This window comes from Pseudomonas mandelii, assembly GCF_024138395.1.
GTDB lineage: Bacteria > Pseudomonadota > Gammaproteobacteria > Pseudomonadales > Pseudomonadaceae > Aquipseudomonas > Aquipseudomonas mandelii_E.
In genome coordinates this window covers 57253-114923 of sequence record NZ_JAMYDU010000010.1, presented here as the reverse complement: position 1 = coordinate 114923, position 57671 = coordinate 57253, and the positions used below count along the sequence as shown (strand labels likewise).

Here is a 57671-nt window from a genome sequence, read left to right as displayed (position 1 = left end):
CCGCAGCGAGTTATTCGAGTGGTTCAGGAATCGGCAACGGTGTAATGATTGGTCTTTCAGCTAATGTCTGACCTTTCGGTCAGGCATGTTCTGCAAGAGTCCGATCTGTTAAACGCAGTGTTGTACCCAATAAAAAAGGCCCATCCGAAGATGGGCCTTTTTGATTACCGCGAACTGACTTTCGGTAATTACAGAACCGAAATCGGGTAGTCGACGATCAGGCGGAACTCTTTGACATCGCCTTCGCCTTCGTCGGCGTTAGCGAAGTGCCATGCTTGACGAATGCGGAAGGAAAGATCTTTTGCCGGGCCAGACTGAACAACGTACTTGGCTTCGAAGTTGGTTTCGTTGTGCTTGCCATCTTCGCCGTACAGGCCGTCGTAAGCGCTGCCTGTTGGCGTGTTGGTACCGTCGATGTCCCAACCTTTTACGTAACGGGTCATGAAGCTCAGACCTGGAACGCCGTACTCGGCCATTTTCAGGTCGTAACGAACCTGGGCAGACTTCTCGTTAGGAGCGTTGAAGTCAGAGTACTGGATGGAGTTGGCGAGGAAGATCGAGTCGCCGCCACGGTTGTTCTTGCCCACACCGATGTAGTCGAACGGAGTGTCGCCGTTGACCTTCTGGAAGGCGACGGTGATGGTGTGCGCTTTCAGGAACGAGAAAGCGGCTGCCAGGGAGAACGTGGTGTTGCTGATCTCGCCAGCTTCGGCGTCACCGGTATCTTTGGTGTTGTAGATGTTACCGTCCAGGTTCAGCGACTGATCGCCACCCATTGGGATGGTGTAGTTCAAGTTGGCGTAGTACTGGTTCCAGATGTCTTCCAGCTTGGCACCGTACAGCGACGCGCTCAGGTTGTCGGTGATGCCATACTTGCCACCGAAGTAGTCGATGGAGTTGGCTTCTACGCCAGCGTAGTTGGCGAACAGGCCGCCTTTGCTGGAGTTATTATCCTGGCTGGTGGCCGAATAGAAGTGACCGGCTTCCAGATCAAGATCTTTGACTTCGCTGCTCTGCAGCTGGAAGCCCGTGGCAGTTTGAGGAAGGATCCGGGAGCCGCCAATAGCGAACACTGGTGAGGTGCTTGGCTGCATTTCGCCGAATTTCAACTCGGTTTTGGAGATACGGGCCTTTATGGATCCGCCTGCCTTACCTTGGCTGTCGTTGGCGTGGCGAATACGTCTGTCATCGGATAAATCGACGGCGCCGCGGCTCATGTTGCCTGAGCCGCTTGTGCCATCGCCACCGTCCAGTTTGACGGCCAGGTAGCCGAATGCATCAACGCCGACGCCTACGGTACCCTGAGTGTAACCGGAGCTGAAGTTGCCCCAGATGCCCTGGGTCCAGTCTTTCACGTCCCGGGCGCGATCTTTGTTATCACGGTTGAAGTAATAGTTGCGAAGCAGCAAGTCGAACTTGGCGTCTTCAACAAAACCTTTGGCTTCAGCCTGGTCACTTACAAACGGTGCGGCCGTAGCCATTTGAGTACTGGCTGCTGCGGCAACTGCCAGTGCGATCATGCTCCACTTCATCACGCGCATCGTGATTTGCTCCTTTGGTTTTTAGAAGAGTACTGCCGTCCCGCCTGTTTTATTATCCGGGCGGCTCTTTCTTTTTGTGTCGGCGCAAACTTATATCACGCCGACCATGTTGGCGATACTTGCACATCTAACCTTTCAGCTTCTTTACGACCCTGTCGCAAATGGCTGGGTGAATGTCGCAAATTCACAATCCCGACGCAATCGGACTGACAACTTCAACGTTGTTTTCCATGACTTGAGCATCGGTAAAAAAGAGTCCCTGGGTCCTGCACTTGAATCTCCATCGGGCAACCCTGCCACTGTTTTTATTGGCCTTAAGCTTCCACTTCCAGCGGAGCGCTTATAGACGATACGGATGTGAATGCAACAAGCGTGCACAAATCGGAATTCTGTTGCTGTTTTTTTTCGAAGGCCTGCCTGCTGCTGTAAAAACCTCATAAAACCGGGGGGTTCACGCTCGTTTTACTTGAGCTTGACGCCATCCTTCGCATCGTGGTTGCCACTTCGAACTGATGGGGGCGACAACCAAAAACGTTACCGGTTCACCCCGTCAGTGAGTAGTTAGCGGATGCTGACGCACTGAGCGTAGACGCGTTGTGCGGTTTTGGTGCAAAAAATTTCAATTGCTGTACCGAATTCACACAGTGTCGTTTTGTGACCGAATCGAACAGCCCGCCGTTTCTCGGTCATTTCGGCATTTTTCGTGGGATTGCCTGGTTCTTTAATGGTGCGCCCCGGCTCAAAATGGCTCATGTCGGGGCGCCCGGAGGACGCTGCAGGCGGCAGTTCGTCGTGAAGCGCATGGCGTTCGCGGGTATGCTGCCGTCCTGTCGCTTGGCGCGCCGTCTTTTGGTATGGGCGCTAAGCTGAAAAAAGATCACTAGAGGGGAGTGCGCGCTGTGTTCGCTTTAGATCCACGACTTCAACAAGACACATTGCCTATCGGCGATTTCCCGCTCTGTCGGTTGCTGTTGTCCAATGATTCGAATTACCCGTGGTTCATCCTCGTGCCCCGCCGCGAGGATATCAGTGAGATATTTCAGTTAGATGTCGCAGATCAACAGCAGCTGTGGCAGGAAACGACCGCGCTGGCGGAAATGCTCAAGGACTCATTCGATGCGGACAAGTTGAACGTCGCGGCCCTGGGTAATGTCGTCAGTCAGTTGCACATGCATGTGATTGTGCGCAAGCGTGAGGACGCCGCCTGGCCAGCCCCGGTCTGGGGTAATCAGCAGGCCAAACCCTACAATCCAGAGCAGATCGCGACGATTCGCGAACGGTTGCGTCTGGTGTTGACCGATGACTTCACGTTTCTGGAGGGTTAAGTCATGAGTCTGGAAGAGCGCGTTACTGATCTGGAAAGCCAGTTGGCGTTTCAGGATGACACCATCCAGACATTGAATGATGTGCTGGCGGCGCAGCAGCATGCGGTTGAGCGCTTGCAACTGCAAATGATGGCGCTACTCAAGCGTCAGGAGGAAATGGTCGGCCAGTTCGAGTCCTTCGAAGAAGAAGCGCCACCGCCGCATTACTGAAATGCAGGCAAAAAAAAACCGCGAACGATTGTTCGCGGTTTTTTTTAGCCTTGGAATCAGCGGCGCGGCAGGGCGGCGATCACATCTTCGGCTTGCAGGCCTTTGTCACGGTTCATGACAGAAAACTCCACGCGCTGGCCTTCGACCAGAACACGGTGGCCTTCGCCGCGAATTGCCCGGAAGTGCACGAAAATATCATCGCCGGAATCACGGGAAATAAAGCCGAAGCCTTTGGAGGTGTTGAACCATTTAACGGTGCCGGTATCGCGGTTGCTCATGTCATAGCTTGGCGAGGCGGCGGCTGGTGAGGATTTATAGAAGCTGACGGCCAGGTGCAAAAGAATGGCGATCAGGGCAACGACCAGACTGAACAGAACGGCAGGTTGACCGGCGATGACAGGCATCGGGGCGAACAATGTCAGTGTTTGCAATACCACAGCCAGAACCAGCAAGGCGCTGACCAGATTTTGCAGTTGATGACGCGGGCCTTTGTTCCAGTAAGGGATAACAGGTGCAAGGGTGAGGTTCAGCAGGCCGAAAAAGGCCAGGTACAGCGCATCGGGTTGTTGCAGGTAAGGTACCGCTTCGGATCGCAGGCTAGGGATGAAGGACAGCAGCAAGGCTGCTGCGCCCATTAGCAGGTGGACGATTTTCAACATTTTGATTAACTCACGTTAAGACGGATCACAAGGAAGAGCTGATGGAGCACGGTTCGCTTCAGAACAATAAGAGGCGTTGGACACGTACCCGCTATCAGCCTATGCGCAGCCCCCGGAAAAATAGGGGGTAGCGACACACTGCCTATTTAACAGCAAAGCCGGCAGCTACTCAAATCAGGCAGTCCGGCGGTGCTTGCTTCTGGCCGCTGAGCGGATAACGCTTGCCGAGTATTGTTTGCGCGCTGTGTTCCTCGGATCTTTTGCCTTTCCTTGAGTGATGTTGCGTCCGTATTCGTAGGAAATCGTCCGGCCTAGGACGTGCTCCATGATCTCCCCTCTGTTGTTGGCTTATCCTACGTCGATGGTCATAAAGTCATCTGGATATCCCTGTACGCCTGCGCTTTTATAAGGAAACGGAATATGAATCCTATAAGCAGCAAGGATGGCAAAGGAGTGTCAATGGTATGGTTTATCAAGAGAAACGAAGCGAGGGGAGGGTCGGTCCACTCAAGGAAGTGAGGATTGATTCATTTGTCAGCGAATTCGATATGGGCCTGGCCCAGCCATTATCCCGGTCAGTGCGTTTGAATGGCTTTGCGACCTGTTTGCGACTGGAGCAGGTTTATTGGGATATTTTGAGTGATATGGCCAAGGTCAATCGCTGCTCGATCAGTGCGCTGTTGTCCCATGTGGATCGCGAAGTGCATTTGCGCCATGGCGGGGTGAAAAATTTCACCGGGCTGGTGCGGGTTGTCTGCGTCGTGCACAGCCTGAAGGAGGGAAGTTGCCTCGTCATGGCCTAGCGGTGGCGGTTGATCGTGTCGAGTGTCGGTCTGTGCAGTCTTACGGCTGCACAGGCTGCATTTAATGGATATAATCCCGCCCTTTGCCGCAAAGCCCAGCATGCGCGGTAGCAATCTGATCGCCGAGACAACCCCCATGCCGATGTACGACTATCAATGTGCTTCCTGTGGTCATCAGTTGGAAGCCATTCAAAAGATCAGCGCAGCACCGCTGGTCGACTGCCCTGCCTGCCAAGCGCCAGAGCTTAAAAAGATGCTGTCCATGCCGGGTTTCCGCCTCAGCGGCACCGGCTGGTACGAAACCGATTTCAAGACCGGTTCCAAGAAGAATCTGGCCGGTGGCGACAAAGCTGACTAGGGTCTAGCGCCCGGGCTGAATGACACGCGCGAGCTCTTGCATCATCCGGCACCTTATTCAAGTGCGAGGGTGCGGCAAGACCTCCAACCGAATTTCGAATTACGAGAAGCGAAACCACTACCATGATGCGCAGCCATTATTGCGGCCAACTGAACGAAAGCCTGGAAGGCCAGGAAATTACCCTTTGCGGATGGGTCCACCGTCGTCGTGACCACGGTGGGGTGATTTTCCTCGATATCCGTGATCGTGACGGTCTGGCCCAGGTGGTGTTCGACCCGGACCGCGCTGAAACCTTCGCCGCCGCCGATCGCGTGCGCAGCGAATACGTGGTCAAGGTCACCGGTAAGGTGCGCCTGCGTCCGGCCGGTGCCGGCAACGCCAACATGGCCTCGGGCATGATCGAAGTGCTGGGCTATGAACTGGAAGTGTTGAACGAAGCGGAAACCCCGCCGTTCCCGCTGAACGAGTTCTCCGACGTCGGCGAAGAAACCCGCCTGCGTTATCGCTTCATCGACCTGCGTCGCCCGGAAATGCTCGAAAAGCTGCGTCTGCGTTCGCGCATGACCACCAGCATTCGTCGCTACCTGGACGAGAACGGCTTCCTCGACGTCGAGACGCCGATCCTGACCCGTGCGACTCCGGAAGGCGCGCGCGACTATCTGGTGCCGAGCCGTACCCACGCCGGTTCCTTCTTCGCCTTGCCGCAATCGCCGCAGCTGTTCAAGCAACTGCTGATGGTCGCCGGCTTCGATCGTTACTACCAGATCGCCAAGTGCTTCCGCGACGAAGACCTGCGTGCCGACCGTCAACCTGAATTCACCCAGATCGACATCGAAACCAGCTTCCTCGATGAAAAAGACATCATGGGCCTCACCGAAGGCATGATCCGCAACCTGTTCAAGGAAGTGCTGGGTCTGGAGTTCGGTGATTTCCCGCACATGACCTGGGACGAGGCCATGCGTCGTTACGGTTCCGACAAGCCGGACCTGCGTAACCCGCTGGAACTGGTAGACGTTGCCGACCAGCTCAAGGAAGTCGACTTCAAGGTGTTCAGCGGCCCGGCCAATGACCCGAAATGCCGTATCGCCGCCTTGCGCGTTCCGGGCGGGGCGAGCATGCCGCGCAAGCAGATCGACGACTACACCAAGTTCGTCGGCATCTATGGTGCCAAGGGCTTGGCGTACATCAAAGTTAACGAGCGCGCTGCCGGTGTTGAAGGTCTGCAGTCGCCGATCGTGAAAAACATCCCTGAGGCCAACCTCAACGTGATCCTCGATCGCGTCGGTGCAGTCGATGGCGACATCGTGTTCTTCGGCGCCGACAAAGCCAAGATCGTCAGCGAAGCCTTGGGCGCGCTGCGGATTAAGGTCGGTCATGATCTGAACTTGCTGACCTGCGAATGGGCCCCGCTGTGGGTCGTCGACTTCCCGATGTTCGAAGAGAACGACGACGGCAGCCTAACCGCATTGCACCACCCGTTCACCGCACCGAAGTGCACGCCGGAAGAACTGGAAGCCAACCCGGCAACCGCGCTGTCCCGTGCCTACGACATGGTCCTGAACGGTACCGAGCTGGGTGGCGGTTCGATCCGTATCCACCGCAAGGAAATGCAACAGTCGGTGTTCCGTCTGCTGGGTATCAGCGAAGCGGAACAGGAAGAGAAGTTCGGCTTCCTGCTCGACGCCCTGAAATACGGCGCGCCGCCGCACGGTGGTCTGGCTTTCGGTCTGGACCGTCTGGTGATGCTGATGACCGGCGCCCAGTCGATCCGTGAAGTGATCGCCTTCCCGAAAACCCAGAGCGCTGCCTGCGTCATGACTCAGGCACCGGGGCTGGTGGATGCCAAGGCATTGCGCGAACTGCACATTCGTCTGCGCGAAACGCCAAAGACTGAGTAAGGCTGACCTGAGGGGGGGGCGCATCTACGGATGCGCCCTTTCTTTTATAGATAGGGTCGAGATTTTTTTTTGCTGGCTGGCGCATCATGACGTGGCGGGCAATGTTTCAAAGATAATTCGGAGCGAGTTATGGCGGGTCATTCCAAGTGGGCGAACATCAAGCACCGCAAAGAACGTCAGGATGCCAAGAAGGGCAAGATTTTCACCAAGTGGATTCGTGAACTGACGGTCGCTGCTCGTCAGGGCGGCGCTGATCCAGGCTCCAACCCGCGTTTGCGTCTGGCGCTGGATAAAGCGCTGGGTGCGAACATGAGTCGCGACATCATCGACCGCGCGGTTGCTCGCGGCGCCGGCGCCGCTGATACCGATGACATGGTCGAACTGACCTACGAAGGTTACGGCCCGGGCGGTGTGGCGGTGATGGTCGAATGCATGACCGACAACCGCAACCGCACCGCAGCGGCTGTTCGCCACGCGTTCAGCAAGTGCGGCGGCAACCTTGGCACCGACGGTTCGGTGGCTTATCTGTTCGAGCGCAAAGGCCAGATTTCCTTCGCCCCAGGTGTTGATGAAGATGCATTGATGGAAGCGGCCATGGAGGCCGACGCCGATGACGTGGTGACCCACGAAGACGGTTCGATCGACGTGTTCACCTCGTTCGCCGGCTTCTATTCCGTGCGTAACGCTTTGGAAGCCGCCGGCTTCAAGGGCGATGACGCGGAGATCGTCATGTTGCCGACCACCAGTGCCGAACTGGACCTGGAAGGCGCCGAGAAGGTTCTGAAGCTGATCGACATGCTCGAAGACCTGGATGACGTGCAGAACGTGTATTCCAACGCCGACATTCCGGAGTCGGTGGCCGCTCAGCTCGGATAAGGGCGACTAAGATCCAATGTGGGAGCTGGCTTGCCTGCGATGGCGGCGTGTCAGGCTACATCGTTGTTTGATGTGCCTACGCCATCGCAGGCAAGCCAGCTCCCACATTTGTTATTCGCTGTATTGAATATCGTGCTCTTACCTAACCCGCAGGCGTTATGACTTTAATTCTTGGTATCGACCCCGGTTCGCGTATCACCGGTTATGGCGTGGTGCGCGATACCGGGCGTGGCTGCGTGTACGTGGCGTCGGGCTGCATTCGCACGGGTTCCGGCGAGCTGCATGAACGTCTGCAAATCGTCTATCGGGGCGTGCGTGAAGTGATCCAGACCTACGGCCCGGTGACCATGGGCATCGAAAAAGTCTTCATGGCCCGCAATGCCGACTCTGCCCTCAAGCTCGGTCAGGCCCGAGGCGCAGCCATCGTGGCCGGTGCCGAGGAAAGCCTGGAAATCGCTGAATACACCGCGACCCAGGTCAAGCAGGCGGTGACCGGCACTGGCGGGGCGAACAAGGAACAGGTGCAAATGATGGTCATGCACATGCTGAAATTGACCAGCAAGCCGCAAATCGATGCTTCGGATGCCCTGGCCATCGCGATTTGCCACGCTCACACCCGTTCCAGCCTCTTGCCTCATGGTCTGGGTACAGCACGCAGTCGTGGCGGGCGCCTGCGTCTCTGATAGCATCAGCAATCATTTTTTATGGAATGAGGGTTTTGCGCCTGTGTTGTCGGCGCAAAACCCTTGTTCTGTCAGTCGCCAGCCCTGATCTGGCCAAGGCTCAAGGATCTGAAACGTGATTGGACGCTTGCGCGGCACTTTGGCTGAGAAACAGCCGCCGCATCTGATTCTGGATGTAAATGGTCTGGGGTATGAGCTGGAAGTGCCCATGACCACGCTTTATCGCTTGCCGTCGGTCGGTGAACCGCTGACCCTGCACACCCATTTGGTCGTGCGCGAAGACGCGCAGTTACTCTATGGCTTCTTCGGCAAGCGCGAGCGAGACTTTTTTCGCGAACTGATCCGTCTCAATGGTGTGGGGCCGAAACTGGCGCTGGCCTTGATGTCGAGCCTGGAGGTCGACGAACTGGTGCGTTGCGTGCAATCCCAGGACACGTCGGCGCTGACCAAGGTGCCGGGCGTGGGCAAGAAGACGGCCGAGCGTTTGCTGGTGGAACTCAAGGATCGCTTCAAGGCGTGGGAAACCGTGCCGGCAATGTTCGCATTGGTGCCAAACCAGCCGGGTGGGCCAGATGCGCCTCCGGTCGCCACCGCCGAAAATGACGCGGTCAGCGCGCTGATTTCCCTGGGCTACAAGCCGCAGGAAGCCAGCAAGGCGATTTCCGCGATCAAGGAGAAAGGTTTGAGCAGTGAAGACATGATTCGTCGTGCCCTGAAGGGAATGATCTAAGTGATTGAAGCTGATCGTCTGATCGCTGCCACGGGTGGTCCCCGTGACCGCGAGGAAGTCCAGGACCGGGCGATTCGTCCCGTCAGCCTGGCCGAATACATTGGCCAGCCGACCGTTCGCGAGCAAATGGAGTTGTTCATCCAGGCCGCGCGCGGGCGCAATGAATCGTTGGATCACACGCTGATTTTCGGCCCGCCGGGCCTCGGTAAAACCACCCTGGCCAACATCATTGCCCAGGAAATGGGCGTGTCGATCAAAAGCACGTCGGGGCCGGTCCTTGAGCGTCCGGGTGATCTGGCGGCGTTGCTGACCAACCTTGAACCCCATGACGTGTTGTTCATCGACGAGATCCATCGCTTGTCGCCGATCGTCGAAGAAGTCCTGTACCCGGCCATGGAAGATTTCCAGCTCGACATCATGATCGGCGAAGGACCGGCCGCGCGCTCGATCAAACTCGATCTGCCGCCGTTCACCCTGGTCGGCGCAACTACTCGCGCCGGCATGCTGACCAACCCGTTGCGCGACCGTTTCGGGATCGTCCAGCGCCTGGAGTTCTACAGCACAGCCGACCTCTCAACGATTGTCAGCCGTTCGGCGAACATTCTCGGTTTGCCACTGGACCCGGAAGGTGCCTTCGAAATCGCCCGCCGTGCCCGTGGCACGCCGCGGATCGCCAACCGCTTGCTGCGCCGGGTCCGGGATTTTGCCGAGGTCCGCGCCAAAGGCCATATCACCAAGCCGATCGCTGACCTGGCGCTGAACCTGCTGGATGTCGACGAGCGTGGCTTCGATCATCAGGACCGACGCCTGCTGCTGACCATGATCGAGAAGTTCGACGGTGGGCCGGTGGGGGTGGACAGTCTGGCGGCGGCAATCAGCGAAGAGCGTCACACCATTGAAGACGTGCTGGAGCCGTATTTGATCCAGCAGGGCTATATCATGCGCACTCCGCGGGGGCGGGTGGTCACTCGGCATGCGTACCTGCACTTCGGTTTAAACATCCCGTCACGATTAGGCGAGATGCCCGTGGTAGACGAGTTCCTCGATGCCGTGGACGATTAATCACCTTTGCGTGCTGATTTATTCGGGGTTTGTGCTGTCCCAGGACGGTACTTTCGCCAGAAAGCCGCGAATCAATGAAAAACAGTTGCCTGGCCGGATTGGCAACCTGAGGAGTAAGCACTAGAGTATGCGCGCGCAAAACGGGCTTGAGCCGTTCGCACATCGTTGTCGCGTTTATTACGAGGACACCGATGCGGGCGGCATCGTGTATTACGTCAATTACCTCAAGTTTATGGAACGGGCTCGAACCGAGCGGCTCCGGGAGCTGGGCTTTGCCCAATCGGCGCTGGCAGGGGAGGACCTGTTGTTTGTCGTGCATTCCAGCGAAGCGCGTTACCACGCGCCGGCGCGACTGGACGACGAGCTGCTGGTAAGCGCTGAAGTCATTGAATTGAACCGGGTCAGCCTGCGCTTCAAACAGCAGGTCAGGCGGGCTACGGATAATGTGCTGCTCTGCGAAGGGCAGTTTCTGGTGGCCTGTGTGCGCACCAACAGTTTGAAACCCCGGGCCATTTCCGAAGCTCTACGTGCGGCCTTTGCCGACGTGAGCGGCGCGGGTACACACTCAAAGCAGGAGATAAAGCGTGGAAGCTAACGTCGTCGACCATTCCTCCATGTGGAGCCTGATCAGCAATGCCAGTATCGTGGTGCAACTGGTAATGCTGATCCTGGTAGCCGCATCGGTGACCTCATGGATCATGATCTTTCAGCGCAGCAACTTGCTGCGCGCCGGTCGACGTGCCCTGGAGAGCTTTGAAGAGCGCTTCTGGTCGGGTATCGACCTGTCCAAACTCTACCGTCAGGCCGGCAGCAACCCTGATCCGGATTCGGGCGTCGAGCAGATCTTCCGTGCCGGCTTCAAGGAATTCTCCCGTCTGCGTCAGCAGTCAGGCGTTGACCCGGAAGCGGTCATGGAAGGCGTGGCCCGTGCCATGCGCGTGGCCATCTCTCGCGAAGAAGAAAAGCTCGAGCAGAGCCTGCCGTTCCTAGCCACCGTCGGTTCCGTCAGCCCGTACATCGGTCTGTTCGGTACGGTCTGGGGCATCATGAACTCCTTCCGTGGTCTGGCAACTGCCCAGCAAGCGACCCTGGCCACCGTGGCCCCGGGCATTGCTGAAGCACTGATCGCTACCGCGATCGGTCTGTTCGCCGCCATCCCGGCCGTTATCGCGTACAACCGTTTTGCTGCTCGCAGCGAAACCCTGCTGGGCCGTTACTACACCTTCGCCGATGAATTCCAGGCGATCCTGCACCGCAAAGTGCACACCAGCGAAGAATAAGCAGGTAATTTCCAATGGCTTTAATCGCTCGAGCTCGCAAAAAGCGCAAGCCGGTTGCCGAGATGAACGTGGTGCCTTACATCGACGTGATGCTGGTACTGCTGGTCATCTTCATGGTGACCGCACCAATGCTCAACCAGGGCGTGAAAGTTGATCTGCCCAAGGTTTCCAGCGAAGCCTTGCCGCAGGACAACAACACTCAGGTCCTGACCATTTCGATCAAGTCTGACAAGACCTACTACTGGAACCTTGGCAGCGAAGTCGACACCGATAAGCAGCAGGACAAGGCCATGACCTTGCCGCAAATGACCGACGCCGTGACCAAGATCGTTCGCGCCGGTACTGAAGGCGGCAAGCGTACCCAGGTATTCATCCGCGGCGACAAGACTGTCGATTACGGCTCCGTCATGGGCGCGATGGGCGGGTTGCAGAAAGCCGGGGTCGGTAATGTTGGCTTGATTACCGAGGCACCCTGATGCAGCAAATGCGAGAGCCGTCCGCCTCGGAAAGCTATTTCTGGCCTAGTGTCTGGGCGCTTGTCTTGCACGTGCTGGTTTTTGGCATGCTGTTCGTCAGTTTTGCCTTCACACCGGAACTGCCGCCGGCCAAGCCGATTGTCCAGGCGACCTTGTACCAGCTGAAATCGAAAAGTCAGGCGACCACCCAGACCAATCAGAAGATTGCGGGTGAGGCGAAGAAATCCGCCGCGCGCCAGACCGAAGTCGAACAGATGGAACAGAAAAAGATCGAGCAGGAAGCGATCAAGGCCGCGGAACAAAAGAAGGAAGATGCGGCTCAAAAGGCCGAAGAATCCAAGAAGGCCGACGAGACGAAGAAAGCGGAAGAGGCAAAAAAGGCTGATGAAGCCAAGAAAGCCGATGAAGCGAAGAAGACCGCCGAAGCCAAAAAGGCCGAAGAGAAACAATTGGCTGATATAGCCAAGAAGAAATCTGAAGAAGAAGCCAAGAAAGCTGCTGAAGAAGAGGCCAAGAAAGCGGCCGCTGAAGAAGCGAAGAAAAAGATCGTCGAAGACGCGAAGAAGAAAGCCGCCGAAGACGCCAAGAAGAAATCTGAAGCTGAAGAGGCGAAGAAGAAAGTCGCCGAAGACGCGAAGAAGAAAGCTGCCGCCGATGCCGCGAAGAAAAAATCGCAGGAAGCGGCACGTAAATCCGCCGAAGACAAAAAGGCCCAGGCCTTGGCAGATTTGCTTTCCGATACGCCAGAGCGTCAGCAGGCCTTGGCCGATGAGCAGGGTGACGAAGTCGCCGGCAGTTTCGATGATCTGATTCGTGCTCGTGCAGCGGAAGGCTGGGCTCGTCCACCTTCGGCACGCAAAGGCATGACGGTCGTGTTGCAAATCGGCATGTTGCCCGATGGTACGTTGACTTCGGTTGGCGTTGCCAGGTCCAGCGGCGATGGTCCGTTTGACGCTTCCGCTGTAGCGGCGGTCAAGAACATTGGACGTTTGACAGAAATGCAGGGAATGAAGCCGAGCGATTTCGCTCCCTATCGTTCATTCAAGATGACATTCACACCTGAGGATCTAGCCTTGTGAGAAACCTTCTTCGAGGAATGCTTGTCGTTATCTGCTGCCTGGCAGGGATAGCGGCAGCTGATGAAAAAAACATTCTGGTCACCAGCGGCAGTGATCGGGCCACCCCGATTGCCGTCGTTCCGTTCGGCAACCAGGGCGGCAGCGTGCTGCCGGACGACATGGCCGAAATCATCGGTAACGACCTGCGCAACTCGGGTTACTACTCGCCGATTCCAAAGCAGAACATGATCAGCCAGCCAAGCCAGGCCAGCGAAATCATCTTCCGTGACTTCAAGGCGCTGGGTGCCCAGTACGTCATGGTCGGCAGCATTGTTCCAGCGGGCGGTCGCCTGCAGGTTCAATACGCACTGTTCAACGTCGCCACCGAGCAGCAAGTGCTGACCGGCAGCGTGTCGGGCAGCGTCGATCAATTGCGCGACATGTCGCACTACATCGCCGACCAGTCGTTCGAAAAACTCACCGGTATCAAAGGTGCGTTCTCGACTCGTCTGCTGTACGTGACGGCCGAGCGGTTCTCCGAGAAGAACACTCGCTACACGCTGCAACGTTCGGACTATGACGGTGCCCGCGCCGTGACCTTGCTGCAATCGCGCGAGCCAATCCTGTCGCCGCGTTTTGCACCGGATGGCAAGCGCATCGCCTATGTTTCGTTCGAGCAGAGACGCCCGCGTATTTTCATGCAGAACATCGACACCGGTCGCCGTGAGCAGATCACCAACTTCGAAGGCCTGAATGGCGCGCCAGCATGGTCGCCGGATGGTCAGCGTCTGGCATTTGTACTGTCGAAAGACGGCAACCCTGACATCTATGTGATGAACCTGGGTTCGCGTCAGATCAGTCGGGTCACCAACGGCCAAGGCATCAACACCGAACCGTTCTGGGGTAAAGATGGTTCGACCATCTACTTCACCTCCGACCGTGGCGGCAAGCCACAGATCTACAAAACCAGCGCAAGCGGTGGTGGCGCGGAGCGTGTGACCTTTATTGGCAACTACAACGCCAACCCTAAACTGTCGGCCGATGAAAAGACTCTGGTGATGATCCATCGTCAGGAAGGCTTCACCAATTTCAAGGTGGCAGCGCAGGATTTGCAGCGCGGTAGTGTAAAGATCCTCACTGATAGCACTCTGGACGAGTCGCCTACTGTTGCGCCCAACGGCACCATGGTAATCTACGCCACCCGCCAGCAGGGCCGGGGAGTCTTGATGCTCGTGTCCATTAATGGACGCGTAAGGCTCCCGCTTCCTACCGCACAAGGCGAAGTCAGAGAACCTTCCTGGTCCCCTTACCTGAACTGACGCGGCGCTACACGTTGTACTTAACACACTGGGGTTCATTAGGAGTTTCACGATGGAAATGCTGAAGTTTGGTAAATTTGCTGCGCTGGCTCTGGCCATGGCTGTAGCTGTAGGTTGCTCGTCCAAAGGCGGCGACAACGCCGGTGAAGGCGCTGTTGATCCAAACGCTGGTTACGGCGCTAACACTGGTGCTGTTGACGGCTCCCTGAGCGAAGAAGCTGCTCTGCGCGCAATCACCACCTTCTACTTCGAATACGACAGCTCGGACCTGAAGCCAGAAGCCATGCGCGCTCTGGACGTTCACGCCAAAGACCTGAAAGCAAACGGCGCTCGCGTTGTTCTGGAAGGCAACACCGACGAACGTGGTACTCGTGAGTACAACATGGCACTGGGCGAGCGTCGTGCGAAAGCCGTTCAGCGCTACCTGGTACTGCAAGGTGTTTCCCCAGCTCAAGCAGAACTGGTTTCCTACGGCGAAGAGCGTCCAGTTGCTACCGGCAACGACGAGCAGTCCTGGGCTCAAAACCGTCGCGTCGAACTGCGTAAGTAATTCGTCATGCGAACGTGCCGTCGTGCTGTAACTGTTTTGGCTCTCAGCCTCGCACCGCTTGCGGTGTGGGCTGCGGTTCCTGTGGTCGAGGACAACTCCGGCTATAACAATAGCGGGAGTAGTTATCCGCCTGCGGGTTACGGTACGAACGGCGCCTATGCCGGGGGAGGGGTTTCGACCCCTGTCTCGGCACAGGGCCAGCTGTTCAACCAACTGCAACAAATGCAGGATCAAATCTCGCGCCAACAGGGTGTGATCGAAGAACTGCAAAATGATGTAGCGCGCATGAAGCAAGAGAACCTGGAGCGATATCAGGATCTTGATCGGCGCATAGGAACCGGCGTTGCACCAGCCGCGACTCCTGATAATTCTTCCACCGGTGGCAATTTGAATGCCCCCGGTGCAGCAGCCGGCGCAGGTGCGGGGGCGGCAGCCGCAGCCGCTCAAGCGCCTGCCGCGGGTGGCGAACCGGCTGATCCGGCGAAGGAAAAACTGTATTACGATGCAGCCTTCGACTTGATCAAAGCCAAGGATTTCGACAAGGCCAGCCAGGCTTTCGCCGCATTCCTGCGCAAATACCCGAACAGCCAATACGCGGGCAACGCCCAGTACTGGTTGGGTGAAGTGAACCTGGCCAAAGGCGATCTGCAAGGTGCAGGTCAGGCTTTTGCCAAGGTTTCACAGTTGTACCCCAAGCACCCTAAAGTGCCTGATTCGCTATACAAGCTCGCTGATGTAGAGCGCCGCCTCGGTCATACCGACAGGGTCAAAGGCATTCTGCAACAGGTTGTGTCCCAATATCCGGGCACTTCCGCCGCTCAGCTGGCGCAGCGTGACTTGCAGCGCATGTAAGCCTGTAAGCTTGTAGAAATAGCTTCGTTTTGAAGAAACCCGCGCCTATCGCGGGTTTTTTCGTTAGAATTCATGCCCTTTTTATGAAACACGCTTTTTGGGATCTGCGCGTTGGCGAGGTTCCTTGAAGTGCCTGACGGAGGCGGACAGCCTGTTTAGCTGTTACGCCCGTGGCGACTATGCAAGACACATTGAGAATTACCGAAGTTTTCTACTCGTTGCAGGGTGAAACGCGGACTGCCGGGCTGCCCACTGTATTTGTGCGCTTGACCGGTTGCCCATTGCGTTGCCAATACTGCGACAGCGCCTACGCGTTCACTGGCGGCACCCTTCGCACGCTCGACGACATCCTCGAGCAAGTGGCCGGTTTTCGCCCGCGTTATGTTTGTGTCACGGGCGGCGAACCCCTGGCGCAACCGAATGCCATTCCCTTGCTCAAGCAGTTGTGTGACGCCGGCTATGAAGTGTCGCTGGAAACCAGTGGCGCGCTGGATATCTCGGCGGTCGATCCGCGGGTCAGTCGCGTCGTCGACCTGAAAACCCCGGGTTCGAAAGAAGCACACCGCAACCGCTACGAGAACATCGAGCTGCTTACGCCTAACGATCAGGTGAAGTTTGTCATCTGCTCGCGGGAAGATTACGACTGGGCCGTGTCCAAGCTGATTCAATACGGTCTGGATCAGCGTGCCGGCGAAGTCCTGTTCTCGCCGAGCCACCATGACCTGAACGCGCGTGATCTGGCGGATTGGGTGGTGGCGGACAATCTGCCTGTGCGTCTGCAATTGCAGTTGCATAAATATCTTTGGAATGACGAGCCGGGGCGCTGAAATGACTGAACAAACGAACACTGTCGAAAAACGTGCGGTCATCCTGCTGTCTGGCGGCCTCGACTCCGCGACAGTCGTGGCCATGGCCCGTGCTGAAGGCTACAGCTGCTACACCATGAGCTTCGATTACGGTCAGCGCTCCCACGCCGAATTGCACGCCGCTGCACGTGTCGCCCAAGACTTGGGTGTGGTCGAGCACAAGGTAATCGGCCTGAACCTGAACGGTATCGGCGGCTCGGCACTGACCGACACTAGCATCGATGTGCCGGAAACGCCGGGTGAAGGTATCCCGGTGACTTATGTGCCGGCACGCAACACTGTGTTTCTGTCCCTGGCGCTGGGCTGGGCCGAAGTGCTGGGCGCGCGTGACATCTTTATCGGCGTTAACGCGGTGGATTACTCCGGTTACCCGGATTGCCGTCCCGAGTTCATCGAAGCCTTCGAGCGCATGGCCAACCTGGCGACCAAGGCCGGGGTAGAAGGGCAGGGCTTCCGTATTCAGGCGCCACTGCAGAACCTGAGCAAGGCGCAGATCGTTCAGGCTGGCGTGAAGCTTGGCGTCGATTACGGGCTGACTGTTTCCTGCTATCAGGCAGACGATAATGGCCGCGCTTGCGGTAAATGCGACAGCTGCCGCCTGCGTGCAGAAGGCTTCGCGGCGGCCGGTGTGACCGACCCAACACCTTATTTTTGATTTATTTCAAATTAGGTGTTGAATAGTCCTTAAAAATCAGTATTATACGCGCCACCACACAGCGGGTCGTTAGCTCAGTTGGTAGAGCAGTTGGCTTTTAACCAATTGGTCGTAGGTTCGAATCCCACACGACCCACCATTTTAAAAAATCTGGAAGGCCCACGTAAGTGAGGATTTCCGGGTTTTTTTTTGCCCGCGATTTGAGCTCGGCTCAGTCCGGGTGACGCAGGTCAGAATCATCTTTTGCATCCAAGGGATATTCTGTAGCCTTGCGCAGCTTCAACGCTGTCCACGCCTGATGAATACTCACTCTCCCGGCGGTACCCTGAAGGGTCCGGAGCCGGGTGTATACTCGACTTTCGCGCGAAAGCGCCTGCAGGTCTTGCGAACATGACGCAGATTTCCGAACGCCTTCTGGTTCAAGCCCATCTCGACGCCAAGCAGCCCAAGCCGCTGACCGCCGATGAAGAGGCTTATTACCGCGCTGCCATCGCTGCCGAGCTCAAGGCTCAGGACGCGGTGCTGGTTGCCCACTTCTATTGCGATCCAGTCATTCAGGCCCTGGCTGAAGAAACCGGTGGCTGCGTCTCCGATTCTCTGGAGATGGCCCGCTTCGGCAATGCCCACCCGGCCAAGACCGTGGTGGTCGCCGGCGTGAAGTTCATGGGCGAAACCGCGAAAATCCTCAACCCTGAAAAACGCGTGCTGATGCCGACCCTGGAAGCGACCTGCTCGCTGGACCTGGGTTGCCCGGTGGACGAGTTCTCGGCGTTTTGCGATCAGCACCCAGAGCGCACAGTGGTGGTGTATGCCAATACCTCGGCGGCGGTCAAAGCCCGGGCAGACTGGGTAGTGACTTCCAGCTGTGCGCTGGAAATCGTCGAAAGCCTGATGGATAACGGCGAAACCATCATCTGGGCTCCGGACAAGCACCTGGGCACTTACATCCAGCGCAAAACCGGCGCCGACATGCTGCTGTGGGACGGTGCCTGCATCGTTCACGAAGAGTTCAAGGCCAAGCAGCTCGAAGACATGAAAGCGCTGTACCCGGATGCGGCCATTCTGGTGCACCCGGAGTCGCCGACCGCAGTGATCGACTTGGCCGACGCGGTGGGTTCCACCAGTCAGCTGATCGCTGCTGCGCAAAGTCTGCCAAATCAGACTCTGATCGTCGCCACCGACCGCGGCATCTTCTACAAGATGCAGCAGCTGTGCCCGGACAAGGTCTTTATCGAAGCGCCAACAGCCGGTAACGGCGCAGCGTGCCGCAGTTGCGCACATTGTCCGTGGATGGCGATGAATACCCTTGAGCGTACGCTGAAGAGCTTGCGCGAGGGCACCAACGAGATCTTCGTTGATCCGGCGTTGATTCCGCAGGCGGTGCGGCCGTTGAAGCGGATGCTTGATTTCACGCAGGCGGCGCGGATGAAGTTGGCCGGCAACGCTTGAGATCTTTCAGCTAGTCGCAAAAAAATGTGGGAGCGAGCTTGCTCGCGATAGCGGTCTGTCAGTCATATCCACCTTGACTGATACGCCGCTATCGCGAGCAAGCTCGCTCCCACAGTGGTTTTCGTATGGCTGAATTACTTGGTCTTCTTTGGGATGCGAACAAGCTGGGTATTGGAGTAGATGTCATGCCAGCTGCGCTTCTGCTTGTCGAACAGCGACCACAGGAACCCCAGCCCGAGGCATAGCCAGGACGCGATCGACACCACAAAGCGCAACAGCGCCTGCCACAGGCTGATGGATGAGCCGTCGGCGTTTTGCACGCGGATGCCCCAGACCTGCATGCCCAGCGTCTGCCCCGACCAGGTCCAGAACTTGGCGAAGAAGCCGAACAGCACGAATAACAACACCGTCGATAGCAGCGGATCACCGTCCAGCGCGCCAGCTTCGGTCATGGCACGCATTTGGCCTTCGCCGATGATCGCCATCTGAATCATCTTGTAAGTGCCGCTGGTGACGATCAGCAGGGCGGTGCATAACAGAAAGTCGTAGAACATCGCTGCCAGACGACGCCCCAGGCCGACGGCGGGGAAGTCGCCCTGTGGGTAGAGCAGGTGTTTCGACATGGCAGCCTCTGAGCGGAAAAAAGAAGCCATTTTACGGATTTGCGCGCACAAAAAAGCCCCTGATATCAGTATCAGGGGCTTTTTCGTTACAGAAGATCAGGCTTCTGCTTGTACTTCGTCAGCCTGCATGCCTTTCTGGCCTTGCACAGCAACGAAAGTCACTTTCTGGCCTTCTTTCAGGCTCTTGAAGCCGTTGCCCTGAATAGCGCGGAAATGTACGAACAGATCCGGACCGCTTTCTGGAGTGATAAAACCAAAACCTTTCTCGTCGTTAAACCACTTGACGGTACCGCTCTGACGTTGGGACATTTCTTATTTCCTTTGACGCAAAAATGAATGACAGTCTCCTTCTGGTGAAAGAGTACTGGGGCTGGTTGCAGGAGAGTAAGAAGACGTCGAACGGGATGTAGCTAACTTGTAGGCTACTGCCCAGGTCACGATTCCAAGCGACCCATGCAAACACAGTGAACAAACTCTACGCCAACTACGGGAGAAAAAACAAGCCCTGCGCAAGCCCGTATTTCCTCGGGTTGGTGGCAATCAGGGAGGCACTAGCGCAGGCTTATTCGATAGAGTTGTTCAGTTGTTTTCGATCGTTATAAGTAACGTTCATAAACGAAACGCTCGCACTGTTTTATGGCGGCTGCGTTACAGATTAGTGCACTGTTAACGCAGCCGCGTTACTTATAGAAACAGTCAATCAACCACGATAGTAGCGTTGTGGAACAAATGGCATTTTGCTTACAAGCAAAGGCACCTTTTTCCCACGAACAATTGCCCAAACCGGCGTATCCAGACCGATATAAGCGCTGTCGAGGTAACCCATGGCCAGAGGACCGCCAAGGGTCGGACCAAAGCCGCCGCTGCACACGCTGCCGATGATGTCGCCCGCTTCGTTGACGATCTCTGCACCTTCGCGCACGGGCGTACGTTCCTGCGGCAGCAGCCCAACGCGTTTGCGGCTGACCCCGGCTTGTTGCTGGGCGAACACGGTTTCAGCGCCAGGGAAGCCACCGGCCCGCGCGCCATCGGCACGACGAGGCTTGGAGATGGCCCACAACAGGCTGGCTTCGATTGGGGTGGTTTCGGTGTTCATGTCATGGCCGTAGAGGCACAGACCGGCTTCCAGGCGCAGGGAGTCGCGAGCACCGAGGCCGATCGCCGCTACTTCCGGTTCGGCCAGCAGGGCGCGAGCCAGGGCTTCGGCGTTGGCGGCCGGTACGGAAATTTCGAAACCGTCTTCACCGGTGTAGCCCGAACGGCTGACAAAGCAGTCCACGCCCAACAGCTTCACGCGGGCGAATTGCATGAAGGTCATCTTCGCTACTTCAGGCGCCAGGCGCGCGAGCACGGTGACGGCGGCCGGGCCTTGCAACGCCAGCAACGCGCGCTCTTCGAACAGCGGTTCGATGGTGCACTGGTCGCCGATGTGCTTGCGCAGGTGCGCCAGGTCCTGATCCTTGCAGGCCGCGTTGACCACCAGGAACAGTTCGTCGTTACCGAGGTTGGCGACCATCAGATCGTCGAGGATGCCACCGGTCTCGTTGGTGAACATCGCATAGCGCTGCATGCCCACCGGCAGGTCAATGATGTCCACCGGCACCAGGGTTTCCAGGGCTTTTGCCGCGTTGGCGCCGGTCAGGCGGATCTGGCCCATGTGCGAGACATCGAACAGCCCGGCCTGCTCACGGGTGTGCTGGTGTTCTTTCATCACGCCCAACGGGTACTGCACCGGCATGTCGTAGCCGGCAAACGGCACCATGCGGGCGCCGAGTTCGAGGTGCAATGCGTGCAACGGGGTTTTCAACAGTTGTTCGGTGGACATATCCAGCTCCTGAAAATAGTACGGATGCGCGCATCAGCACTCGATAATGTTGACCGCCAAACCGCCACGGGCGGTTTCCTTGTATTTGCTTTTCATGTCGGCGCCGGTCTGGCGCATGGTGCGAATGACTTTGTCGAGGGAGACGAAGTGCTGACCGTCGCCGCGCAGGGCCATGCGCACCGCGTTGATGGCCTTGACCGAACCCATGGCGTTGCGCTCGATGCAAGGCACTTGCACCAGCCCGCCAATCGGGTCGCAGGTCAGGCCGAGATTGTGTTCCATGCCGATTTCGGCGGCGTTTTCCACCTGCTGCACGGTGCCGCCCAGCACTTCACACAACGCGCCGGCGGCCATGGAACAGGCGACGCCAACCTCGCCCTGACAGCCGACTTCGGCGCCAGAGATCGAGGCGTTTTCCTTGTACAGAATGCCGATCGCGGCGGCCGTCAGCAGAAAGCGCACGACGCCGTCTTCGTTGGCACCGGGGATGAAGCGCATGTAGTAATGCAGCACCGCCGGGATGATTCCGGCTGCACCATTGGTGGGCGCCGTGACCACGCGTCCGCCGTTGGCGTTTTCTTCGTTGACCGCCAGAGCGTACAGGTTGACCCAGTCCAGCACCGACAGCGGATCGCGCAGCGACGATTCCGGGTTGTTGCACAATTGCCGATGCAGCGCCGCGGCCCGGCGTTTGACCTTCAGCCCACCGGGCAGGATGCCTTCGTTGCGGCAACCGGCGGTGACGCAGTCTTGCATCACTTGCCAGATTTTCAGCAAACCGGCACGTGTTTCCGCTTCCGGGCGCCAGGCGCTTTCGTTGGTCAGCATCACCTGGCTGATGGACAAACCGTAGGTGGCGCAATGACCGAGCAGGTCCTTGGCGCTTTTGAACGGGAAGGTCAGCGGCGTGGCGTCTTCGACAATGCGGTCGGCACCAGCGGCGTCTTCATCGACGACGAAGCCACCACCAACCGAGTAGTACTCGCGGCTGCGGATTTGCAGGCCAGCGGCATCGAATGCGCGAAAGATCATGCCATTGGGGTGATAGGCCAACGGTTTGCGAATCATCGCCAGGTGTTCTTTCTCGTTGAACGCAATGCTGTGTTCGCCGAGCAGGTTCAAGCGACCGCTGCCGCGAATTTCTTGCAGGCGAGCGGCGACGGTTTCGGTGTCCACGGTGTCCGGGTGTTCGCCTTCCAAGCCGAGCAACACAGCCTTGTCGCTGCCGTGGCCTTTGCCGGTGGCGCCGAGCGATCCATAGAGTTCGACTTTGACGCAGGTGGTTGCGGCCAGCAGCCCTTCACGGCGCAGACCTTCGGCGAAGCGCGCAGCGGCACGCATCGGGCCGACGGTGTGGGAGCTGGAGGGGCCGATGCCAATCTTGAACAGGTCGAACACGCTTAATGACATGGTTGTTCTCCGGTTTCTTGTTATAGGCGTAAATATCACCAGGCATGCACCCCGTAGGAGCTGCCGCAGGCTGCGATCTTTTGATCTTGCTCTTGATACTCAAGCGCGCTCGAGAAAGATCAAAAGATCGCAGCCTGCGGCAGCTCCTACAGGGGGTTATGGTGTTCTTGACAATGGGGGCGAGCGAACCCGCCCCCTATAGATCAAGCGTAGCTTTCGATCGACGGGCAGGCGCAGACCAGGTTGCGATCGCCGAACACGTTGTCGACGCGACCGACCGGTGGCCAGTACTTGCCTTCGATCAGCGACGCAACCGGGTACACCGCTTGCTCGCGGCTGTACGGGTGAGTCCACTCGCCGACGATTTCCGCGGCGGTGTGTGGCGCGTTTTTCAGCGGGTTGTCGTCCTTGTCCAGCGTGCCGTTTTCCACCGCGCGGATTTCTTCGCGGATGCGGATCATGGCTTCGCAGAAGCGGTCCAGTTCTTCTTTGGATTCGCTTTCGGTCGGCTCGATCATCAACGTGCCCGCTACCGGGAACGACATGGTCGGGGCGTGGAAGCCGAAGTCGATCAGGCGCTTGGCGACGTCATCGACGCTGATGCCGCTGCTGTCTTTCAACGGACGCAGATCGAGGATGCATTCGTGCGCCACCAGGCCATTGCTGCCGGTGTACAACACTGGGTAATGCTCTTCCAGGCGACGGGAAATGTAGTTGGCATTCAGGATCGCCAGTTGCGAAGCACGCTTGAGACCCGCGCCACCCATCATTCGAATGTACATCCAAGTGATCGGCAGAATGCTCGCGCTGCCGAACGGTGCCGCGCAGACCGCGCCTTCCTTGCGCTCCATCTGGGCGTGGCCCGGCAGGAACGGCGTCAGGTGCGACTTGACGCCAATCGGGCCGACGCCCGGGCCGCCACCGCCGTGTGGAATGCAGAAGGTTTTGTGCAGGTTCAGGTGGGACACGTCGCCGCCGAACTTGCCCGGTGCACAGAGGCCGACCATGGCGTTCATGTTGGCGCCGTCGATGTACACCTGGCCGCCGTTGTCGTGAATGATCCCGCAGATTTCGCGGATACCTTCTTCGAACACGCCGTGGGTCGACGGGTAGGTAATCATCAGCGCTGCGAGGTGTTCGCGGTGCTCGATGGCCTTGGCGCGCAGGTCTTCGATATCGACGTTGCCGCGAGCATCGCAGGCGGTCACGACCACGCGCATGCCCGCCATGTTGGCGGTGGCCGGGTTGGTGCCGTGGGCCGACGACGGGATCAGGCAGATGTCGCGGCGGTCTTCGCCACGGCTCTGGTGATAGGCACGGATCGCCAGCAGGCCAGCGTATTCACCTTGGGAACCGGCGTTCGGTTGCAGCGAGATCGCGTCGTAACCGGTGGCGGCGCAGAGCATCGCTTCCAGTTCATCGGTCAGCTGCTGATAACCGGCGCTTTGCTCGGCCGGGGCGAACGGGTGCAAGGCACCGAATTCAGCCCAGGTCACCGGGATCATTTCGCTGGCGGCGTTGAGTTTCATGGTGCAGGAACCCAGCGGGATCATGGTGCGATCCAGGGCCAGGTCCTTGTCGGCGAGCTTGCGCAGGTAGCGCATCAGCTCGGTTTCCGAATGATAACGGTTGAACACCGGGTGGCTGAGGATCGGCGATTGGCGAACCAGTGCGGCCGGGATCGTGCTTGCAACGCTTGCGGCCAATGCGGCGAAGTCTGGCAGGGTTTTGCCATCGGCCAGCAGGGCCCACAGGGTTTCCACATCAGCTTGCGAAGTGGTTTCGTCCAGAGACAGACCCAGACGCTCGCCATCGACCACGCGCAGGTTGATCTGCTGAGCACGCGCCTTGTCGTGCAACGAAGCCGTTTGCGTGCCGGTTTTAACCGTCAGCGTGTCGAAGAAGTTGGTTTGCTCGACGTTCAGACCGAGTGCGCTCAAGCCTTTGGCGAGGATCGCGGTCAGGTGATGAATGCGCTGGGCGATCTGCGTCAGGCCTTTCGGGCCGTGGTACACGGCGTACATGCTGGCGATGTTGGCCAGCAGCACCTGGGCGGTGCAGATGTTGCTGGTGGCTTTCTCGCGGCGGATATGTTGCTCGCGGGTCTGCATGGCCAGGCGCAGGGCCGGCTTGCCGAAACGGTCCACGGAAACGCCGACCAGACGGCCCGGCATGTCACGCTTGAACGCGTCCTTGGTGGAGAAGTAGGCCGCGTGCGGACCACCGAAGCCCAGCGGCACGCCGAAGCGTTGCGCGCTGCCGATGGCCACGTCGGCGCCGAATTCGCCTGGCGGGGTCAGTACGGTCAGGGCCAGCAGGTCAGCCGCGACGGCGACCAGTGCATTGGCGGCATGGAAGCGTTCGGTCAGTTCGCGGTAGTCGAACACGTCACCGTTGCTGGCCGGGTATTGCAGCAGGGCGCCGAAGAATACGCTGACGTCGCTCAGTTCGCGCTCGTCGCCGACCACCACGTCGATGCCCAACGGCTCGGCACGGGTGCGCAGTACATCGAGAGTTTGCGGGTGGCAATGCACCGAGGCGAAGAACGCGTGGCTGCCTTTATTCTTGCTCAGGCGTTTGCAGAAGGTCATGGCTTCGGCAGCGGCGGTGGCTTCGTCCAGCAGCGAGGCGTTGGCGATCGGCAGGCCGGTGAGGTCGCTGATCAGGGTCTGGAAGTTCAGCAGCGCTTCGAGACGACCCTGGGAAATTTCTGGTTGGTACGGGGTGTAAGCGGTGTACCAGGCCGGGTTTTCCAGCAGATTGCGCAGGATCGGCGACGGCGTGTGAGTGCCGTAGTAGCCCTGGCCGATGTAGGTCTTGAACAGCTGATTTTTGCCGGCGATGGATTTGATCAGCGCCAGGGCATCGGCTTCACTCAGGCCGTCTTCCAGGCCGAGGACGCTGGTGCCCTTGATGCTGACGGGAATGACGCTGGCGCTCAGGGCTTCCAGCGAGCCAAAACCCAAGCTATTGAGCATGGCTTGCTCGTCGCCGGCACGCGGGCCGATGTGGCGGGCGATGAATTCGTTGGCAGTGTCGAGATTGATTCGAGTCATGTCAGCGCTCCTCAGGCTTGGGCGATCAGACGGTCGTAAGCGTCTTGATCCAGCAGTTGGCCGACAGCCGAGGCGTCGGTTGGCTGGAAGCGGAAGAACCAGCCTTCGCCCAGCGGATCTTCGTTGACCAGTTCAGGGCTGCTGTCCAGCGCCGGGTTCACTTCCAGCACTTCGCCGTCGAGTGGCATGTACACGCCGCTGGCGGCTTTTACCGATTCCACGGTGGCGGCTTCAGCGCCTTTGTCGTAGGACTGCAGCTCAGGCAGTTGTACGAAAACCACGTCGCCCAGGGCGTTCTGCGCGAAAGCAGTGATGCCGACTGTGACGGTGCCGTCAGCTTCAGTGCGCAGCCATTCGTGATCTTCAGTAAAACGCAACTCGCTCATGGAAACTCCTAAGGGGGCCAGACTCGTCTGGTGGACGCGATTGAATGCTTGGGCAATGCCCTGATTTATGAGAGGTTACTTAGCAAATTCGCGGCCAATGTTATTTATTCTTTATAAATCAATGAGTTATTGGTTATTGCGGATGACTGAGAAAGACTGACTGTAGCGAAATCGCTACAGTGCAGACGGAAGAAAAAAGCTGAAGTGGATCAAAGCCTTGCACAGCGGTGATCGGGAGAGAGTGTAGCGATATCATTCCACTGTAGCGCTTTCAGTACAGATGGAGGTCGCTTTTGAAAACACCACAACCCCCTGTGGGAGCGGGCTTGCCCGCGATGAGGCCATTACATTCAACCTCTATGTCGAATGTAAGATAGCCATCGCGGGCAAGCCCGCTCCCACAGGGTTTTGTGGTGTTGAGGGGGATTGTGTTTCAGCCACAGCATTACGGTTTGTTGGGAATCCCGTACTTACGCAACCGATGGGCAATCGCGGTGTGGGAGGTTTGCAGGCGGCTGGCCAGTTGGCGGGTCGAGGGGTAGCTGACGTAGAGCTTTTCCAGCAGGGTTTTTTCGAACTCTTCCATGGCCTGCTCGAGGCTGTCGACCTCGCTGTCGCTCTGGCGCGCCACGGAGGTGCCGGCGATGTCGAGGTCGCCGATGTCCACCAGGCTGCTTTCGCAAATCGCCGCGGCGCGGAAGATCACGTTCTGCAATTGCCGCACATTACCCGGCCAGCGATTGCCCAGCAGCGCCGGGTAAGTGCCGGGGGCCAGGCGACAGACCGGGCGCTGGATCTGCGCGCAGGCCTGCTGCATGAAGTAGCGCGCCAGCAGCAGAATGTCTTGGCCACGCTCGCGCAACGGTGGGACTTCGACATTCAGCACGTTGAGGCGATAGAACAGGTCTTCGCGGAAGGCGCCTTCGCTGACCATTTTTTCCAGATCGCGATGGGTTGCGCTGAGGATCCGCACATTGACCTTCACCTCGCGATCGCCACCGACCCGACGGAAGCTGCCATCGTTGAGAAAACGCAGCAGTTTCGCCTGCAAGTACGGCGACATTTCACCGATCTCGTCGAGAAATACCGTGCCCTGGTTGGCCAGTTCCATCAGCCCCGGTTTGCCACCCCGTTGCGCGCCGGTGAAGGCGCCGGGGGCGTAGCCGAACAGCTCGCTTTCGGCGAGGTTTTCCGGCAGTGCCGCGCAGTTCAAGGCCAGGAACGGCGAACTGTGGCGAGCGCTGATGGCGTGGCAGGCGCGGGCCACCAGTTCTTTGCCGGTGCCGGTTTCACCCTGGATCAGCAATGGAGCATCGAGGGCCGCAACCCGTTGAGCGCGAGCCTTGAGTGTACGAATCGCCGGGGATTCGCCGAGCAGGGCATCGAAGCCTTCGGCGTGATCGTGGTGCAGCGCCGAGAGGCGTTCACCGATTCGGTTCGGCTGATACAGGGTCAGCAGCGCGCCGGCGTCGGTGATTGGCGTGGCGTCCAGCAGCAGGGTCTGGCCGTTGACGGTGATTTCGCGCAGCGGCAGGCGGAAGCCGTTTTCCAGCAACGCGTCGAGCAGCGCCGGGTCGGCAAACAGCTCGCTGATGCTTTCACCTGCCGGTTCGCGTCCGTACAGGGCAATCAGTGCCGGGTTGGCCAGCAGCACCTTACCAGCGCTGTCCAAGGCCAACACCGGGTCGGTCATCGCCGCGAGCAGCGCATCAAGCTGCAAGTGACGGCGCTGGCCGGGAAGAATGTCGACCACCGTCACCGCTTGCACGCCGCGCACACTGAACAGCGCGTCGCGCAGCTCTTCAAGCACTGCCGGGCTCAAGGTCGGAGCGTCGATGTAGACGTTGGGCGGGACCATTTCCACCGCATCCAGATTGAGATTGCGTCCACCGAGCAGGGCCAGGACTTCCTGGGTGATTCCGACGCGGTCGATGAAGCTGACGTGGATACGCATGGGGCGGTTGGGTTCTGGAGTGCGGAGGGTGGCAAGTATGCCTTGGGGCGGGTCTTAGGTGAAATGCGCGTGCTAATTGTAGGAGCGAGGCTTGCCCGCGAAGAGGCCATCAAGGCCGCTAAAAGCTTCGCGGGCAAGCCTCGCTCCTACAGTCGTGTGTCCCGGCCTTTCAGTTGGCATCCATAGCGAATGAAAAGTCCGTCGCGAGCAAGGTGCGTGGGTTATTCCAGGTGTTCGGGTTTTACCGGGTCCCCCGACTTCATATTCAGCTGCACCCGAACATCTTCGAACATCGCATCGTAATACTTGTGGATCGAGCCAATACTGCTCAGATGCTTGGGAATACCGTACTTTTCTGCGATTTTCGTCACGTTGCTGGCGAAGTTGTAGGCCTGATCCTTGGGCAGGAAGAACAACTCGGTAAATTCCTTGCCTTGGATGGTGCCGTGCATCGTGAACTGCATCCCTTTTTCCCCTTTGGGATCTTTGCTGACCTCATAGTCGAGATGCACGTTGTAGTTGACATCATCGGGGGTCAGCGCGTGGCGCTCGATGTGCAGATGACCGGGCTCAAACGTTGCCATTGACGTCTCTCCTTATAAATAAGTTATGCCAGGTGTCGCCGTGCTGATACGTGTGCCGGCCTTGCCCTGGACGATTGCTTCAATGTCCGAGAGTGAGCCGATCACCGCGACTTTTCCAGTATGGCGGGCGAATTCGCACGCCGCCTGGACCTTTGGTCCCATGGAGCCGGCCGCGAAGCCGAGTTTTTCCATGTCGTCCGGGTGGGCCTGGGCGATGGCTTTCTGGGTGGGTTTGCCGAAGTCGATGAACGCCGCGTTGACGTCGGTGGCGATCACCAACAGATCGCTTTCAAGCTGCTCGGCCAGCAGCGCCGAGCACAGGTCCTTGTCGATCACCGCTTCCACGCCTTGCAGTTTGCCGCTGGCGCCGTACATCGTCGGAATGCCGCCACCGCCCGCGCAAATCACGATGCTGCCTTTTTCCAGCAGCCACTTGATCGGGCGGATTTCGAAGATGCGTTTCGGCCTCGGGCTGGCCACCACGCGACGGAATTTGTCGCCGTCCGGAGCAATCGCCCAGCCTTTCTCGGCAGCAAGTTTTTCCGCTTCTGCCTTGGTGTAGACCGGGCCGATGGGTTTGCTGGGGGCCTGGAACGCCGGGTCGTTGGCGTCGACTTCGACCTGGGTCAGCAGGGTGGCGAACGGCACTTCGAAGTCCAGCAGGTTGCCCAGTTCCTGTTCAATGATATAGCCGATCATGCCTTCGGTTTCGGCACCGAGCACGTCCAGCGGGTAAGGGGAAACCTGGGTGTAGGCCGCCGCTTGCAGCGACAGCAGGCCAACCTGGGGACCATTACCATGAGCGATCACCAGTTGATTGCCGGAATAAACCTTGGCGATCTGTTCGGTGGCGACGCGGATGTTGGCGCGCTGGTTGTCCGCGGTCATGGGTTCACCCCGGCGGAGCAGGGCGTTACCGCCCAGAGCAACGACGATACGCATAATGCAGTCCTTTTAACGTAGGAGCGAGGCTTGCCCGCGAAGCTTTTAGCGGTCTTGAAGGCCCCTTCGCGGGCAAGCCTCGCTCCTACAGGTTCAGGGTCAGGTATGAATAAACACAGGTTCAGTGGCTGGTCATGAACACGTGTTCAGCCTCAGATATCCGCCAGCGCCGACACCAGAATCGCCTTGATGGTGTGCATGCGGTTTTCCGCTTGCTCGAAGGCGATGTTGGCCGGTGATTCAAAGACTTCTTCAGTCACCTCGACGCCGTTGGCCAGGTGCGGGTAGCGCGCGGCGATGTCTTTGCCGACCTTGGTTTCGCTGTTATGGAACGCCGGCAAACAGTGCATGAATTTCACGCGCGGGTTGCCCGAGGCCTTCATCATGTCGGCGTTGACCTGGTAGGGCAGCAGTTGCTCGATGCGCTCGTCCCACGCCTCCACAGGTTCGCCCATCGACACCCAGATGTCGGTGTGGATGAAGTCCACGCCCTTGACCGCTTCTTTCGGGTCTTCGGTGATGGTGAGACGCGCGCCGCTTTCGGCGGCGAAGGCCTGGCACTGATCGATGAAGTCCTGATGCGGCCACAGCGCTTTCGGTGCGGCGATGCGCACGTCCATGCCGAGTTTGGCGCCGATCATCAACAGCGAATTGCCCATGTTGTAGCGGGCATCGCCGAGGTAGGCGTAGCTGATGTCGTGCAGCGGTTTGTCGCTGTGTTCACGCATGGTCAGGGTGTCGGCGATCATCTGCGTCGGATGGAATTCAGCAGTCAGACCGTTGAACACCGGCACGCCGGCGAACTTGGCCAGCTCTTCGACGATTTCCTGTTCGAAGCCACGGTACTCGATGGCGTCGAACATCCGCCCGAGCACGCGGGCGGTGTCTTTCATGCTTTCCTTGTGGCCGATTTGCGACGACACCGGGTCGATGTAGGTGACGTGGGCGCCCTGATCGTGGGCCGCGACTTCGAAGGCGCAGCGGGTGCGGGTCGAGGTTTTTTCGAAGATCAGCGCGATGTTTTTGCCTTGCAGGTGTGGACGCTCGGTGCCGGTGTACTTGGCGCGTTTGAGGTCACGGGACAGGTCCAGCAGGTAATTCAGCTCACGAGTGGTGTGGTGCATCAAACTCAGCAGGCTGCGATTGCGCATATTAAAAGCCATGATGGGATCTCCTTGGGTATCGGTTATCCCCCGGACCGCGCTGGATAAGCGGCGGCCAGGGTTTGAAAGTTAATAGTCGATAGGGTCGCGAATGATCGGGCAGGTCATGCAATGGCCGCCGCCACGCCCGCGACCGAGTTCACCGGCGCTGATGGTGATGACCTCCACACCGGCCTTGCGCAGCAGGGTGTTGGTGTAGGTGTTACGGTCATAACCGATGACCACGCCAGGCTCCACCGCCACCACGTTGTTGCCGTCGTCCCATTGCTCGCGTTCGGCGGCGAAGCTGTTGCCGCCGGTTTCGACGACGCGCAACGCTTTCAGGTTGAGGGCCTTGGCCACGGTGTCGAGGAAGCTGGTTTCTTCGCGGCGAATGTCGACGCCACCCGGTTTGCTTTCATCAGGGCGCACGCTGAAGGCGACGATCTGGTTCACTACTTCCGGGAAAATGGTCACGAGGTCGCGGTCGCAGAAGCTGAACACGGTGTCCAGGTGCATCGCTGCGCGGGACTTCGGCAGGCCGGCGACGATCACCCGCTCGACCGCTTTGTTCTTGAACAGGTTGACCGCCAATTGGCCGATCGCCTGACGGGACGAACGCTCGCCCATGCCGATCAACACCACGCCGTTGCCGATCGGCATCACGTCGCCGCCCTCCAGGGTGGCGCTGCCATGGTCCTGATCCGGATCGCCGTACCAGATCTGGAAGTCGGCGTTGGTGAACTGCGGGTGGAACTTGTAGATAGCGGTGGTCAGCAGGGTTTCCTGACGACGTGCCGGCCAGTACATCGGGTTGAGCGTCACGCCACCATAGATCCAGCAGGTGGTGTCGCGGGTGAACTGGGTGTTGGGCAGCGGCGGCAGAATGAAGCTGGAGTGACCGAGAAACTCGCGGAACATCTGAATGGTCTTGCCGCCAAAGCTGTCCGGCAAGTCATCGGCGGAGACGCCGCCAATCAGGAACTCAGCGATCTTGCGCGGCTCCAGGCTACGCAGCCAGGAAGCGGTTTCATTGACCAGACCCAAACCCACCGAATTGGCGGTGATCTTGCGCTCCAGGATCCAGTCCAGCGCTTCAGGAATCGCAACGATGTCGGTCAACAGGTTGTGCATTTCCAGCACGTCGACGTTGCGCTCGCGCATCTTGGTGACGAAGTCGAAATGGTCACGCTTGGCCTGTGCAACCCACAGCACATCGTCGAAAAGCAGTTCATCGCAGTTGTTCGGAGTCAGCCGCTGGTGGGCCAGCCCGGGGGAGCAAACCATGACTTTGCGCAGTTTGCCGGCTTCGGAATGGACGCCGTACTTAACTTTTTCGGTGGTCATTACAGTGATCCTCCAGATGACAAATGGGTCGGGTGTTATAGGGTCAGGAAGCCGTCATACAGTCCGTAGGCTGCCACCAGGGCGCCCACGACGACCGCTGCGAAAATCAGCTTCTCGACGTTGGTGAAAACCGGTTTGTTGACTTCAAGTTTGGCCTTGGCGAACAGGATTGCGCCGGGCGCATAGAGCAGGGCGGAGAGCAGCAAGTATTTGACGCCACCGGCATAGATCAGCCAGACCGCGTAGATCAACGCGACGGCGCCGATGAACAGGTCTTTCCTGCGCTCGGCCAAAGCGTTTTCATAACTCTCGCCGCGCACCGCCAGCAGCAGCGCGTAAGCCGCCGACCACAGGTACGGCACCAGAATCATTGAGGTGGCGAGGTAGATCAGCGACAGATAAGTGCTGGCCGAGAACAGCGTGATGATCAGGAACAGCTGGACCATGGCGTTGGTCAGCCACAGCGCATTGACCGGCACATGGTTGGCGTTTTCACGGCGCAAAAAGGCCGGCATGGTGTGGTCTTTGGCGGCGGCGAACATGATCTCTGCACACAGCAACACCCACGACAGCAGCGCACCGAGCAACGAGATGATCAGGCCAACGCTGATCAGTACCGCGCCCCAATGACCGACCACGTGTTCCAGCACGGCGGCCATGGACGGGTTCTGCAGTTTTGCCAGTTCCGGTTGGGTCATGATGCCCAGCGACAGCACGTTCACCAGCACCAGGAACAGCAGCACGGTGATGAAACCGATGACGGTGGCTTTACCCACGTCGCTGCGTTTTTCCGCACGGGCCGAGAAGATGCTCGCGCCTTCGATACCGATGAACACCCAGACGGTGACCAGCATCATGTTGCGCACCTGGTTCATCACGCTGCCCAAGTCAGGGTTTTTCACGCCCCAGATGTCGGCGGTGAAGATGTCCAGTTTGAACGCGAAAATCGCGATCAGGACAAACAGTAGCAGCGGTACGATTTTGGCGACAGTGGTCACCAGGTTGATGAACGCTGCTTCCTTGATTCCGCGCAGTACCAGGAAATGCACACCCCAGAGTAGCAGCGACGCACCGATCACGGCCGCTACAGTGTTCCCCTCCCCAAAGATGGGGAAGAAGTAGCCGAGGGTGCTGAACAAGAGGACGAAGTAACCAACGTTACCCAGCCAGGCGCTGATCCAGTAACCCCAGGCAGACGAGAAACCCATGTAATCGCCGAAACCGGCCTTGGCGTAGGCGTAGACACCGCCGTCCAGATCAGGTTTTCGATTAGCGAGGGTCTGGAAAACGAAGGCTAGGGTCAACATGCCCACCGCGGTAATTGCCCAACCGATAAGAACGGCGCCCACATCAGCGCTGGCGGCCATGTTCTGGGGTAAAGAGAAGATCCCGCCACCAATCATTGAGCCGACAACCAGTGCAACCAAGGCGCCGAGTTTCAGTTTCCCGGGGGATTCAGACATTGCATGACTCCAGTGCAGGAGAAGAGAGAAAACAGGGTAGTTTCGTTCGCTGTTCAATCATCTGACTTAGATCAATGCATGATCACATTCCATTGTTAATTAAAGACTTATGGGTCTTTGGCAGGCATAAAGCTAATGCCCGAAAACCCTATGCAGAGCCCTCGGATAAAAGTGAAAGAAATAAAGCGTATCAGTTGAGGTTTAGACGCTAGTTTGTTTTTTCGTTTTGGCAAGTATTGGTCATTTGATTTTGCAGTGATATTGATTTATCAAGACCTACCGACAAAACCGCTATTTCCGGACGGCTGCGCTAGCGTGATAAGTTATAAATAAACAATATTGGCGTTAATTGATAAGCGTTATTACGCTTTATCTATTTAGTTAGAAACCGACTATGTAACGGTCTCGCGGCGATAACGCGGCGGGCAAATGGAGACGCCCGAATGTCGCAACCGACGCAAAAGCTTCGCCTGAGTGCGCTGATCGCTTTGGTGGTGGGATCGATGGTTGGCGGCGGGATTTTTTCCTTACCGCAAAACATGGCGGCGCGTGCCGATGCCGGGGCGATATTGATTGGTTGGGCGATCACTGCGGTGGGCATGCTGACCCTGGCCTTCGTCTTTCAGACCCTGGCCAATCGCAAGCCGGAACTGGACTCTGGGGTGTACGCCTACGCCAAAGCCGGTTTCGGCGATTACATGGGTTTCTCGTCTGCCTGGGGATACTGGATCAGCGCCTGGCTGGGCAACGTCGGTTATTTCGTATTGCTGTTCAGCACCCTCGGTTATTTCTTTCCGGTGTTTGGCCAAGGCAACACACCGATCGCCATCGGCTGCGCGTCGGTGCTGCTGTGGGCCGTGCATTTTCTGGTGCTGCGCGGGATCAAGGAAGCGGCGTTCATCAATCAACTGACCACCGTGGCCAAGATTGTGCCGCTGATCATGTTCATCGTCATCGCTGCCGTGGCCTTCGAGGCGGACATCTTCACCCGCGACATCTGGGGCCGCAGTAACCCGAATTTCGGTGGCGTGATGGACCAGGTGCGCAACATGATGCTGGTCACCGTGTTCGTGTTCATCGGCATCGAAGGCGCAAGTGTGTATTCGGCGAGGGCGGAGAAACGTTCGGACGTGGGCCGGGCGACGGTCATCGGTTTTATCGGTGTGTTGGCGCTGCTGGTGCTGGTGAATGTGTTATCCCTCGGGATCATGAGCCAACCGGAATTGGCCACGCTGCAGAACCCGTCGCTGGCGGCGGTGCTGGAACATATCGTCGGCCCTTGGGGCGCGCTGCTGATCAGCATCGGCCTGGCTATTTCGCTGTTGGGAGCATTGCTGTCCTGGGCGCTGCTGTGCGCCGAAATCCTCTTCGCCACCGCGAAAGACAAGACCATGCCAGCCTTCCTGCAAAAGGAAAATGCCAACCATGTGCCGGTCAACGCGCTGTGGCTGACCAACGTGATGATCCAGATTTTTCTGCTGATCACGCTGTTTTCCGCCGGTACTTACACCAGCCTGATCTACCTCGCCTCATCGATGATTCTGGTGCCGTATCTGTGGTCGGCGGCGTATGCGGTGTTGTTGAGCGGGCGAGGGGAAACCTATGAGCATGCTTCGGCCGAGCGCACGAAAGACTTGCTGATCGGTGGCATTGCCCTGTCTTACGCGGTTTGGTTGTTGTATGCCGGCGGCGTGAAATACCTGCTGCTCTCGGCGTTGTTGTATGCACCGGGGGTGATTCTGTTTGCCCAGGCCAAGCGGGAACAGGGCAGGCCGTTGTTTACGTTGGTGGAGAAGGGGATTTTCAGCTGTGTGGTTGCCGGGGCGGGGTTGGCGGCCTATGGGTTGTATAGCGGGCTACTGTCTTTGTGATCCAATATTTGCGGTGACTGTTCGGGCCTCATCGCGGGCAAGCCACGCTCCCACAGGTGATATGTGTTCTCCTGTGGGAGCGTGGCTTGCTCGCGATACCTATCGGATGGTCACCACCACTGCGCGCGGTGGGAACCCAATTCTCCGGCCGGCAGCGCCCACTGCAAGGGTGTTCCGGTGATTTTCAGCGGTACTTGGAGCCGGTGGGCCGGACCCCAAGGTGTCTGCTCAACCAGCATCCCTTGATCATTGTCATCCTCCGCCCGCAACGCCTCGTCGGTCCCTGCGCCATGTTCAATCAGCAATTTGGCGGTCCGCGCCAACGACAATCTGGCCGACCCGCCATGTCCCAATAACTTGATCGCCGCAGCTGCCATCAAATACCCGGTGGCATGATCAAGCGCCTGCACCGGCAGTGGTGTCGGCTTGTTCGCTTTGTTCCACTGCATTCCCGCTTCGGCAATCCCGCTGCTCATCTGAACCAGACTGTCGAACCCTCGACGGTTCTGCCAGGGGCCGCTCCAACCGTAGGCATTGAGGCACACATCAATCAGGCCCGGTGCCAGTTTTTGACGCTGGGTGACGCCGTACCCCAACCTTTCCAGTGCATCAGCTCGGTAGCCGTGGAGCAAGATATCAGCGTCCTTGAGCAGGCTTTCGAACACCGCGCGATCAGTCTTGTCGTGCAGATCCAGACGCGCACAGCGTTTGCCCAAAGTGACTTCCGGCACTACGCCGGGTTCGTTCCAGGTGGGTGGGTCGATGCGCAAAACATCGGCGCCGAGGCCGGCGAGAAAACGGCTGGCGATGGGGCCTGCGAGCACGCGCGTGAGGTCCAGCACCTTGACCCCGGCCAGCGGTTGCGCCACTGAACCCTTCCACGGTTTGGGGTTTTGGCTGTCGCCAGCGCTGAACTGAATCAACGGCTCGGCGTTCACCGTCAAACCTTGGGGATGCGCTTGCCATTGCGCCCAGCTGCGCATTTCGGCCGCGCAACCACCGGCATCAACAACGGCCTGCTCCAGATCACTTTTCACCCATTGCGCAACCTTGCTCGCCATTGCGGCGCGGTCGGCACAGGCGCCGAGCACGCTTTCAGCGGCGGCACGATGATGAGGCGCGTTGGTGTGCAGGCGGATCCAGCCGTCCTTGGTTGCGTAGTCGCCGGTAACCGGGTCCCACAACGGTGGAACGCTCCAGCCCACGGGGCGGATCGACGTTGCGAACCAGAACGACGCCAGGCGGCGGTCGACTTCAAGGGTAGGCAAACGGCCTGTGTGTTGTTGCAGCAGTTCACTGACGGCCTGACCGGCAGCGGCAACGCTGGCGCAGGCAAGGTCGGTGACGGCAAATGCCGAGGGCAGGGCGCCGCTCGAGGTGAACGGGATTGGGGTGTGCGGCAAGCCGAGCGCGGCTTGAATGGACGTGAGCAAATCAGTCATCGAAGGCCCTCCGGAACGAGAGCCCGAGCATAGATCAAAAATCTTCCAAGCCGGATGAAATCCCCTGTAGGAGCGAGGCTTGCCCGCGAAGAACGATAACGCGGTCTGTCTAAAAAACCGCAGCGCTTTCTTCGCGGGCAAGCCTCGCTCCTACAGGGGCGGTGGTGTTGGCTACACCCGGAACTGGTCCATCAATTTCATCTGGTGGGTTGTCAGGGAGTTGAGCTGGCTGCTGATCTGTGCCGATTCGGTGGCTTGGCCGGTGAGGGTTTCGGTGACGGTGCGGATGGCCGAGACATTGCGGTTGACCTCTTCGGCCACGGCGCTTTGCTGTTCGGCGGCGCTGGCGATTTGCAGGTTCATGTCGCTGATCACCGTGACCGCGTCACTGATTTTGCTCAACGCCTGGACCGCTTGCTGGATCTGCCCGGCGTTGCTGTGGGCCTGGGTCTGACTCGAATGCATGGTGGCGACCACGCCGCGGGTGCCGGTCTGGATGCGCTCGATGACGATGCGGATTTCTTCCACCGAATCCTGGGTCCGTTTGGCCAGGTTGCGCACTTCATCGGCCACCACCGCAAAACCGCGACCGCTCTCACCGGCACGCGCCGCTTCAATGGCCGCGTTGAGCGCCAGCAGGTTGGTCTGCTCGGCGATGCTGCGGATCACTTCCAGTACCGAACCGATCTGCTCGCTGTTGACCGCCAGCGCTTCGACTTCGGTCACGGCCTTGCTGACCTCTTCGGCCAACTGATTGATGTCACGGGTGCTGCGCTCGATGATCGACATGCCATCGCGAGCCGACTGGTCGGCACCTTTGGCGGCATTGGCCGCGTTCGACGCACTGTTGGCGACGTCGTGAGCAGTGGCGCTCATTTCGTTGGAAGCGGTGGCGACCTGGTCGATTTCGCGGAACTGCACCTGCATGCCTTCGCTGGTCTGACGGGCGATTTCCGAAGACTGGTCGGCGGTGCCACGGGCGTCGGTGATGCTTTGTTTGATCTGTGCGATGGTCGGTTGCAGCTTGTCGAGGAAGCGATTGAACCAGCTGACCAATTCGCCCAGTTCATCTGTCTTGCTGTAGTGCAGGCGTTGGGTAAGATCACCGTCGCCGCTGGCAATTGCCTTGAGCATTTCGGCCACGCTGTTGATCGGCCGGGTCACGCCGGACGCGGTGAGCCAGATCAGCAATAGACCGACCAGGCCGGCCGCGACAGCCACCAGCATCGCTTTGATCGTGCCACTTTGCTGCGCGTCATCGAGCACCGTTTGCAGCTTCACCGAGTCGGCCAGCAGCACGTGTTTCGGCAGGTCGATCACCACGCCCCAGGCTTTGGAATCGCTGATCGGGCTGACCGGATAAACCGCGCGGATCATGTCGCCCTGTTCGAGGATTTTTGGCGTGCCGGCGCTGAGCAGTTGCAGGATGTCCTTGCCGTCTGCGCCGAGGGTCTCGCCGATGCTTTTGCCGACCTTGCCCGCGTCGACACTGTAGCCGGCCAGTACACCGCTGCCGGAGACGATCAGCATGTGCCCGGCGCTATTGAACAGGTCACGTTGGGAATCGACAGCGGCGGCTTGCAGGGCATCGAGGGCGATGTCCACACCGACCACGCCGATGGATTTGCCATCCACCAGCAGCGGTACGGAAATAGTCGTCATCAGCATTTCTTTGCCGCCGACGGTATCGGCATACGGATCCAGCAGGCAGGTGCGTTTACTGTCGCGAGGGCAGGTGTACCAACTGTTGTAAGGCGTACCGCTGAGGCTCAGGGTGGTTTTGGTCATGTCTTCTTCGACCATGATCGTGTTCATCCCGGCACCGCCGGCACGGCTCCAGTAACTGGCGAAACGCCCGGCTTCGTTGGACTGACGAGCCGCATCGTTGGCGAACTCACTGTCCTTGCCGTCAAGCCCGTTGGGCTCGAACGCCAGCCAGATCCCCAGCACCTTGCTGTTGCGCTCGAAGGCGGTTTTCAGGCTCTGGTTCAACTCCTCACGCAGGGCACCGGCCTCAAGGGAGCGTTTGCTGGCCATGGCCCGCATGTCCTTGATCTGATCGGCCAGGGCCGTCACCACCAGCAGGCTTTCGCCAAATGTCTTCTGCACCCGCACCGCTTGTTCGGCGGCCTTGGCCTGGAGCAGGTTCTGCACGCTGGCCGTGAGCATCTTGCTGCTGGAGGCGCTGACCAGTTCATCGTTCCGGTTGGTCTGGTAGATGTTCATGCCGACGATCAAAGCGACCACGCCAAGCAGGCACAGACCGGACAGCAAAACGATTTTCAGGCGGATGGAGAGAGAGTCGAACATAGAGCGATCTCGTGAATGGATGAGATGTTGGCTGTGAGCCGAAGTCGACCCGAGTCGCCAAATCCATTCAGCGCCATTTAATGCGCATCGGCGTGGGCGAAGGTTGCATGAACGCAAGCCGACGAACGGCAGCAGGTAAACGTTTGCGCAGGAAAATGCCCTGAAAAGGACAAGAATTCAGGAGATTTTCGGCAACGATTCCGGGCGCGACCACATCCACAGATTGCCCAGACTCATGCCCGCAATCGCCAGATAGATCGGCCAGCCATGATCAAGCATCACCAGCATCAACCCCGCGCACAGCAGCATGCTGACGGTGGCGCTGACCTTGGCGCGACGGGCGATGATTTTGCCGTTGCGCCAGTTATGCAGGATCGGTCCGAACAGCCGATGGTTTTCCAGCCAGGCACTCAAACGTGGCGAACTTTTGGTCGCGGCCCACGCGGCCAGCAGGATGAACTCGGTGGTTGGCAGGCCGGGGATGACGATGGCGATCAGACCTATGCCGAGGCTGACGTAGGCCAGCAGGGCGAAGAGGATTCGGGCTAGGGATGTGCGAGTCATAGGGCGTTCTAACCTGTAGGAGCGAGGCTTGCCCGCGAAGAACGATAACGCGGTCTGTCTGAAAGTCCGCATTATCGTTCTTCGCGGGCAAGCCTCGCTCCTACAAGATCGGGGTGCTCAGGCGAGTTCGGGAGTGGTGGTGTAGGCCTGTTCCAGCAGCACGGTAAAGCGGTTGAACGCATCGATTGCGCCTTTATCCAGCTCGGCTTCTTCCTGCTCGCTGAACGTCAACCCATCGAGCGTCTTGACGAAGCTTTTCCAGCCTTCGGCGCGGCCACCGGCCGGTTCGGCGAGGTGACGAGCACCAAAGGTTTCGCTCAAGCCAAGACCGACGGCACGCTTGATCAGAAACGCGGCACCGAGCTTCGAGCCTTCCGAAACAAACAACCAGCCCAACGCCTCGGCTTTGGCTGGATTGTTGACTGCACCCGCAACCGGGGCCGGAACTTCAGTGTCCAGATCCGCCAGATCAGCCTTGGCCGCTTCAGCACGGCAGCGGGCCGGCAAGTCCGCAACGATGGCAGTCAGTTGCGCATCGTTGTACAACGACATCAGTTCCGACTGGAACAAATACTGGGCCACCACGAAACGCGCGAAGTTGGCCTGGGTTTCGAACGGTACGTGGGCTTTGACTAACGCGTCGAGTTTGCTGTGAGGTTCGTGAGTGATCTGGTTCAAACGTTGCGAACGCAGAGCAGGGCGTTGAGCAGTCTGCTGGGAAGTCATGAGAAGTCCTTGAGAAAAAGAGGCGCTTGGTAACGAGACGAACGGGGCCGCGCCAGACAGTAAAAAAATCCCCGCGCTCCTGTGAAAAGAACGCAGGGAGGACACTGGGTCAGATATCCCAGACCAGATTGACCGAGAAGTTGCGACCCGGTTGAGTCAGGCGATCAAGGTTGGCCGGTTGCGTCACCGAGGCTTCGCCGACGCTGTCGTAACCGCGTACGTCATCCCACTGCCAGTACTTCTTGTCGGTCAGGTTGTACAGGCCAGCGTTGAGGGTCAGATCGTCGGTCACCTTGTAGAAGCCCGCCAAGTCGAGCACGCCATAGCCCGGGGTCTTGAACTGGGTGCTGGTGCCGTCCGGGGTGTTGAAGCTGGTGCTGTCGACCCGGGTTTTGCGTTTGACCAAAGTCCAGCTCAGCAGGCCACCGTAAGTGTCCTGGTCATAACCCAGGCCGAACACGCCGGTCAGCGGGTTGATGCTGTTAAGCGGCTCGCCGCTGTCATCGTTGCGACCGTGCAGGTAGGACACCGAGCCTTGGGTATAGAGACCGTTCGGCGCACCGAAGTTGTCCAGGTTCAGACGACCCTTGAGCTCCAGGCCCTTGATGGTGGCGTGCTTGATGTTGTTGCTCTGGAACGTGGTCTCGGTGTAACCGGGGGTGATGGCGTTCTCGTCGATGAAGTCGCGGTACTTGTTGTAGAACACCGCCACATCGAAAGTGCCCGCTTCGAACTGGCCGCGCAGGCCGGTTTCATAGCTCTTGCTCTTTTCCGGTTTCAGGTCGGGATTGGGCTCGACCTGATAGCCGCCGGACAGGTTTTCGAAGCGGCCATACAAGGCTTTGGCGGTCGGCGTACGGAAGCCTTCGGCGTACTGGCCATACCAGGTGTATTTGTCGTTGAAGCTGTAGGTGGTACCGAATTTGGGTGACAGCCGATGCCAGGTCTTGGTGTCGCCGCTGACCACGCCGTTGCCGCTCTGGTCGGCGGTGACCAGGAACTCGTCGGTGATGTGCGGCTTGAGCTGGGTGTAGTCATAGCGTGCGCCGGGCAGGAAGGTCCAGTTGTTCCAGCTGATTTCATCCTGGGCGAACAGGCTATAGGTATTGATGGTCGGATCCGGGAAATCGCTGGCTGGGGTCAGGGTGTCGGTCGCGCTGGCAGCGCCGATGGTGCGACAGCTGCCGGCCACGGTCAGGCAGGTGCCGCTACCGGTACGCAGGCCGGTGACTTTGTTTTGTTTGAGGGTGGTGCCATAGGTGACGCGGTGGTCGGTGTCGGCGATGGCGAACGACTTGTCGGCCTGGGCATCGAACACCCATTGGCGATCCTTGTAGGTGGTTTCGCGGGTACGCAGCACCGTGCGCGACGGCGCGTAGATTTCTTCGGTGCTCTGGTCGGTCTTGGCGATCTGGTAATTCAGCGTCCACTTGATGTGATCGGCCAAGGCGCTGTCCATGCCGAAGCTGTGCTCCAGGCCGAAGCGCTCACGGGTGATGGTGTCGTTGCCGGTACGCGATTTGTAGAAACCGAAACCGCGTCCCGCGTTGAATGGGCCGCCCACCGCGCTCAGCTGGTTGGTGTCACGGTCATCCTTGTAATGCTCGTAAGTCAGCCCGAAGCGCGAGTCGTCGGCGTAGTTCCAGCCCAGTTTGGCCAGCACGTTGGTGGTGCGCACGTCCTCGGGGTTGGCCTCGGAGCGGTTCAGACCGGTACCGCCGGTTTCGCCATAGGACTCTGTTTCATGGCCATTGCGCTGGCTCAGGTGCAGCAGGCCGTCGAACTCCCCGGTGCGACCGGCCACGGTGCCGGAGGTCAGCCAGCTGTCATCGGCCGAGCTGTAGCCAGTCTTCAGGCGTGCGCCGACGTCCTTGCCGGGTTTGATGATGTCGTCCGGGTCCAGGGTGTAGTAGCTGACCGCGCCGCCGATGGCGCTGCTGCCATACAGCACCGAAGCCGGGCCGCGGAGGATTTCCACGCGCTTGACGATTTCCGGGTCGACATAGTTGCGGTTGGTCTGGGCATAGGGGCCGTTGAAGAAACCGTCGGGCACTTGCACCCCATCGACCTGAGTCAGCACGCGGTCACCGTCGATGCCACGGATGTTGTAGCCGGTGAGGCCGCTGCGCTGACCGGCACCGCCCACCGAAACGCCAGGCTCGTAACGCACCAGATCCTTGATGCTATTGACGTTGTTGCGGTCCAGTTCTTCGCGGGTGTGGACGGTGACGGTGCTCGGCACGCTGGCCACATCTTGTTCCTGACGGGTGGCGCTGATCGTCACCTGTTGCAGATTGAGGGCACCGCTGGTGCTGCGCTTTTCCAGCACGATGTTGTTATTGCCCAGTTTGCGATAGCTCAGGTTGGTCCCCACCAACAGGCGATCCAGGGCTTTTTCCGGCGGCAACGAACCCCGCACTCCCGGCGACGCCACGCCTTCAGCCAGTTCGGCCGGCAAGCCGACTTGCCAACCGGTGACGGCGGTAAACGCATTGAGCGCCGACACCAGCGGCTGCTGCGCAATGGCGAATGAATAATCGCCCATGTTGCGGCTCGGTTGTTCGGCGGCAGTGGCGGCCATGAGCGGTGCGCTGCCGGCCATCAGGATGGCGGCGGTCAACAGGGACAATACGCGTGAAGGTGAAGAGGACTGGCGGGTAAGGCGAGAGGACATCGATAGCGCTCCGTGTCGCACGAATCTTTATAGGTGCTGATGGGCATCGCGAGATGCGAATCAATTGCATTGGCTATAACGAGACGAACGAGCTTTAGCTATCGAGTAAAAATAATTCTCATTTAGTTCAAGATCACCAGCGCGGGGAATTCCTGAAGCCTGGCAGAGGTGATGTGGGCGAGGGAGCGGACCACGTCCAGTGGCTGGTCGAGGCGGTAATTACCGGTGACGGCAACGTCGGCCAACTGCTCGTTGGTGTTGATGATCCAGCCCGGATAGTAGCGGCGCAGTTCCGCCAGTACCTGGCTCAGCGGGCAGTTCTCGAACACCAGTCGACCCTGGACCCAGGCCAGATCGGTGGCGGCATCGAGCCTGGCTGGATGGTCGAAACCGTTGGGACCGATGCGGATGCTTTCACCGGCGGAGAGCCGCACGCGCGCGTCGTTACGCGTGGCGCGCAGATCGACATCGCCACGCTGCACCCGAACCTGGGCCACGCCGTCCAGATAGCGCACGGCAAACGCGGTATCGCGCACGCTGGCCTTGACCGGCCCGGCGTCGATCTCCAGCGGCGCACCGCGATTGGCTGGCACTTCGAAAAACGCCTCACCCTGATACAAACGGGCCACGCGCTGCTGATCGTTAATGGTGCTGGAGAACGCCGAATTGGTGTTCAGCAGGACTTTCGAGCCGTCCTCCAGTTGCAGACGCTGACGTTCACCGATCACGGTCAGATGATCCGCCTGAAGGCGCATCGGCAGATTGCTGAAGCTGAACAACCCGAGGATCAGCACTGCCGCCGTGGCCAGCGGTCTCCAGTGCGGACGAAGACGCGACAGGACGCTCACTTTCGGCGGCTGGGCGGCCAGGTTTTGCGCGCATTGCGCAACCTGCGGGCCGCCCCAGATTGCTTGGGCCTTGACAAACGCCTCGGCATGCAACGGGTCGGCGTCCAGCCAGTCATGGAACTGCCGGGTCTGTTCTTCGCTCGGACTGCCCAACACGATGAGCCAGTCCAGCGCCTGGTCCATTGCGCTGGCGGGGTCCCGCGCCGGGGAGGGCGGAGGGGAGCGATGGGTGTCCGTCACGGTGTTTCCTCGGCAGTGTCTGTGCACGGCTGTTTTTTTAGTGAAGCTCGAAGTGGAGCAAGAGTAGCAAAGCCTGCGCATGTAAATCTGCGGTCTCAGTCGCCGTTTAACCGCTGCGCGATGCCGATGCAAATCGCCATAATCAGCTTCAGCTCTTTTTGCACGGTACTCAACGAGACGCCAAGCTTCTCGGCAATCTCCAGATAGCTGTGCCCATGCAGGCGACTGAGGATGAAAATCTGCTGCTGACGAGGGCTGAGTTCACTGAGGCTCACGTTCAAGCGTTCGAGCAACTGTTCGGCATGGGCGGCATCTTCGGCGCTGCTGACGGGTGAGGCGACGCTTTGCACCACGTCCAGTGGCACGTCGTCGAGCATCGTGCGGGACTGGATGCGTCGCGCACGCAGATGGTCCAGCGCCAGGTTGCGGGCGGTCTGGAACACGAAGGGTTCAAGGTGATCGATGGCCCGCTCGCTGAGCGCTCGGGTCACGCGCAGGTAGGTTTCCTGCAAGAGGTCTTCGGCGGTGCTGTGATTGTTGACCATCCGCTCCAGCGTGCGCAGCAGCGAAACGCGCTGGACGATGAAGATGTGATTGAAGCGCGATTGACTCACGGGAGGACCTGATCCATTTCGAGCAAATGATAATGCTTATCATCCGCTCGAATGGTCAAGTGCTGATTTGTGAAGCTTTACCCGCGACCCTGCAGATAGGTCGCGTAATCCGGGATGCGGTGTTCGTGAGCCTGATCCATCATCGGGCTGCTGAGCAGGTAATCGGCGCTGCATTCGTTGCAGGCCACCGGGATGTTCCACACCGCCGCGACCCGCAGCAGCGCCTTGATGTCCGGGTCGTGGGGTTGCGGTTCGAACGGGTCCCAGAAGAACACCAGCATATCGACTCGCTGCTCGGCGATTCGCGCGCCCAGTTGCTGGTCGCCGCCCAGCGGACCGCTGATCATGCTTTCCACCGGCAAGTCGAGGCGTTGTTGCAACAACAACCCCGTCGTGCCGGTGGCGACCAGTTCATGTTGCGCGAGTTTGTTTTTCTGCCGCTCGGCCCAATCCAGCAAAAATACTTTGCAGTGGTCGTGGGCAACCAGGGCGATACGCTTGCGCGCAGCCAGGGTTTTTTGCGTAAAGCTGATACCGATCATCGGAGGCTGCTCCCCAAGCGTAATGCTCCAGCGACGACGCATTTTTTGGTGTTGCAAATACCCGTAGGAGCTGCCGAAGGCTGCGATCTTTGATCTTGGCGGTTGTGAGGCCGGCAAAAATCAAGATCAAAAGATCGCAGCCTGCGGCAGCTCCTACCGGGGCCGCGTCGACACAGCTATTTATTCTGCGTTGCAGAGCGCCAGGCAGTTGTCGAGCATGCGGTTGGAGAAGCCCCATTCGTTGTCGTACCAGGCCAGCACTTTGAGCAGTTTGCCGCTGGACTTGGTGTGGTTGGCGTCGAAGATCGACGACAGCGGGTTATGGTTGAAGTCGCTGGAAACCAGCGGCAGGGTGTTATAACCCAGGATCTTCGAGTGCTGGCTGGCTTGTTTCAGCATCGCGTTGACTTCATCGGCCGACGCTTCGCGCTTGAGCTGCACGGTCAGGTCCACCAGCGACACGTTGATCACCGGAACACGCACCGCCATGCCGGTCAGTTTGCCCGCCAGTTCCGGCAGCACCAGGCCCACGGCTTCAGCGGCGCCGGTCTTGCTCGGGATCATGTTCTGGGTGGCGGAACGGGCGCGGTACGGGTCGGTGTGATAGACATCGGTCAGGTTCTGGTCGTTGGTATAGGCATGGATGGTGGTCATCAGACCGCTTTCGATGCCCAGCTCGCGATGCAGCACCTGGGCTACCGGGGCCAGGCAGTTGGTGGTGCACGAGGCGTTGGAAATGATTTGGTGCGATTGGCGCAGAATGTCGTGGTTAACCCCATAAACCACGGTGGCGTCGGCGCCTTTGGCCGGGGCCGAGATAATCACTTTGCGCGCGCCGGCCGTAATATGCGCGGCGGCTTTGGCACGGTCGGTGAACAGACCGGTGCATTCGAACACGACGTCGACTTTCTCCGCAGCCCAAGGCAATTCGGCCGGGTTGCGAATGGCGCTGACCGAAATACGGTCGCCGTTGACGGTCAGGCTTTCCTGATCGTGCTGGACTTCGGCATCGAAAGTACCGTGAACGGTGTCGTACTTGAGCAGATGGGCATTCATCGAGCTGTCGCCCAGATCGTTGATCGCTACGATCTGCAGATCCTGACGATAACCTTGGGTATACAGTGCGCGCAGGACATTACGGCCGATACGGCCAAAACCATTGATTGCGATTCGAAGAGTCATTTACAGCGCCGCCGTCGTTTTGTTGTTGGAATTACAAGATTATTCGCAAAAAAATAGAAAACAAGCCTTTTTAGTGGCAATATTTTGTTTTATCTACAACGAGTGACCTGAATCAACTGGTCCGAATGATCAAGAAAACCGTCTGTCATCCCAATCACAGCGGTGCTCGATCAGCATAGACAATCAGGTCGCCACATCCGTTAGCCTGGAGTTCTACACATGCATCCCCGCGTCCTTGAGGTCACCGAACGGCTTATCGCCCGCAGCCGCACCACGCGTGAGGCTTACCTTGCATTGATCCGCGGCGCCGCCAGCGACGGCCCGATGCGCGGCAAGCTGCAATGCGCCAACTTCGCCCATGGCGTGGCCGGGTGTGGCAGCGAGGACAAGCACAGCCTGCGGATGATGAACTCCGCCAACATCGCCATAGTTTCGTCATATAACGACATGCTCTCGGCGCACCAGCCGTACGAAGTCTTCCCGGAACAGATCAAAAAAGCCCTGCGCGAAATCGGCTCCGTCGGCCAGTTCGCCGGTGGCACCCCGGCGATGTGCGATGGCGTGACTCAGGGCGAACCGGGCATGGAACTGAGCCTGCCGAGCCGTGAAGTGATCGCGCTGTCCACCGCTGTGGCGCTGTCCCACAACATGTTCGACGGCGCGCTGATGCTCGGCATCTGCGACAAGATCGTGCCGGGCCTGATGATGGGGGCCTTGCGTTTTGGTCATCTGCCGACGATTTTCGTGCCGGGCGGGCCGATGGTTTCGGGCATTTCCAACAAGCAGAAAGCCGATGTGCGTCAGCGCTACGCCGAAGGCAAGGCGACGCGCGAAGAGCTGCTGGAGTCGGAGATGAAGTCCTATCACAGCCCTGGCACCTGCACCTTTTACGGCACCGCCAACACCAACCAGTTGCTGATGGAAGTCATGGGCCTGCACTTGCCGGGCGCCTCGTTCGTCAACCCGAACACCCCATTGCGCGAAGCCCTGACTCGCGAAGCGGCGCACCAGGTCACCCGCCTGACCAAGCAGAACGGCGACTTCATGCCGATCGGCGAAATCGTCGATGAGCGTTCGCTGGTCAACTCCATCGTGGCCCTGCACGCCACCGGAGGCTCGACCAACCACACCCTGCACATGCCGGCCATCGCCATGGCCGCGGGCATCCAGTTGACCTGGCAGGACATGGCCGACCTCTCCGAGGTAGTGCCGACCCTGAGCCACGTGTACCCGAACGGCAAAGCCGACATCAACCACTTCCAGGCAGCGGGCGGCATGTCGTTCCTGATCCGCGAACTGCTGGAAGCCGGCCTGCTTCACGAAAACGTCAACACCGTGCTCGGCCACGGCCTGAGCCGCTACACCATGGAGCCGTTTCTTGATAACGGTGAACTGGTCTGGCGCGAAGGCCCGATCGAAAGCCTCGACGAAACCATCCTGCGTCCGGTCGCTCGCGCATTCTCGGCAGAGGGTGGCTTGCGAGTGATGGAAGGCAACCTCGGCCGTGGCGTGATGAAAGTTTCCGCCGTCGCTTTGGAAAACCAGATCGTCGAAGCACCGGCCATGGTGTTCCAGGATCAACAGGACCTGGCCGATGCGTTCAAGGCCGGTTTGCTCGAGAAGGATTTCGTCGCGGTGATGCGCTTCCAGGGCCCGCGCTCCAACGGCATGCCGGAACTGCATAAGATGACGCCGTTCCTCGGCGTGCTGCAGGATCGCGGTTTCAAAGTCGCGTTGGTGACTGACGGGCGTATGTCCGGCGCCTCGGGGAAAATCCCGGCGGCGATCCACGTCAGTCCGGAAGCTTATGTGGGCGGCGCTTTGGCGCGAGTGCAAGAGGGCGATATCATTCGCGTCGATGGCGTCAAAGGCACCCTGGAGCTTAAGGTGGACGCCGAAGAATTCGCAGCGCGCGAGCCTGCCAAGGGTCTGTTGGGCAACAACATTGGCAGCGGTCGCGAACTGTTTGGTTTCATGCGCATGGCCTTCAGCTCCGCAGAGCAAGGCGCCAGCGCCTTTACTTCTGCCCTGGAGACGCTTAATTGAAACTGGCTCTGGTCGGTGACATCGGTGGCACCAACGCACGTTTCGCGTTGTGGAAAAACCAGCAACTGGAATCGGTCCAGGTGCTGGCGACGGCAGATCACGCCAGCCCGATCGATGCCATTGCGGTCTACCTGAGCGGGCTCGGTCTGGCGCCGGGCTCGATCGGTTCGGTGTGCCTGTCGGTGGCAGGCCCCGTGAGCGGCGATGAATTCAAGTTCACCAACAATCACTGGCGGCTCAGTCGCAAGGGTTTCTGCAAGACCTTGCAGGTGGATCAACTGCTGTTGATCAACGATTTTTCGGCGATGGCCTTGGGCATGACGCGCTTGCAGCCGGGCGATTTCCGGGTGGTCTGCGAAGGCACGCCGGAACCGTTGCGGCCGGCGGTAGTGATCGGCCCGGGCACTGGCCTGGGCGTGGGCACGTTGCTCGATCTGGGCGGGGGCCGGTTTGCCCCGCTGCCGGGGGAGGGTGGTCACGTCGATCTGCCGCTGAGCAGTCTGCGAGAAACCCAACTGTGGCAGCACATCTTCAATGAGATCGGCCATGTCAGCGCTGAAACGGCATTGAGCGGCAGTGGTTTGCCGCGGGTCTACCGAGCGATCTGCGCGGTGGACGGTCATACGCCGGTGCTCGACACGCCTGCGGCGATTACGGCGGCCGGGCTGGCGGGCGATCCGATTGCCCTGGAAGTGCTCGAGCAGTTCTGCTGCTGGCTCGGTCGCGTGGCCGGTAACAACGTGCTGACCACCGGTGCGCGCGGTGGCGTTTATATCGTTGGCGGGGTGATTCCACGGTTTGCCGATTTCTTCATCAAAAGCGGTTTCGCCCGTTGCTTCGCCGACAAGGGCTGCATGAGCGATTACTTCAAAGGCATTCCGGTGTGGCTGGTGACGGCGCCTTATTCCGGGTTGGTGGGCGCGGGTGTGGCGCTGGATCAAGCTTAGACCGCGTCGCCCCATTCGCGGGCAAGCCTCGCTCCTACAGGAATGGTGCCGTCCACGAAATTGGTGGCCGCTCGAAAACCTGTAGGAGCGAGGCTTGCCCGCGAAGAGGCCGGAACAGACACCATAGATCCACGATCGATCAGGCATAACCCACCTAATTCAAACAACAAGGACGCCGCCCCGTGAGCTCAGTCAACAAGTCGATTTTGTTGGTCGATGACGATCAAGAGATACGCGAGTTGCTGGACACCTACCTGACCCGCGCCGGTTTCCAGGTTCGTACCACGCCCGACGGTGCAGGGTTTCGTCAGGCCTTGAACGAGGCGCCGAGCGATCTGGTGATTCTCGACGTGATGCTGCCGGATGAAGACGGTTTCAGCCTTTGCCGCTGGATCCGCCAGCACCCGCGTCAGGCCCATGTGCCGATCATCATGCTCACCGCCAGTTCCGACGAGGCCGACCGCGTCATCGGCCTCGAACTGGGCGCCGACGACTACCTTGGTAAACCCTTCAGCCCCCGTGAATTGCAGGCGCGCATCAAAGCCCTGTTACGCCGCGCGCAGTTCGGTCAGGAGCGTTCCGGCAGTGAAGTGCTGGCCTTCGATGATTGGCGGCTGGACATGGTCAGCCATCGACTGTTCCACATCGACGGGGAGGAAGTGATTCTCTCAGGCGCCGATTTCGCGCTGCTGAAACTGTTCCTCGATCACCCCCAGGAAATCCTCGACCGCGACACCATCGGCAACGCCACCCGTGGCCGTGACCTGATGCCGCTGGATCGCATTGTCGACATGGCGGTCAGCCGTTTGCGCCAGCGCCTGCGCGACACCGAAAAACCGCCGCGGCTGATCCGTACCGTGCGCGGCAGTGGCTACCAACTGGCAGCCAACGTGGTTGCCAGCAATGGTCACTGATTTCCTGCGCAAGCTCGCCGGGCGGGTGCCGGTGCCGCGCTCGCTGCTCGGGCGCATGTTGCTGCTGACCCTGCTGGCGGTGTTGTTCGCCCAGGCGCTGTCGAGCGTGATCTGGGTCTCGCAATTGCGCGCCACGCAGCTTGAAGGTTTGGTCACCAGTGCCCGCAGCCTGGCGCATTCGATGACCGCCAGCGTCAGTTATTTCCGCTCGTTGCCGGTGGCGTTCAGGCCCTTGGTACTCGATCAATTGCGCAGCATGGGCGGCACCCGGTTCGTGGTGACGCTCAACGACAAACCCTTAGGGATGGAAGTGCTGCCGATCACCCCGCGCAAAGAAGCGGTGCTCAAAGCGGTGGACGAAGTGCTGCGTCAGTCGCTGGGCCAGGACACTGACATTTCGGTGACGTTCGTCAGCCCCGAAGACCTGCGGATTTTCAACGGCGGCCTGAAGCTCGATGAGTTGCCGCGCTCCTGGGCGCATTACGCGTTGACCCTGGAGCCGGTGAACCCGCCGGTGCTGGTCACGCAAATCCAGATGGCACCGGGCGAGTGGCTGTATATCGCCTCGCTGTTGCCCGAGCCCTACACCAGTCTTGAAGAACAAGGCCTGCCGGCGCAGCAGGTCTGGTTCATCGTGCTCACCAGCGGTTTCCTGCTGCTGTTCATCGGCCTGTTGGTGCACTGGCAGAGCCGGCCGCTCAAGCGATTGGCGCGGGCGGCGCGGGACATGTCTCTGGGTGCCGAAGTCGAACCGGTGGCCGAGGGCGGCGGCAGTGAAGTGGTGGAGGTGGGCCGCGCCTTCAATGCGATGCGCGAACGTATCAGCCGTTACCTGACCGAACGCAGCCAGTTGTTCAGCGCGATTTCCCATGACTTGCGCACACCGATTACCCGGCTGCGACTGCGGGTGGAATTGCTTGAAGACGAAAAGCTGCAAGCCAAGTTCGGTCGTGATCTGGATGAGCTGGAGCTGCTGGTCAAGGGTGCGTTGCAATGCGTGAAAGATACCGACATCCACGAGAACATCGAGCCGGTGGATCTCAATCATGTGCTCGACTGTCTGGTGGAACCGTATCTGGCACCTAACGGCAACGGCCGCGTGACCCAGGATGGCCGGGCGCTGGCGCCGTATCCCGGCAAGCCGTTGGCGCTCAAGCGTTGCATTGGCAATCTGATCGACAACGCCTTGAAATATGGGCGGAACGCGCATCTGCACATCGATGACGACGAAAGCGCGTTTGTCCTGCATGTCGACGATGAAGGGCCGGGCGTGCCGGAGCAGCGACTGGAGCAAGTGTTCGAGCCGCACTTCCGCTTGGCCGGGCAGCAGCAGGGTTACGGCTTGGGGCTGGGGATTGCACGCAATATTGCCCATAGCCATGGCGGTGAAGTCAGCCTGCAAAACCTGCGTGAAGGCGGGTTGCGGGTGACGTTGCAGTTGCCGCGCAGTATTGATTAGCGGCACCGCGTTATCGTTCATCGCGGGCAAGCCAGCTCCCACAGGATTACCTGCATTTTCAAAAATATGTGCAAAACCTTGTGGGAGCGGGCTTGCCCGCGATGGCGTCAGATCATTCAACACATGCCTGAAGGCAAATGTCACAACTCGGTGACATAACTCGCCCCCTTCGTTACCTGCCCGTCACCCCCCGTTGTTTAGACTGCCCCCAGTCATAACAACAAAAAAGGTACTCCCATGGACACCTTCCAACCTGCCTTCAGCAGTTGGCTGAACGCGCCTGCCCATCAGCAATGGCTCGCCGCCGAAGGCTTGCGCCTGTTGGCGTTTGCCAAGGCTTCAAAGCTTGCCGAAGGTTTCGGAAATCTCGATGAAAAGGGTCGCCTCCCGGCCAACGCACAAGCCGAAACCATGAACACCGCGCGCATGACTCACAGCTTTGCCATGGCCCATATCCAGGGCCTGCCGGGTTTTGCCGAGCTGGTGGATCACGGCATCCAGGCCCTCAGCGGGCCGCTGCGTGATGCCGAACACGGAGGCTGGTTCGCCACGCCCGAACACCGCGACGGCAATACCGGCAAAGCCGCTTACCTGCATGCCTTCGTGGCATTGGCCGCGAGTTCTGCAGTGGTCGCTCAGCGTCCCGGTGCACAAGCCTTGCTCGACGATGCGATCCACATCATCGACACGCATTTCTGGTGCGAGGAGGAGGGCGCCATGCGCGAATCCTTCACCCGCGACTGGAATGAAGAAGAAGCCTATCGCGGCGCCAACAGCAACATGCACGCCACCGAAGCCTTCCTCGCCCTGGCCGATGTCACCGAGGACAACCGCTGGCTGATTCGCGCCCAGCGCATTGTCGAGCGCGTCATTCACGATCACGCCGCGGCCAACGATTACCTGGTGGTCGAGCATTTCGACCGCGACTGGCAGCCGCTACGCGACTACAACCACGACAACCCGGCCGACGGTTTCCGTCCTTACGGCACCACGCCGGGTCATGGTTTCGAATGGGCGCGGCTGTTGCTGCATCTTGAAGCGGCGCGAGTGCAGGCCGGGATACTCACGCCGGGCTGGCTCGCCACCGATGCGCAAAAACTCTTCGAGCACAATTGCCGTCACGGCTGGGACGTCGACGGTGCGCCGGGCATTGTTTATACCCTCGACTGGGATAACCGCGCGGTGGTTCGCCATCGCTTGCACTGGACCCACGCCGAAGCCAGCGCCGCGGCCAGTGCGCTGCTCAAACGCACCGGTGATGAACAATACGAGCGCTGGTACCGACTGTTCTGGGAATTCTGTGACAGTCATTTCATCGACCGTTGCGATGGCAGTTGGCACCATGAACTCGATCCGCTGAACCGTCCGAGCGCCGATATCTGGGCCGGCAAACCCGACCTGTATCACGCCTGGCAAGCCGTATTGATCCCGCGCCTGCCGTTGGCGCCGAGCATGGCCACTGCGCTGGCGCAATTGTCCCAGAGCATTCCTGTGTAACCATGTGGTGACATTCGCGCGTCCCTTCGTTACCTGCGAAGGGGCATCCCCTGTTTAGAATCCTATGTAGCGCAAGCACCAGACTTGCATGCATAACAACAAGAAAGGTACTACTAGATGAATGCGATTTCTCGCCTCGCTACTGTCATTTCTCTCGCTTCTCTGCTTCCCGTTGCGGCATTCCCCGTCAGTGCCCTTGCCGCCGATGCCAAAGGTTCGGTGGAAGTCGTTCACTGGTGGACGTCTGGTGGTGAAAAAGCGGCCGTCGATGTGCTCAAGGCCCAAGTCGAAAAAGACGGCTTCACCTGGAAAGACGGCGCAGTCGCCGGCGGTGGCGGCTCCACGGCCATGACCGTACTCAAAAGCCGCGCCGTCGCCGGTAACCCGCCGGGCGTTGCCCAGATCAAGGGGCCGGATATCCAGGAGTGGGGCAGCACTGGCCTGCTCAGCACCGACACCCTCAAAGAGGTTTCCAAGTCCGAAGGCTGGGATAACCTGCTGATCAAGAAAGTCTCCGACACCGTGAAATACGAAGGCGATTACGTCGCCGTGCCGGTGAACATTCACCGCGTCAACTGGCTGTGGATCAACCCGGAAGTCTTCAAGAAAGCCGGGATCGAAAAAGCGCCGACCACCCTCGAAGAATTCTATGCCGCTGGCGACAAGCTCAAAGCCGCCGGCTTCATCGCGCTCGCTCACGGTGGCCAGCCTTGGCAGGACAGCACCGTGTTTGAAGACGTGGTGCTCTCGGTCATGGGCGCCGACGGTTACAAGAAAGCGCTGGTCGACCTGGATCAGAAAACCCTCTCCGGCCCCGAGATGGCCAAGGCCTTCACCGAGCTGAAAAAAATCACCGGCTACATGGACTCGAACCGCGCCGGTCGTGACTGGAACATCGCTGCCGCCGACGTCATCAATGGCAAGGCCGGCATGCAGATGATGGGCGACTGGGCCAAAAGCGAATGGACCGCCGCCAAGAAAGTCGCGGGCAAGGACTACCAGTGCGTGCCGTTCCCGGGCACCGAAAAAGCCTTCACCTACAACATCGACTCGATGGCTGTGTTCAAGCTCAAAGCCGATCGCAAAGGTGACATCGCCGCCCAGCAAGACCTGGCCAAGGTTGCTCTGGGCAAAGACTTCCAGAAAGTCTTCAGCATCAACAAAGGCTCGATCCCGGTGCGTACCGACATGCTTAACGACATGAGCGCGCTGGGCTTCGATTCTTGCGCTCAAGCGGCGGCCAAGGATTTCCTGGCAGACGAGAAGACCGGCGGCCTGCAACCGAGCATGGCGCACAACATGGCCACATCCCTGGCCGTGCAGGGCGCGATCTTTGATGTGGTCACCAACTTCATGAACGACAAAAACGCTGACCCGGCCAAGGCCAGCGCGCAACTGGCGTCGGCTGTCAAAGCTGCCCAGTAATCTTCGGCACATATCTGAGAGCGCTCCCCTTGTAGGAGCGAGGCTTGCCCGCGAAAGCAGTCTGACATTCAACACATTTGTCACCCGTTACACCGCCTTCGCGGGCAAGCCTCGCTCCTACAAAGGATCGCTCTGTGATCCTCACTTCTTCACCTGGATTATCCCGATGAGCTCTGTGGCGGTTTTCAGCAAAGCCTCACCGTTCGACGCATTGCAGCGCTGGCTCCCCAAACTGGTTTTGGCGCCGAGCATGCTGATCGTCCTGGTTGGTTTTTACGGTTACATCCTCTGGACATTTGTTCTGTCCTTCACCAATTCCAGCTTCATGCCGAGCTATAAGTGGGTCGGCCTGCAGCAATACATTCGCTTGATGGACAACGATCGCTGGTGGGTCGCGAGCAAGAACCTCGCGGTGTTCGGCGGCATGTTCATCGGCATCAGTCTGGTGCTGGGGGTGTTCCTCGCCGTGCTGCTGGATCAGCGCATTCGCAAGGAAGGCTTCATCCGCACCGTTTACCTGTACCCGATGGCGCTCTCGATGATCGTCACCGGTACCGCGTGGAAATGGCTGCTCAACCCAGGCCTGGGTCTGGACAAAATGCTGCGCGACTGGGGCTGGGAAGGCTTCCGTCTCGATTGGCTGGTGGATCAGGATCGCGTGGTGTATTGCCTGGTGATCGCCGCCGTGTGGCAAGCCTCCGGGTTTGTGATGGCGATGTTCCTGGCCGGCCTGCGTGGCGTCGATCAATCGATCATCCGCGCGGCGCAAGTCGACGGCGCGAGCCTGCCGACCATCTACCTGAAGATCGTATTGCCGAGCCTGCGCCCGGTGTTCTTCAGCGCTTTCATGATCCTCGCGCACATCGCGATCAAGAGCTTCGACCTAGTGGCAGCAATGACTGCGGGTGGTCCGGGCTATTCATCCGACCTGCCAGCGATGTTCATGTACTCCTTCACGTTCAGCCGTGGCCAGATGGGCATTGGTTCGGCGAGCGCCATGATGATGCTCGGCGCGATCCTGGCGATTCTGGTGCCGTACCTGTACTCCGAATTGCGAGGCAAACGCCATGAGTAATCAACTCGGAAAACCGGCGATCAGCTTCAGCCGCATTGCCATTTACGCGACGTTGTTGCTGGCCGCTGCGATCTATTTGGTCCCACTGGTGGTGATGTTGCTGACCAGTTTCAAATCCCCGGAAGACATCCGCACCGGCAACCTGTTGAGCTGGCCGAGCGTGATCGACGGTATTGGCTGGATCAAGGCCTGGGACAGTGTCGGCAGCTACTTCTGGAACTCGGTGAAAATCACTGTGCCGGCGGTACTGATCTCTACGTTCATCGGTGCCATGAACGGCTACGTGCTGTCGATGTGGCGCTTCCGTGGTTCGCAACTGTTCTTCGGCCTGTTGTTGTTCGGCTGCTTCCTGCCGTTCCAGACCGTGCTGCTGCCAGCCTCGTTCACCCTCGGCAAGATCGGCCTGGCCAACACCACCACCGGGCTGGTGCTGGTGCACGTGGTCTACGGCCTGGCGTTCACCACGCTGTTCTTCCGCAACTACTACGTGAGCATTCCGGATGCGCTGGTCAAGGCGGCGCGACTGGATGGCGCGGGCTTCTTCACAATTTTCTGGAAGATCCTGCTGCCGATGTCGATCCCGATCGTGATGGTCTGCCTGATCTGGCAGTTCACGCAAATCTGGAATGACTTCCTGTTCGGCGTGGTCTTCGCCAGTGGCGATGCCCAGCCGATTACCGTGGCCCTGAACAACCTGGTCAACACCAGCACCGGGACCAAGGAATACAACGTTGATATGGCCGCCGCGATGATCGCCGGGCTGCCGACACTGCTGGTCTACATATTCGCTGGCAAGTATTTCCTGCGTGGGCTGACGTCCGGCGCGGTCAAGGGGTAGAACATGGCAACTCTCGAATTACGCAACGTCAACAAGACCTACGGCGCTGGCTTGCCGGACACCCTGAAAAACATCGAACTGAAGATCGATGACGGGGAATTCCTGATCCTGGTCGGCCCATCGGGCTGCGGCAAATCCACGCTGATGAACTGCATCGCGGGACTTGAAAACATCAGCGGCGGGGCGATTCTGGTGGACGACGCCGACATCAGCGGCATGAGCCCGAAAGATCGCGACATCGCCATGGTGTTCCAGTCTTACGCGCTGTACCCGACCATGAGCGTGCGCGACAACATCGCGTTCGGTCTGAAGATTCGCAAAATGCCCACCGCCGAAATCGACGAAGAAGTCGCTCGCGTCGCCAAGCTGCTGCAAATCGAACACTTGCTCAGCCGTAAACCGGGCCAGCTCTCCGGTGGTCAACAACAGCGCGTGGCCATGGGCCGGGCGCTGGCGCGGCGGCCGAAGATTTACCTGTTCGACGAACCGCTGTCCAACCTCGACGCCAAACTGCGGGTCGAGATGCGCACCGAAATGAAACTGATGCACCAGCGCCTGAAAACCACCACGGTCTACGTGACTCACGACCAGATCGAAGCCATGACTCTGGGCGACAAAGTGGCGGTGATGAAGGACGGGATCATTCAGCAGTTCGGCACGCCAAAAGACATCTACAACAACCCGGCCAACCTGTTCGTGGCGAGCTTCATCGGTTCGCCGCCAATGAACTTCATTCCTCTGCGTTTGCAGCGTAAGGAAGGTCGTCTGGTCGCACTGCTCGACAGCGGTCAGGCGCGTTGCGAATTGCCGCTGGGCATGCAGGACGCCGGGCTTGAAGACCGCGAAGTGATCCTCGGCATGCGCCCGGAGCAAATCGTGCTGGCGAACGGCGAGCCGAATGGTTTGCCGACCATCCGCGCCGAAGTGCAGGTCACCGAACCGACCGGTCCCGACACCTTGGTGTTCGTCAACCTCAACGACACCAAAGTCTGCTGCCGCCTGGCACCGGACGTGGCGCCGGCCGTGGGCGAGACCCTGACCCTGCAATTCGATCCATCGAAAGTGCTGTTGTTCG

The 57671-nt window shown here is 59.1% G+C and carries 54 protein-coding genes, 1 tRNA gene and 1 pseudogene (2 of these 56 only partly in view); 31 read left to right on the top strand and 25 right to left on the bottom strand.

The annotated features are described in order from the left end of the window. Positions 1–45, top strand: partial view of a mechanosensitive ion channel family protein gene (locus tag NHU87_RS16975; RefSeq protein WP_253550932.1) — the 3' end only. 798 nt of this gene lie to the left of the window's left edge; the window shows 45 of its 843 coding nt (coding positions 799–843); its start codon lies beyond the left edge, outside the window; its stop codon occupies positions 43–45. A 143-nt stretch (positions 46–188) separates the two neighbouring features. On the opposite strand, the gene NHU87_RS16970 is transcribed toward NHU87_RS16975, so the two are convergent. Both NHU87_RS16970 and NHU87_RS16965 read right to left on the bottom strand, forming a co-directional pair. Beyond that, positions 189–1541, bottom strand: a complete 1353-nt coding sequence (locus NHU87_RS16970; RefSeq protein ID WP_253550930.1) for an OprD family porin — start codon at positions 1539–1541, stop codon at positions 189–191. Between the two features lie 561 nt (positions 1542–2102). Next, on the bottom strand, positions 2103–2294 hold the full coding sequence (locus tag NHU87_RS16965; RefSeq protein WP_253550928.1) for a hypothetical protein: 192 nt from the start codon (positions 2292–2294) through the stop codon (positions 2103–2105). Positions 2295–2440: 146 nt separating this feature from the next. On the opposite strand from NHU87_RS16965, the gene NHU87_RS16960 reads away from it, so the two are divergent. Together NHU87_RS16960 and NHU87_RS16955 are read left to right on the top strand one after the other, a co-directional pair. After that, positions 2441–2866 carry an HIT family protein gene (locus NHU87_RS16960; RefSeq protein WP_253550926.1) on the top strand — a complete coding sequence of 142 codons (426 nt, stop codon included), beginning with the start codon at positions 2441–2443 and terminating at the stop codon, positions 2864–2866. Positions 2867–2869: 3 nt separating this feature from the next. Continuing rightward, positions 2870–3076: a SlyX family protein gene (locus NHU87_RS16955; protein ID WP_253550924.1), complete on the top strand. Its 207-nt coding sequence runs from the start codon at positions 2870–2872 to the stop codon at positions 3074–3076. A 56-nt stretch (positions 3077–3132) separates the two neighbouring features. Here NHU87_RS16955 and NHU87_RS28425 read toward each other — a convergent pair whose 3' ends face one another. Then, positions 3133–3735 (bottom strand): cold-shock protein, encoded by a 603-nt coding sequence (locus NHU87_RS28425; RefSeq protein ID WP_301271480.1) that lies wholly within the window; start codon positions 3733–3735, stop codon positions 3133–3135. Between the two features lie 464 nt (positions 3736–4199). Here NHU87_RS28425 and NHU87_RS16945 point away from each other — a divergent pair, with 464 nt between their 5' ends. The 18 genes from NHU87_RS16945 (at position 4200) to nadA (ending at position 18650) form a co-directional block, all read left to right on the top strand. Further along, on the top strand, positions 4200–4538 hold the full coding sequence (locus NHU87_RS16945; protein ID WP_253550922.1) for a ribbon-helix-helix domain-containing protein: 339 nt from the start codon (positions 4200–4202) through the stop codon (positions 4536–4538). 136 nt (positions 4539–4674) lie between these two features. Beyond that, complete coding sequence (locus tag NHU87_RS16940) at positions 4675–4896, top strand: FmdB family zinc ribbon protein (RefSeq protein ID WP_010457489.1); 222 nt, start codon at positions 4675–4677, stop codon at positions 4894–4896. 122 nt (positions 4897–5018) lie between these two features. After that, a complete protein-coding gene (aspS, locus tag NHU87_RS16935; RefSeq protein ID WP_253550920.1) occupies positions 5019–6794 on the top strand; it encodes an aspartate--tRNA ligase in 1776 nt (591 codons plus the stop codon). A 129-nt stretch (positions 6795–6923) separates the two neighbouring features. After that, on the top strand, positions 6924–7670 hold the full coding sequence (locus tag NHU87_RS16930) for a YebC/PmpR family DNA-binding transcriptional regulator (protein ID WP_253550918.1): 747 nt from the start codon (positions 6924–6926) through the stop codon (positions 7668–7670). 158 nt (positions 7671–7828) lie between these two features. Then, a complete protein-coding gene (ruvC, locus tag NHU87_RS16925; RefSeq protein ID WP_007897036.1) occupies positions 7829–8353 on the top strand; it encodes a crossover junction endodeoxyribonuclease RuvC in 525 nt (174 codons plus the stop codon). 115 nt (positions 8354–8468) lie between these two features. Further along, positions 8469–9083, top strand: a complete 615-nt coding sequence (gene ruvA / locus NHU87_RS16920) for a Holliday junction branch migration protein RuvA (protein ID WP_038981959.1) — start codon at positions 8469–8471, stop codon at positions 9081–9083. Next, entirely contained in the window at positions 9084–10145 is a 1062-nt protein-coding gene (ruvB, locus tag NHU87_RS16915; RefSeq protein ID WP_253550916.1) for a Holliday junction branch migration DNA helicase RuvB, read from the top strand. A 127-nt stretch (positions 10146–10272) separates the two neighbouring features. Next, entirely contained in the window at positions 10273–10740 is a 468-nt protein-coding gene (gene ybgC / locus NHU87_RS16910; protein WP_253550914.1) for a tol-pal system-associated acyl-CoA thioesterase, read from the top strand. Then, positions 10730–11425, top strand: coding sequence for a protein TolQ (gene tolQ / locus NHU87_RS16905; RefSeq protein ID WP_253550912.1), 696 nt, complete (start codon positions 10730–10732; stop codon positions 11423–11425). The genes ybgC and tolQ overlap by 11 nt, the downstream gene beginning before the upstream one ends. Positions 11426–11448: 23 nt before the next feature. Continuing rightward, entirely contained in the window at positions 11449–11901 is a 453-nt protein-coding gene (tolR, locus tag NHU87_RS16900; RefSeq protein ID WP_253551035.1) for a protein TolR, read from the top strand. Then, positions 11901–12980, top strand: a complete 1080-nt coding sequence (gene tolA, locus NHU87_RS16895; RefSeq protein WP_253550910.1) for a cell envelope integrity protein TolA — start codon at positions 11901–11903, stop codon at positions 12978–12980. Before tolR ends, tolA begins: the two co-directional genes overlap by 1 nt. After that, the gene (gene tolB / locus NHU87_RS16890; RefSeq protein ID WP_437180833.1) at positions 12977–14278 is read left to right on the top strand and encodes a Tol-Pal system beta propeller repeat protein TolB; all 1302 of its coding nucleotides are present in this window, start codon (positions 12977–12979) and stop codon (positions 14276–14278) included. Before tolA ends, tolB begins: the two co-directional genes overlap by 4 nt. Positions 14279–14330: 52 nt before the next feature. Continuing rightward, positions 14331–14828: a peptidoglycan-associated lipoprotein Pal gene (gene pal / locus NHU87_RS16885; protein WP_095632173.1), complete on the top strand. Its 498-nt coding sequence runs from the start codon at positions 14331–14333 to the stop codon at positions 14826–14828. Between the two features lie 6 nt (positions 14829–14834). Then, positions 14835–15680, top strand: coding sequence for a tol-pal system protein YbgF (gene ybgF, locus NHU87_RS16880; RefSeq protein ID WP_253550908.1), 846 nt, complete (start codon positions 14835–14837; stop codon positions 15678–15680). A 179-nt stretch (positions 15681–15859) separates the two neighbouring features. Continuing rightward, on the top strand, positions 15860–16507 hold the full coding sequence (gene queE, locus NHU87_RS16875) for a 7-carboxy-7-deazaguanine synthase QueE (RefSeq protein ID WP_095632171.1): 648 nt from the start codon (positions 15860–15862) through the stop codon (positions 16505–16507). Between the two features lies 1 nt (position 16508). Beyond that, positions 16509–17201: a 7-cyano-7-deazaguanine synthase QueC gene (gene queC, locus NHU87_RS16870; RefSeq protein WP_253550899.1), complete on the top strand. Its 693-nt coding sequence runs from the start codon at positions 16509–16511 to the stop codon at positions 17199–17201. A gap of 63 nt (positions 17202–17264) precedes the next feature. Next, positions 17265–17340, top strand: a tRNA-Lys gene (locus NHU87_RS16865). Between the two features lie 251 nt (positions 17341–17591). Next, positions 17592–18650, top strand: coding sequence for a quinolinate synthase NadA (gene nadA, locus NHU87_RS16860; RefSeq protein ID WP_253550898.1), 1059 nt, complete (start codon positions 17592–17594; stop codon positions 18648–18650). A 134-nt stretch (positions 18651–18784) separates the two neighbouring features. Here the strand turns inward: nadA and NHU87_RS16855 are convergent, their stop codons facing one another. The 12 genes from NHU87_RS16855 to arcD (NHU87_RS16800) all read right to left on the bottom strand — a co-directional run bounded on the left by NHU87_RS16855 (position 18785) and on the right by arcD (NHU87_RS16800) (position 33382). Then, positions 18785–19273, bottom strand: coding sequence for an RDD family protein (locus tag NHU87_RS16855; RefSeq protein WP_253550896.1), 489 nt, complete (start codon positions 19271–19273; stop codon positions 18785–18787). A gap of 96 nt (positions 19274–19369) precedes the next feature. Continuing rightward, entirely contained in the window at positions 19370–19582 is a 213-nt protein-coding gene (locus NHU87_RS16850) for a cold-shock protein (protein WP_003175786.1), read from the bottom strand. Between the two features lie 391 nt (positions 19583–19973). After that, positions 19974–21098 carry a glycine cleavage system aminomethyltransferase GcvT gene (gcvT, locus tag NHU87_RS16845; RefSeq protein WP_253550894.1) on the bottom strand — a complete coding sequence of 375 codons (1125 nt, stop codon included), beginning with the start codon at positions 21096–21098 and terminating at the stop codon, positions 19974–19976. A gap of 33 nt (positions 21099–21131) precedes the next feature. Continuing rightward, on the bottom strand, positions 21132–22508 hold the full coding sequence (locus tag NHU87_RS16840) for an L-serine ammonia-lyase (protein WP_253550892.1): 1377 nt from the start codon (positions 22506–22508) through the stop codon (positions 21132–21134). A gap of 203 nt (positions 22509–22711) precedes the next feature. Further along, positions 22712–25564, bottom strand: a complete 2853-nt coding sequence (gcvP, locus tag NHU87_RS16835; RefSeq protein WP_253550890.1) for an aminomethyl-transferring glycine dehydrogenase — start codon at positions 25562–25564, stop codon at positions 22712–22714. Positions 25565–25575: 11 nt separating this feature from the next. Continuing rightward, positions 25576–25950 carry a glycine cleavage system protein GcvH gene (gene gcvH, locus NHU87_RS16830; protein ID WP_030131840.1) on the bottom strand — a complete coding sequence of 125 codons (375 nt, stop codon included), beginning with the start codon at positions 25948–25950 and terminating at the stop codon, positions 25576–25578. 445 nt (positions 25951–26395) lie between these two features. Further along, the gene (locus NHU87_RS16825; protein ID WP_253550888.1) at positions 26396–27904 is read right to left on the bottom strand and encodes a sigma-54-dependent transcriptional regulator; all 1509 of its coding nucleotides are present in this window, start codon (positions 27902–27904) and stop codon (positions 26396–26398) included. A gap of 221 nt (positions 27905–28125) precedes the next feature. After that, complete coding sequence (locus NHU87_RS16820) at positions 28126–28488, bottom strand: DUF5064 family protein (protein ID WP_253550879.1); 363 nt, start codon at positions 28486–28488, stop codon at positions 28126–28128. A 12-nt stretch (positions 28489–28500) separates the two neighbouring features. Continuing rightward, positions 28501–29430 (bottom strand): carbamate kinase, encoded by a 930-nt coding sequence (gene arcC / locus NHU87_RS16815; RefSeq protein WP_253550877.1) that lies wholly within the window; start codon positions 29428–29430, stop codon positions 28501–28503. Between the two features lie 152 nt (positions 29431–29582). Beyond that, entirely contained in the window at positions 29583–30593 is a 1011-nt protein-coding gene (locus NHU87_RS16810; protein WP_253550875.1) for an ornithine carbamoyltransferase, read from the bottom strand. A gap of 69 nt (positions 30594–30662) precedes the next feature. Then, the gene (gene arcA, locus NHU87_RS16805; protein WP_217854257.1) at positions 30663–31919 is read right to left on the bottom strand and encodes an arginine deiminase; all 1257 of its coding nucleotides are present in this window, start codon (positions 31917–31919) and stop codon (positions 30663–30665) included. A gap of 35 nt (positions 31920–31954) precedes the next feature. After that, on the bottom strand, positions 31955–33382 hold the full coding sequence (gene arcD, locus NHU87_RS16800; RefSeq protein WP_253550873.1) for an arginine-ornithine antiporter: 1428 nt from the start codon (positions 33380–33382) through the stop codon (positions 31955–31957). Between the two features lie 443 nt (positions 33383–33825). Between arcD (NHU87_RS16800) and arcD (NHU87_RS16795) the strand changes: the two genes are divergently transcribed. Beyond that, positions 33826–35253, top strand: coding sequence for an arginine-ornithine antiporter (arcD, locus tag NHU87_RS16795; RefSeq protein ID WP_253550871.1), 1428 nt, complete (start codon positions 33826–33828; stop codon positions 35251–35253). Positions 35254–35363: 110 nt separating this feature from the next. On the opposite strand, the gene NHU87_RS16790 is transcribed toward arcD (NHU87_RS16795), so the two are convergent. The 10 genes and pseudogenes from NHU87_RS16790 to gap form a co-directional block, all read right to left on the bottom strand. Then, positions 35364–36695 (bottom strand): CoA transferase, encoded by a 1332-nt coding sequence (locus NHU87_RS16790; protein ID WP_253550869.1) that lies wholly within the window; start codon positions 36693–36695, stop codon positions 35364–35366. 171 nt (positions 36696–36866) lie between these two features. Next, complete coding sequence (locus tag NHU87_RS28650) at positions 36867–37622, bottom strand: methyl-accepting chemotaxis protein (RefSeq protein WP_437180835.1); 756 nt, start codon at positions 37620–37622, stop codon at positions 36867–36869. Positions 37623–37724: 102 nt separating this feature from the next. Next, positions 37725–38732, bottom strand: a pseudogene (locus NHU87_RS28645) (PDC sensor domain-containing protein); the annotation flags it as partial. Between the two features lie 450 nt (positions 38733–39182). Then, the gene (locus NHU87_RS16780; RefSeq protein WP_253550865.1) at positions 39183–39569 is read right to left on the bottom strand and encodes a YbaN family protein; all 387 of its coding nucleotides are present in this window, start codon (positions 39567–39569) and stop codon (positions 39183–39185) included. 117 nt (positions 39570–39686) lie between these two features. Then, positions 39687–40295, bottom strand: coding sequence for a biliverdin-producing heme oxygenase (locus NHU87_RS16775; protein WP_253550863.1), 609 nt, complete (start codon positions 40293–40295; stop codon positions 39687–39689). Positions 40296–40404: 109 nt separating this feature from the next. Continuing rightward, the gene (locus NHU87_RS16770; RefSeq protein ID WP_253550861.1) at positions 40405–42969 is read right to left on the bottom strand and encodes a TonB-dependent receptor; all 2565 of its coding nucleotides are present in this window, start codon (positions 42967–42969) and stop codon (positions 40405–40407) included. A gap of 122 nt (positions 42970–43091) precedes the next feature. Then, positions 43092–44057, bottom strand: a complete 966-nt coding sequence (locus NHU87_RS16765; protein ID WP_253550859.1) for a FecR family protein — start codon at positions 44055–44057, stop codon at positions 43092–43094. A 95-nt stretch (positions 44058–44152) separates the two neighbouring features. Further along, entirely contained in the window at positions 44153–44671 is a 519-nt protein-coding gene (locus tag NHU87_RS16760; RefSeq protein WP_253550856.1) for an RNA polymerase sigma factor, read from the bottom strand. A gap of 77 nt (positions 44672–44748) precedes the next feature. Further along, positions 44749–45213 (bottom strand): methylglyoxal synthase, encoded by a 465-nt coding sequence (locus NHU87_RS16755; RefSeq protein WP_253550854.1) that lies wholly within the window; start codon positions 45211–45213, stop codon positions 44749–44751. A gap of 180 nt (positions 45214–45393) precedes the next feature. Further along, a complete protein-coding gene (gap, locus tag NHU87_RS16750) occupies positions 45394–46395 on the bottom strand; it encodes a type I glyceraldehyde-3-phosphate dehydrogenase (protein WP_253550852.1) in 1002 nt (333 codons plus the stop codon). A gap of 219 nt (positions 46396–46614) precedes the next feature. Between gap and edd the strand changes: the two genes are divergently transcribed. The 9 genes from edd to NHU87_RS16705 all read left to right on the top strand — a co-directional run. Then, the gene (gene edd / locus NHU87_RS16745) at positions 46615–48441 is read left to right on the top strand and encodes a phosphogluconate dehydratase (protein ID WP_253550850.1); all 1827 of its coding nucleotides are present in this window, start codon (positions 46615–46617) and stop codon (positions 48439–48441) included. Beyond that, the gene (locus NHU87_RS16740; protein ID WP_253550848.1) at positions 48438–49388 is read left to right on the top strand and encodes a glucokinase; all 951 of its coding nucleotides are present in this window, start codon (positions 48438–48440) and stop codon (positions 49386–49388) included. Before edd ends, NHU87_RS16740 begins: the two co-directional genes overlap by 4 nt. Before the next feature lie 182 nt (positions 49389–49570). Then, on the top strand, positions 49571–50302 hold the full coding sequence (locus tag NHU87_RS16735) for a response regulator (protein ID WP_008006907.1): 732 nt from the start codon (positions 49571–49573) through the stop codon (positions 50300–50302). A gap of 31 nt (positions 50303–50333) precedes the next feature. Then, complete coding sequence (locus NHU87_RS16730) at positions 50334–51761, top strand: ATP-binding protein (RefSeq protein WP_437180834.1); 1428 nt, start codon at positions 50334–50336, stop codon at positions 51759–51761. A gap of 237 nt (positions 51762–51998) precedes the next feature. Then, positions 51999–53258 carry a D-mannose isomerase gene (locus NHU87_RS16725; RefSeq protein WP_253550844.1) on the top strand — a complete coding sequence of 420 codons (1260 nt, stop codon included), beginning with the start codon at positions 51999–52001 and terminating at the stop codon, positions 53256–53258. Between the two features lie 117 nt (positions 53259–53375). Continuing rightward, positions 53376–54683, top strand: a complete 1308-nt coding sequence (locus tag NHU87_RS16720; protein WP_253550842.1) for an ABC transporter substrate-binding protein — start codon at positions 53376–53378, stop codon at positions 54681–54683. A gap of 166 nt (positions 54684–54849) precedes the next feature. Continuing rightward, on the top strand, positions 54850–55758 hold the full coding sequence (locus tag NHU87_RS16715) for a carbohydrate ABC transporter permease (protein ID WP_253550840.1): 909 nt from the start codon (positions 54850–54852) through the stop codon (positions 55756–55758). Next, a complete protein-coding gene (locus NHU87_RS16710; RefSeq protein ID WP_253550838.1) occupies positions 55751–56596 on the top strand; it encodes a carbohydrate ABC transporter permease in 846 nt (281 codons plus the stop codon). Before NHU87_RS16715 ends, NHU87_RS16710 begins: the two co-directional genes overlap by 8 nt. A 3-nt stretch (positions 56597–56599) precedes the next feature. Next, a protein-coding gene (locus tag NHU87_RS16705; protein WP_123719264.1) for an ABC transporter ATP-binding protein crosses the window boundary here: on the top strand, positions 56600–57671 show its 5' portion. 89 nt of this gene lie beyond the right edge of the window; 1072 of the gene's 1161 nt are visible here — the first part of the coding sequence; its start codon is at positions 56600–56602; its stop codon lies beyond the right edge, outside the window.

Excerpts from the sequence above, each read along its gene's own strand:
- NHU87_RS16970 (WP_253550930.1), bottom strand. The coding sequence starts at position 1,541 with ATGCGCGTGATGAAGTGGAGCATGATCGCACTGGCAGTTGCCGCAGCA.
- NHU87_RS16965 (WP_253550928.1), bottom strand. The coding sequence starts at position 2,294 with ATGAGCCATTTTGAGCCGGGGCGCACCATTAAAGAACCAGGCAATCCC.
- NHU87_RS16955 (WP_253550924.1), top strand. The coding sequence starts at position 2,870 with ATGAGTCTGGAAGAGCGCGTTACTGATCTGGAAAGCCAGTTGGCGTTT.
- NHU87_RS28425 (WP_301271480.1), bottom strand. The coding sequence starts at position 3,735 with ATGTTGAAAATCGTCCACCTGCTAATGGGCGCAGCAGCCTTGCTGCTG.
- NHU87_RS16945 (WP_253550922.1), top strand. The coding sequence starts at position 4,200 with ATGGTTTATCAAGAGAAACGAAGCGAGGGGAGGGTCGGTCCACTCAAG.
- NHU87_RS16940 (WP_010457489.1), top strand. The coding sequence starts at position 4,675 with ATGCCGATGTACGACTATCAATGTGCTTCCTGTGGTCATCAGTTGGAA.
- aspS (WP_253550920.1), top strand. The coding sequence starts at position 5,019 with ATGATGCGCAGCCATTATTGCGGCCAACTGAACGAAAGCCTGGAAGGC.
- NHU87_RS16930 (WP_253550918.1), top strand. The coding sequence starts at position 6,924 with ATGGCGGGTCATTCCAAGTGGGCGAACATCAAGCACCGCAAAGAACGT.
- ruvC (WP_007897036.1), top strand. The coding sequence starts at position 7,829 with ATGACTTTAATTCTTGGTATCGACCCCGGTTCGCGTATCACCGGTTAT.
- ybgC (WP_253550914.1), top strand. The coding sequence starts at position 10,273 with ATGCGCGCGCAAAACGGGCTTGAGCCGTTCGCACATCGTTGTCGCGTT.
- tolA (WP_253550910.1), top strand. The coding sequence starts at position 11,901 with ATGCAGCAAATGCGAGAGCCGTCCGCCTCGGAAAGCTATTTCTGGCCT.
- pal (WP_095632173.1), top strand. The coding sequence starts at position 14,331 with ATGGAAATGCTGAAGTTTGGTAAATTTGCTGCGCTGGCTCTGGCCATG.
- ybgF (WP_253550908.1), top strand. The coding sequence starts at position 14,835 with ATGCGAACGTGCCGTCGTGCTGTAACTGTTTTGGCTCTCAGCCTCGCA.
- queE (WP_095632171.1), top strand. The coding sequence starts at position 15,860 with ATGCAAGACACATTGAGAATTACCGAAGTTTTCTACTCGTTGCAGGGT.
- queC (WP_253550899.1), top strand. The coding sequence starts at position 16,509 with ATGACTGAACAAACGAACACTGTCGAAAAACGTGCGGTCATCCTGCTG.
- nadA (WP_253550898.1), top strand. The coding sequence starts at position 17,592 with ATGACGCAGATTTCCGAACGCCTTCTGGTTCAAGCCCATCTCGACGCC.
- NHU87_RS16855 (WP_253550896.1), bottom strand. The coding sequence starts at position 19,273 with ATGTCGAAACACCTGCTCTACCCACAGGGCGACTTCCCCGCCGTCGGC.
- NHU87_RS16850 (WP_003175786.1), bottom strand. The coding sequence starts at position 19,582 with ATGTCCCAACGTCAGAGCGGTACCGTCAAGTGGTTTAACGACGAGAAA.
- gcvT (WP_253550894.1), bottom strand. The coding sequence starts at position 21,098 with ATGTCCACCGAACAACTGTTGAAAACCCCGTTGCACGCATTGCACCTC.
- NHU87_RS16840 (WP_253550892.1), bottom strand. The coding sequence starts at position 22,508 with ATGTCATTAAGCGTGTTCGACCTGTTCAAGATTGGCATCGGCCCCTCC.
- gcvP (WP_253550890.1), bottom strand. The coding sequence starts at position 25,564 with ATGACTCGAATCAATCTCGACACTGCCAACGAATTCATCGCCCGCCAC.
- gcvH (WP_030131840.1), bottom strand. The coding sequence starts at position 25,950 with ATGAGCGAGTTGCGTTTTACTGAAGATCACGAATGGCTGCGCACTGAA.
- NHU87_RS16825 (WP_253550888.1), bottom strand. The coding sequence starts at position 27,904 with ATGCGTATCCACGTCAGCTTCATCGACCGCGTCGGAATCACCCAGGAA.
- NHU87_RS16820 (WP_253550879.1), bottom strand. The coding sequence starts at position 28,488 with ATGGCAACGTTTGAGCCCGGTCATCTGCACATCGAGCGCCACGCGCTG.
- arcC (WP_253550877.1), bottom strand. The coding sequence starts at position 29,430 with ATGCGTATCGTCGTTGCTCTGGGCGGTAACGCCCTGCTCCGCCGGGGT.
- NHU87_RS16810 (WP_253550875.1), bottom strand. The coding sequence starts at position 30,593 with ATGGCTTTTAATATGCGCAATCGCAGCCTGCTGAGTTTGATGCACCAC.
- arcA (WP_217854257.1), bottom strand. The coding sequence starts at position 31,919 with ATGACCACCGAAAAAGTTAAGTACGGCGTCCATTCCGAAGCCGGCAAA.
- arcD (WP_253550873.1), bottom strand. The coding sequence starts at position 33,382 with ATGTCTGAATCCCCCGGGAAACTGAAACTCGGCGCCTTGGTTGCACTG.
- arcD (WP_253550871.1), top strand. The coding sequence starts at position 33,826 with ATGTCGCAACCGACGCAAAAGCTTCGCCTGAGTGCGCTGATCGCTTTG.
- NHU87_RS16790 (WP_253550869.1), bottom strand. The coding sequence starts at position 36,695 with ATGACTGATTTGCTCACGTCCATTCAAGCCGCGCTCGGCTTGCCGCAC.
- NHU87_RS28650 (WP_437180835.1), bottom strand. The coding sequence starts at position 37,622 with ATGCAGGTGCAGTTCCGCGAAATCGACCAGGTCGCCACCGCTTCCAAC.
- NHU87_RS16780 (WP_253550865.1), bottom strand. The coding sequence starts at position 39,569 with ATGACTCGCACATCCCTAGCCCGAATCCTCTTCGCCCTGCTGGCCTAC.
- NHU87_RS16775 (WP_253550863.1), bottom strand. The coding sequence starts at position 40,295 with ATGACTTCCCAGCAGACTGCTCAACGCCCTGCTCTGCGTTCGCAACGT.
- NHU87_RS16770 (WP_253550861.1), bottom strand. The coding sequence starts at position 42,969 with ATGTCCTCTCGCCTTACCCGCCAGTCCTCTTCACCTTCACGCGTATTG.
- NHU87_RS16755 (WP_253550854.1), bottom strand. The coding sequence starts at position 45,213 with ATGATCGGTATCAGCTTTACGCAAAAAACCCTGGCTGCGCGCAAGCGT.
- gap (WP_253550852.1), bottom strand. The coding sequence starts at position 46,395 with ATGACTCTTCGAATCGCAATCAATGGTTTTGGCCGTATCGGCCGTAAT.
- edd (WP_253550850.1), top strand. The coding sequence starts at position 46,615 with ATGCATCCCCGCGTCCTTGAGGTCACCGAACGGCTTATCGCCCGCAGC.
- NHU87_RS16725 (WP_253550844.1), top strand. The coding sequence starts at position 51,999 with ATGGACACCTTCCAACCTGCCTTCAGCAGTTGGCTGAACGCGCCTGCC.
- NHU87_RS16720 (WP_253550842.1), top strand. The coding sequence starts at position 53,376 with ATGAATGCGATTTCTCGCCTCGCTACTGTCATTTCTCTCGCTTCTCTG.
- NHU87_RS16715 (WP_253550840.1), top strand. The coding sequence starts at position 54,850 with ATGAGCTCTGTGGCGGTTTTCAGCAAAGCCTCACCGTTCGACGCATTG.
- NHU87_RS16710 (WP_253550838.1), top strand. The coding sequence starts at position 55,751 with ATGAGTAATCAACTCGGAAAACCGGCGATCAGCTTCAGCCGCATTGCC.